The 57671-nt window shown below is 72.4% G+C and carries 45 protein-coding genes (2 of these 45 cut by a window edge); 26 read left to right on the top strand and 19 right to left on the bottom strand.

Annotation, left to right across the window (positions count from 1 at the left end; genetic code table 11):
* From ACFYV5_RS08960 to ACFYV5_RS08950, 3 genes are all read left to right on the top strand, one after another.
* Positions 1–1367 carry the 3' portion of an alkaline phosphatase D family protein gene (locus ACFYV5_RS08960; protein ID WP_389166074.1) on the top strand. It extends 190 nt beyond the left edge of the window, so the window shows 1367 of its 1557 coding nt (coding positions 191–1557); its start codon lies off the left edge, out of view; it ends in the stop codon at positions 1365–1367.
* 84 nt (positions 1368–1451) lie between these two features.
* Positions 1452–2417 (top strand): zinc-binding dehydrogenase, encoded by a 966-nt coding sequence (locus tag ACFYV5_RS08955; RefSeq protein ID WP_389166072.1) that lies wholly within the window; start codon positions 1452–1454, stop codon positions 2415–2417.
* 93 nt (positions 2418–2510) lie between these two features.
* Positions 2511–3878 carry a cellulase family glycosylhydrolase gene (locus ACFYV5_RS08950; protein ID WP_389166070.1) on the top strand — a complete coding sequence of 456 codons (1368 nt, stop codon included), beginning with the start codon at positions 2511–2513 and terminating at the stop codon, positions 3876–3878.
* Positions 3879–3988: 110 nt separating this feature from the next.
* On the opposite strand, the gene ACFYV5_RS08945 is transcribed toward ACFYV5_RS08950, so the two are convergent.
* Both ACFYV5_RS08945 and ACFYV5_RS08940 read right to left on the bottom strand, forming a co-directional pair.
* Positions 3989–4948, bottom strand: a complete 960-nt coding sequence (locus ACFYV5_RS08945) for a helix-turn-helix transcriptional regulator (protein WP_355108148.1) — start codon at positions 4946–4948, stop codon at positions 3989–3991.
* Position 4949: 1 nt separating this feature from the next.
* Positions 4950–5813 carry a DUF4097 domain-containing protein gene (locus ACFYV5_RS08940; protein ID WP_389166067.1) on the bottom strand — a complete coding sequence of 288 codons (864 nt, stop codon included), beginning with the start codon at positions 5811–5813 and terminating at the stop codon, positions 4950–4952.
* A 147-nt stretch (positions 5814–5960) separates the two neighbouring features.
* Here ACFYV5_RS08940 and ACFYV5_RS08935 point away from each other — a divergent pair, with 147 nt between their 5' ends.
* On the top strand, positions 5961–6776 hold the full coding sequence (locus tag ACFYV5_RS08935; protein ID WP_389166064.1) for a hypothetical protein: 816 nt from the start codon (positions 5961–5963) through the stop codon (positions 6774–6776).
* 49 nt (positions 6777–6825) lie between these two features.
* Here ACFYV5_RS08935 and ACFYV5_RS08930 read toward each other — a convergent pair whose 3' ends face one another.
* A complete protein-coding gene (locus ACFYV5_RS08930; protein ID WP_355108142.1) occupies positions 6826–7008 on the bottom strand; it encodes a DUF6104 family protein in 183 nt (60 codons plus the stop codon).
* A gap of 97 nt (positions 7009–7105) precedes the next feature.
* Between ACFYV5_RS08930 and ACFYV5_RS08925 the strand changes: the two genes are divergently transcribed.
* From ACFYV5_RS08925 to fxsT, 7 genes are all read left to right on the top strand, one after another.
* The gene (locus ACFYV5_RS08925) at positions 7106–7624 is read left to right on the top strand and encodes a CU044_2847 family protein (protein WP_389166061.1); all 519 of its coding nucleotides are present in this window, start codon (positions 7106–7108) and stop codon (positions 7622–7624) included.
* Positions 7621–9828, top strand: a complete 2208-nt coding sequence (locus ACFYV5_RS08920; RefSeq protein WP_389166058.1) for a trypsin-like peptidase domain-containing protein — start codon at positions 7621–7623, stop codon at positions 9826–9828. Before ACFYV5_RS08925 ends, ACFYV5_RS08920 begins: the two co-directional genes overlap by 4 nt.
* A gap of 109 nt (positions 9829–9937) precedes the next feature.
* On the top strand, positions 9938–10945 hold the full coding sequence (locus tag ACFYV5_RS08915; RefSeq protein ID WP_355108136.1) for a MoxR family ATPase: 1008 nt from the start codon (positions 9938–9940) through the stop codon (positions 10943–10945).
* Between the two features lie 7 nt (positions 10946–10952).
* A complete protein-coding gene (locus tag ACFYV5_RS08910; protein ID WP_389166056.1) occupies positions 10953–14144 on the top strand; it encodes an SAV_2336 N-terminal domain-related protein in 3192 nt (1063 codons plus the stop codon).
* Between the two features lie 153 nt (positions 14145–14297).
* Positions 14298–14501 carry a hypothetical protein gene (locus ACFYV5_RS08905; protein ID WP_355108132.1) on the top strand — a complete coding sequence of 68 codons (204 nt, stop codon included), beginning with the start codon at positions 14298–14300 and terminating at the stop codon, positions 14499–14501.
* Positions 14502–14573: 72 nt separating this feature from the next.
* Positions 14574–15851 carry an aKG-HExxH-type peptide beta-hydroxylase gene (locus ACFYV5_RS08900; RefSeq protein ID WP_389166053.1) on the top strand — a complete coding sequence of 426 codons (1278 nt, stop codon included), beginning with the start codon at positions 14574–14576 and terminating at the stop codon, positions 15849–15851.
* A 58-nt stretch (positions 15852–15909) separates the two neighbouring features.
* On the top strand, positions 15910–18942 hold the full coding sequence (fxsT, locus tag ACFYV5_RS08895) for an FxSxx-COOH system tetratricopeptide repeat protein (RefSeq protein ID WP_355108371.1): 3033 nt from the start codon (positions 15910–15912) through the stop codon (positions 18940–18942).
* Between the two features lie 72 nt (positions 18943–19014).
* Here the strand turns inward: fxsT and ACFYV5_RS08890 are convergent, their stop codons facing one another.
* The 7 genes from ACFYV5_RS08890 to ACFYV5_RS08860 all read right to left on the bottom strand — a co-directional run bounded on the left by ACFYV5_RS08890 (position 19015) and on the right by ACFYV5_RS08860 (position 30424).
* Positions 19015–22809, bottom strand: a complete 3795-nt coding sequence (locus ACFYV5_RS08890) for a multifunctional oxoglutarate decarboxylase/oxoglutarate dehydrogenase thiamine pyrophosphate-binding subunit/dihydrolipoyllysine-residue succinyltransferase subunit (protein ID WP_355108128.1) — start codon at positions 22807–22809, stop codon at positions 19015–19017.
* Between the two features lie 269 nt (positions 22810–23078).
* Positions 23079–24176 carry a HAMP domain-containing sensor histidine kinase gene (locus ACFYV5_RS08885; RefSeq protein WP_355108126.1) on the bottom strand — a complete coding sequence of 366 codons (1098 nt, stop codon included), beginning with the start codon at positions 24174–24176 and terminating at the stop codon, positions 23079–23081.
* Complete coding sequence (locus ACFYV5_RS08880; RefSeq protein ID WP_137993380.1) at positions 24173–24910, bottom strand: response regulator transcription factor; 738 nt, start codon at positions 24908–24910, stop codon at positions 24173–24175. The genes ACFYV5_RS08885 and ACFYV5_RS08880 overlap by 4 nt, the downstream gene beginning before the upstream one ends.
* Positions 24911–24969: 59 nt before the next feature.
* Positions 24970–25635, bottom strand: coding sequence for a spermidine synthase (locus ACFYV5_RS08875; protein WP_355108124.1), 666 nt, complete (start codon positions 25633–25635; stop codon positions 24970–24972).
* A 187-nt stretch (positions 25636–25822) separates the two neighbouring features.
* Positions 25823–26902, bottom strand: coding sequence for a 5'/3'-nucleotidase SurE (surE, locus tag ACFYV5_RS08870; RefSeq protein WP_389166047.1), 1080 nt, complete (start codon positions 26900–26902; stop codon positions 25823–25825).
* Between the two features lie 451 nt (positions 26903–27353).
* Positions 27354–29099, bottom strand: coding sequence for a glycoside hydrolase family 3 N-terminal domain-containing protein (locus ACFYV5_RS08865; RefSeq protein ID WP_355108120.1), 1746 nt, complete (start codon positions 29097–29099; stop codon positions 27354–27356).
* 17 nt (positions 29100–29116) lie between these two features.
* Complete coding sequence (locus ACFYV5_RS08860; protein ID WP_389166042.1) at positions 29117–30424, bottom strand: MFS transporter; 1308 nt, start codon at positions 30422–30424, stop codon at positions 29117–29119.
* A 150-nt stretch (positions 30425–30574) separates the two neighbouring features.
* Between ACFYV5_RS08860 and ACFYV5_RS08855 the strand changes: the two genes are divergently transcribed.
* Positions 30575–31234, top strand: coding sequence for a TetR/AcrR family transcriptional regulator (locus tag ACFYV5_RS08855; RefSeq protein ID WP_389166039.1), 660 nt, complete (start codon positions 30575–30577; stop codon positions 31232–31234).
* 99 nt (positions 31235–31333) lie between these two features.
* Here ACFYV5_RS08855 and ACFYV5_RS08850 read toward each other — a convergent pair whose 3' ends face one another.
* Together ACFYV5_RS08850 and ACFYV5_RS08845 are read right to left on the bottom strand one after the other, a co-directional pair.
* A complete protein-coding gene (locus ACFYV5_RS08850) occupies positions 31334–31924 on the bottom strand; it encodes a hypothetical protein (protein ID WP_389166036.1) in 591 nt (196 codons plus the stop codon).
* 65 nt (positions 31925–31989) lie between these two features.
* Positions 31990–32625 carry a GNAT family N-acetyltransferase gene (locus tag ACFYV5_RS08845; RefSeq protein WP_389166033.1) on the bottom strand — a complete coding sequence of 212 codons (636 nt, stop codon included), beginning with the start codon at positions 32623–32625 and terminating at the stop codon, positions 31990–31992.
* 363 nt (positions 32626–32988) lie between these two features.
* Between ACFYV5_RS08845 and ACFYV5_RS08840 the strand changes: the two genes are divergently transcribed.
* The 7 genes from ACFYV5_RS08840 (at position 32989) to lon (ending at position 43081) form a co-directional block, all read left to right on the top strand.
* Positions 32989–33138 carry a hypothetical protein gene (locus ACFYV5_RS08840; protein ID WP_389166031.1) on the top strand — a complete coding sequence of 50 codons (150 nt, stop codon included), beginning with the start codon at positions 32989–32991 and terminating at the stop codon, positions 33136–33138.
* A 106-nt stretch (positions 33139–33244) separates the two neighbouring features.
* Positions 33245–35593: a B12-binding domain-containing radical SAM protein gene (locus ACFYV5_RS08835; RefSeq protein ID WP_389166028.1), complete on the top strand. Its 2349-nt coding sequence runs from the start codon at positions 33245–33247 to the stop codon at positions 35591–35593.
* Positions 35594–35727: 134 nt separating this feature from the next.
* Complete coding sequence (locus ACFYV5_RS08830; protein ID WP_389166024.1) at positions 35728–36984, top strand: hypothetical protein; 1257 nt, start codon at positions 35728–35730, stop codon at positions 36982–36984.
* Positions 36981–38336: an MFS transporter gene (locus tag ACFYV5_RS08825; protein ID WP_389166021.1), complete on the top strand. Its 1356-nt coding sequence runs from the start codon at positions 36981–36983 to the stop codon at positions 38334–38336. The genes ACFYV5_RS08830 and ACFYV5_RS08825 overlap by 4 nt, the downstream gene beginning before the upstream one ends.
* Positions 38333–39037: a hypothetical protein gene (locus ACFYV5_RS08820; RefSeq protein ID WP_389166018.1), complete on the top strand. Its 705-nt coding sequence runs from the start codon at positions 38333–38335 to the stop codon at positions 39035–39037. Before ACFYV5_RS08825 ends, ACFYV5_RS08820 begins: the two co-directional genes overlap by 4 nt.
* Before the next feature lie 127 nt (positions 39038–39164).
* On the top strand, positions 39165–40526 hold the full coding sequence (locus ACFYV5_RS08815) for a DUF2087 domain-containing protein (RefSeq protein WP_389166015.1): 1362 nt from the start codon (positions 39165–39167) through the stop codon (positions 40524–40526).
* Positions 40527–40669: 143 nt separating this feature from the next.
* On the top strand, positions 40670–43081 hold the full coding sequence (lon, locus tag ACFYV5_RS08810) for an endopeptidase La (RefSeq protein WP_355108098.1): 2412 nt from the start codon (positions 40670–40672) through the stop codon (positions 43079–43081).
* Positions 43082–43169: 88 nt separating this feature from the next.
* Here the strand turns inward: lon and ACFYV5_RS08805 are convergent, their stop codons facing one another.
* Positions 43170–44003 carry a lysozyme gene (locus ACFYV5_RS08805; protein ID WP_389166013.1) on the bottom strand — a complete coding sequence of 278 codons (834 nt, stop codon included), beginning with the start codon at positions 44001–44003 and terminating at the stop codon, positions 43170–43172.
* A gap of 210 nt (positions 44004–44213) precedes the next feature.
* Here ACFYV5_RS08805 and ACFYV5_RS08800 point away from each other — a divergent pair, with 210 nt between their 5' ends.
* On the top strand, positions 44214–44705 hold the full coding sequence (locus ACFYV5_RS08800) for a MarR family transcriptional regulator (protein ID WP_355108094.1): 492 nt from the start codon (positions 44214–44216) through the stop codon (positions 44703–44705).
* Positions 44706–44741: 36 nt separating this feature from the next.
* Here the strand turns inward: ACFYV5_RS08800 and ACFYV5_RS08795 are convergent, their stop codons facing one another.
* Positions 44742–45527, bottom strand: coding sequence for a hypothetical protein (locus tag ACFYV5_RS08795; protein WP_389166009.1), 786 nt, complete (start codon positions 45525–45527; stop codon positions 44742–44744).
* 385 nt (positions 45528–45912) lie between these two features.
* Between ACFYV5_RS08795 and ACFYV5_RS08790 the strand changes: the two genes are divergently transcribed.
* The 5 genes from ACFYV5_RS08790 to ACFYV5_RS08770 are packed head-to-tail and all read left to right on the top strand — an operon-like array spanning position 45913 to position 51589.
* Complete coding sequence (locus ACFYV5_RS08790) at positions 45913–48774, top strand: nitrate- and nitrite sensing domain-containing protein (RefSeq protein ID WP_389166380.1); 2862 nt, start codon at positions 45913–45915, stop codon at positions 48772–48774.
* Positions 48771–49259, top strand: a complete 489-nt coding sequence (locus tag ACFYV5_RS08785; RefSeq protein ID WP_355108088.1) for a roadblock/LC7 domain-containing protein — start codon at positions 48771–48773, stop codon at positions 49257–49259. The genes ACFYV5_RS08790 and ACFYV5_RS08785 overlap by 4 nt, the downstream gene beginning before the upstream one ends.
* Complete coding sequence (locus ACFYV5_RS08780) at positions 49256–49669, top strand: DUF742 domain-containing protein (RefSeq protein WP_355108086.1); 414 nt, start codon at positions 49256–49258, stop codon at positions 49667–49669. Before ACFYV5_RS08785 ends, ACFYV5_RS08780 begins: the two co-directional genes overlap by 4 nt.
* A complete protein-coding gene (locus ACFYV5_RS08775; protein ID WP_389166006.1) occupies positions 49650–50327 on the top strand; it encodes an ATP/GTP-binding protein in 678 nt (225 codons plus the stop codon). Before ACFYV5_RS08780 ends, ACFYV5_RS08775 begins: the two co-directional genes overlap by 20 nt.
* Positions 50328–50353: 26 nt before the next feature.
* Positions 50354–51589, top strand: coding sequence for a styrene monooxygenase/indole monooxygenase family protein (locus tag ACFYV5_RS08770; protein ID WP_389166003.1), 1236 nt, complete (start codon positions 50354–50356; stop codon positions 51587–51589).
* Here ACFYV5_RS08770 and ACFYV5_RS08765 read toward each other — a convergent pair.
* From ACFYV5_RS08765 to ACFYV5_RS08745, 5 genes are all read right to left on the bottom strand, one after another.
* Complete coding sequence (locus ACFYV5_RS08765; RefSeq protein WP_389166000.1) at positions 51580–53013, bottom strand: MFS transporter; 1434 nt, start codon at positions 53011–53013, stop codon at positions 51580–51582. The two genes, ACFYV5_RS08770 and ACFYV5_RS08765, sit on opposite strands and share 10 nt — an antisense overlap.
* A gap of 141 nt (positions 53014–53154) precedes the next feature.
* A complete protein-coding gene (locus ACFYV5_RS08760) occupies positions 53155–54435 on the bottom strand; it encodes an NlpC/P60 family protein (RefSeq protein ID WP_389165997.1) in 1281 nt (426 codons plus the stop codon).
* A 77-nt stretch (positions 54436–54512) separates the two neighbouring features.
* On the bottom strand, positions 54513–54794 hold the full coding sequence (locus ACFYV5_RS08755) for a hypothetical protein (protein WP_355108076.1): 282 nt from the start codon (positions 54792–54794) through the stop codon (positions 54513–54515).
* A 10-nt stretch (positions 54795–54804) separates the two neighbouring features.
* Complete coding sequence (locus ACFYV5_RS08750) at positions 54805–55527, bottom strand: TetR/AcrR family transcriptional regulator (protein WP_355108074.1); 723 nt, start codon at positions 55525–55527, stop codon at positions 54805–54807.
* Positions 55528–55654: 127 nt separating this feature from the next.
* Positions 55655–56590 carry a diiron oxygenase gene (locus ACFYV5_RS08745; RefSeq protein WP_355108072.1) on the bottom strand — a complete coding sequence of 312 codons (936 nt, stop codon included), beginning with the start codon at positions 56588–56590 and terminating at the stop codon, positions 55655–55657.
* A gap of 168 nt (positions 56591–56758) precedes the next feature.
* Here ACFYV5_RS08745 and ACFYV5_RS08740 point away from each other — a divergent pair, with 168 nt between their 5' ends.
* Positions 56759–57671, top strand: the 5' portion of a protein-coding gene (locus ACFYV5_RS08740) for a ferritin-like domain-containing protein (RefSeq protein ID WP_389165992.1). It continues 197 nt past the right edge of the window; only the first 913 of its 1110 coding nucleotides appear in the window; the start codon lies at positions 56759–56761; the stop codon falls past the right edge of the window.

Raw genomic sequence — 57671 nt, 5'->3', positions numbered from 1 at the left:
TGCTGTGGACCCGGCTCGCCCCGGAGCCGTTCGCCGAGCACCAGAACCTGCCGGAGATCGTCGAGGTCGAGTGGGTCGTCGCCGAGGACAGCGCCCTGTCCCGGGTCGTCGCCCGCGGCACCGTTCCGGCCTCCGCCACCCTCGGGCACAGCGTGCACGTACCGGTCGGCGGCCTCACCCCCGGGCGCCACTACTGGTACGCCTTCAAGGCCCTCGGCACCACAAGCCGCATCGGCCGGACCAAGACCGCGCCCCTCGGGGCCGTCTCCGCCGTCCGTTTCGCCTCGGCCAACTGCCAGCACTTCACCTCCGGGTACTACGCGGCCCACCGAGGGATCGCCCGTGAGAACCTCGACTTCGTGGTCCACCTCGGCGACTACATCTACGAGGGCGGCGCCACCACCGGCCACGACCGCGAGCACAACGCCCCCGACCCCTTCACGGTCGGCGACTACCGACGCCGCCACGCCCTCTACAAGGGCGACGCGTCCCTGCGCGAGGCGCACGCCGCCCACCCCTGGTTCCTCACCTGGGACGACCACGAGGTCGTCAACGACTACAGCGGTACGGGTGGAGGGGCGCCGTTCCTCAAGCGCCGGGCCGCCGCGTACCAGGCGTGGTACGAGCACATGCCCCACCGTGACGGACTGACCGGTGACTCCGCTCTGCCCGATCCGGTCATCCACCGCCGCCGCACCTGGGGCGACCTGCTCGAACTGACCGTCCTCGACCTGCGCTCACACCGCTCGGCGCAGAACCTGGCGGGCGGCACCATCCTCGGCGCCGACCAGAAGACCTGGCTCAAGCAGGGCGTGTCCCAGGCCCCCGACACCTGGCACGTCTGGGCCAACTCGATCATGCTCAGTCAGCTGCGTGGCCGCCCCGGCGGCTCGTACATGTTCACCGACCAGTGGGACGGCTTCCTCGCCGAGCGCAAGGAAGTGCTCGGCCATGTGCACAGCAGCGGCCTGGAGGACCTGGTCGTGATCACCGGCGACTGGCACTCCGCCTTCGTCGACGACATCCGTCCGGACTTCGACAACACCGAATCCCCGGTCATCGGCACGGAGTTCACGGCGCACTCGATCTCCTCGAGCGCGTACTCGGCGGACTGGAACCGCACCAACGGCCCCCTCATGGGCGCGGGCAACCCGCACCTGCAGTATTTCGAGGGGAACCGTTACGGCTACGACGTGTACGAGGTGACGCCGCAGCGCTTCACCACCCACATGCGCGTGATCGCCGACCGCCGCGACCCGGTCTCGCCGGTCACGACCCTGACCTCCTTCCATGTGGACCGGGGGAGGGCCGGCGCGTACGAGGACCCGTCGACGAAGAACTCCCCGGCGCAGTACCGCAGGGACTGACACCGCGGCGAGCGGAACAGCAGGGACTCACGTCACACCGGTGCGCGGTACCGCCGCGCACCGGGCCGCCCTACGCTCAGGGCCATGTTCGCTGCCTACGCCGCCCGAATCGACCGCGACCAGCCGCTGAACGGCCTCGAGCTGGGGGAACGACCCGAGCCCGAGGTGCGGGCCGGGTGGACCACCGTCACCGTCAAGGCCGCCTCCCTCAACCACCACGACCTGTGGTCGTTGCGCGGGGTCGGGCTGCCCGAGGAGAGGCTCCCGATGATCCTCGGCTGCGACGCCGCCGGCATCGACGAGCACGGCAATGAGGTCGTCCTGCACTCCGTCATCGGCCAGACCGGCCACGGCGTGGGGCCCGACGAGCCGCGCTCCATCCTGACCGAGCGCTACCAGGGCACCTTCGCCGAGCGCGTCACCGTGCCCTCCTGGAACGTGCTCCCGAAGCCCAAGGAGCTCTCCTTCGAGGAGGCCGCCTGCCTCCCGACCGCCTGGCTCACCGCGTACCGCATGCTCTTCACCAACGCCGGGGTGCGTCCCGGTGACTCCGTCCTCGTGCAGGGCGCGGGCGGTGGCGTCGCCACCGCCGCGATCGTCCTCGGCAAGGCCGCCGGCCTGCGCGTCTTCGCCACCAGCCGCGACGAGGCCAAGCGCAAGCGTGCCGTCGAACTCGGCGCCGTGGAGGCGTACGAGCCGGGCGCGCGGCTCCCGAAGCGGGTGGACGCGGTCATCGAGACCGTCGGCGCCGCCACCTGGTCGCACTCGGTCAAGTCGCTGCGGCCGGGCGGCACCCTGGTCATCTCGGGCGCGACCAGCGGCGACCGCCCCGCGCACGCCGAGCTGACCCGGATCTTCTTCCTGGAGCTCAAGGTCGTCGGCTCGACCATGGGCTCCAAGGACGAGCTGGAGGACCTGCTGTCGTTCTGCGCGGCCACGGGTGTACGGCCGGTGATCGACGAGGTGCTGCCGCTGGACCGGGCCCGCGAGGGCTTCGAGAAGATGGCCTCGGGCGAGCTCTTCGGGAAGATCGTCCTGACGTCCTCGTGAGCGAGACGTCTTCATGACGACCTCTTGATGCATCGTCAGATCTCCTGATGGGATCTCCGGCACTGCGATCACACCGTCGTGCCGGAGGTTCCCATGTCACGAACGACCCTTGCCGCGAGCGCCGTCGTCGCCGCGCTCCTCGCCCCGACCGGTCCCGCGCACGCCGAGAGCCCGGACGGCATACCCGTCCTCACCGACGAACGCGGCCGGACCCTCACCCTGCGCGGCTGGAACGTCGAGGACAAGGCCGGCCGCGGCGACCAGGCCCTGTCCGCCGTCACCGAACGGCACTTCCGCGACATGCGCGCCCAGGGCTTCAACTTCGCGCGGCTGCTCGTCTTCTGGGACGACCTGGAGCCGCGGCGAGGCCGGTACAGCGAGACCTATCTGCGGAAGATCGAGCGCGTCCTGGACTGGGCGGAGAAGCATGACGTCCACGTCCTCATCGACGCCCACCAGGATGTCTTCGGGCCGGCCTTCGGCCACCGGGGCGTGCCCGCGTGGGCGACCCGGACGGACGGGCTGCCCTTCACCCCGCACCCCGACGACTGGTTCGCCGAATACTTCGAGCCGGCCGTGCAGCGCGCCTTCACCCATCTCTACGAGGACGAGGACCTGCGGCGCGCCCAGGCGGGGATGTGGCGCGTCCTCGCCGACCGCTTCGAGGACCACCCCGCCGTCCTCGGCTACGACCTGATCAACGAGCCGATGGGCGAGCTGCGGGAGGGCGAAGACCTGCCGACCGCCGCGCGGCGGATCGAACGCGACCATCTGACCCCGATGTACAACCGTCTCGCGGACGCGGTCCGCTCGGTCGACCGGGACACCTGGATCTTCGTCGAACCCACCCCGATCGTCGGCGAGGGCGTGCCGACGGGCCTCGGCAGGATCGACGACCCGAAGGTCGTCTACGCGCCGCACTTCTACAACACCGCCATGGAGGCGGGCGCGGACTACGACCCGGCCGCCGGCTGGATCGAGAGCTACGAGCGGGCCGTGACCCAGTACCCCAAGGAGTACAAGGTCCCGGTGGTCGTGGGGGAGTGGGGGCCGCTCAACAACTCCCTGCCGAACATGAACCGCTTCTACCGGGACGCGATGGCCTCGCTCGGCCGGTACGGCAGCGGGTGGGCCGGCTATGTGTGGTGCTACGGCGGCGGCTACTGCGCGGTGGACGGCGCCGGGACCTTCCGTACGAACAAGGAGCTGACCGCGCAGCCGTACGCGGAGGCGGTCGCCGGCACCGTCCGCTCCTCCGGCTACGACTCCGGGACCGGGGTCTACCGCCTGGAGTACGACGCGAGGCGCCACGGTTCGCGCGTGACGGAGCTGTCCCTTCCCCCGGGCGCCTGGCAGGTGGCGGTCCGGGGGAAGGCGGTCGTGCTCCGCGAGGGCGCGGGCCGGGCATGGGTGGTGGCAGCGCCGGGGGCCCGGGTGACGGTGACCGTCACCCGGGGCTGAGGGCGCCGGGGGCTCGCGTGACGGTCACCGTCGGTTGGGGCTGATGGCGCCCGACCGCGGGCGGTCTCGTCCCGGCCGTCGGCGGCCTTCGGGGGGACGGGGCCGCCGCGTCAGCCGGCCTGCTTCCCCGCCTGCTTCCCGGCCTGGGGGTGCAGCAGCGCGGTGATGTGCGCCGCCGCCGTGGACAGGTGGCGGCGGGCGTCCGTCAGCTGCGTCGCCGTCACCCCGTGGTCGCGGGCCGCGTCGCGGATGTCGTCGCGGAAGCGGTCCAGGAGCCGGTCGAGGTCACGGGCGGGATCGCCCGTGGTCACGGCGTCGGCGGCCCACTCCGCGGCGGCCCCGGCACGGGCCGTCGGCCCGGGTCCGGCCTCCTCCGCCGCGCTGGGCGGAGCCGGCGTGGTCGGGCCGTCGGCCCCGGCCGCCCTCGGGTGCGTCGTGCCGGTGACCAGGCCGCCCAGCTGCGCCGTGATGTCCGAGATGCCCTCCCACACGCCCGACGGCCAGTCGCCGCGCGCGAAGTGGTCCTGGACCTGTTCCTGGACCTGCTTGGCGATCCGCTGGAACTCCCTGGCCTGGCGGCGTGCCGACTGCGCCTCCGCGAGGGCCTGGCGGGTCTGCTCCCGCCACTCCTGCTTGGCGCGGCGCAGCTCCTCCTTGGTGTCGGCGAACGGGGACTCCTTGCGGCGGGTCTCGCTCGCCGCCGCGCGCATCTCGCTGCGCAGCTTCCCCGCCGCCCCGCGCACGTCGTCCCGGATCTCCGCGGCCAGCTCGGAGACCGACTCACGGATCTCCAGCTCCAGGTCGGCCAGTTCTCCGCCGCGCCCGGCGAGCTCGGCGCGGCCGGCGTCGGTGATCGAGTACACCTTGCGACCGCCCTCGGTGGCGTGCGTGACCAGGCCCTCGGCCTCCAGCTTGGCCAGCCGCGGATAGACCGTGCCGGCCGAGGGTGCGTAGAGCCCCTGGAAGCGCTCCTCCAGGAGCCTGATCACCTCATAGCCGTGGCGGGGGGCCTCGTCGAGGAGCTTGAGCAGATAGAGGCGCAGTCGGCCGTGGGCGAAGACGGGCGGCATGTCACAGCACCTTTCCGGAGGTGGCGGCTTCGAAGTCGTCGGACGCGGCCGGGTCCGGGCGGCGGAGCAGGGCGATGGAGCCGGAGACCGTCGTCGCCCTGAGCGTGCCGCGGCCGGACCCCAGCGTGCCGGTGATGCTCTTGGTGCCCCACTGTCCGGCGACCCGCAGGTCGTCGAAGGCGTTGGCGAGGGAGCCGCTCGCGGTGTTGGCCTCGATCCGGGCGTCCGTCGGGTGCGGAAGGCGGATGGCGACCTCGCCGGAGACGCTGGCCAGCCGGATGTCGGCGGGCGGGCCGTCCAGGTCGGTGGCGTCGAGGTCGATCACCATGTCCCCGCTGACCGTGTCGGCCTTCACGGAGGCGCCCGCGCCCTCGATGACCGTCACGTCACCGGTCACGGAGTTCACGCGCAGCGCGCCGGTGACGGACTGGGCCTCCAGGCTGCCGGAGACCGTCTCCGCGCGGACCGGACCGGAGAGCCCGACGAGCGTGGTGTCGCCCGTGACGCCCCGGACGTCCGTCCGTCCCTTGATGCCGGAGATCACCGCGCCGGCGCCGACCACGCCCACCTCGACGTCCGCGCCGGCCGGGACGGCCACGGAGACCACGGCGTGGCGGCGCTGCCCCATGCGGTCGAACCACTTGAGGACGCCCTTCCACTGCAGGTCCTCGTAGGTGACCGTCAGGGTCGAACCCTCCTGCGTCACGACCAGCGGCGGCCCGTCGAGGGCGGAGACCTCCAGGCGGGCGGTCGGCTCGTCGGTGCCCACCACGTTCACCGTGCCTCCGACGATGCGCACGCGGAGTCGCGTCACGGGCTCGGTCAGCGTGAGTTTCGTCGGCTCGGCCACGGACCACTCTGTCATCGTGCTGACCTCCCGCATCGGTGACGCAACATATCGCGTCTCTTCGGAACACGATATATCGCGGTGGGGGGAAGTCAACCCCTGCTCTCCAAGGCGCGCGGGGTCATTCCCCTTCATAACTGAACAAATTGACCTAGCGTAGGGGCCATGAACGCGACATCCGGACCCCGCCCCGCCGGGGCCCTGCTGCTCTGCCGCGCCGAGCCCGCGGCGGTCCGCCCACCGGCGCAGCTGCTGAGGGAACAGCTGCTCCTCGCCCCGGCGGGAACCGAATGGAGCGTCATCGTCCCGGAGGGAAAGCCCTGGCTCCACGGCGGTGAGCCCGTCGACCGCGTCGTCACCGGCTGGGCCACCGCGCTGGCCGTCTCCGCCGCCACCTGGCCCGTCCTCGCGCTGTGGTGGGACGCCGACCGGGCCGGCTTCATCCTCGCCGCCGGATTCCGGCGCACCGTCGGTTACACCTGGCTCGCCGACGGCACGCCGGCCGGTGAGGACGAGGCCATGCGCACCTTCGCGGCCCGGCTCGCCCTCGACCCCGTCCTGGACACGCAGGCTCTGGAGCCGCTCACCCGATCCGACGAGGACGCCGACGCGCCCGCCCGGCTCATCGGCCTCACCGCCGTCCTCGCGCGCGTGGGCCTCGACCTGCCCACCGGGCTCACCCCGGGAGAGAGCGCCGACCGGCTCCGCTCCGTGGCCCAGGCCCACGGGGCCGAACAGCTTGAATGGTCCGGCTGGCGCGACGCCGTACGCGCGGAACTCGACGCGGTGGAGGGCGGCCGATTCGGCCCGTACCTGCGCGGCCCCAGGGCCCGGCTGCTCGGCGCGGTCCAGTTCGGAGCGGGTGTGCCGCTGCTCGCCTGGGGCATCGGCCGCCGCAGCGGAGGCTGGACGGCGGCCGGGGCACTGCTCGTCGCACACGGCGCCCTGGGGCTTGCCTACGACCGCCTGCGCGGCCAGTGACCCGGGAGCGGGTCCCTAGGGGTGTGTCACCCGGCGTCGACACGCCTCGTCACTCGTCGTCGTCCTCGTCGTCCAGACGGGCCAGCCAGGTCGCGAGGCGCTCGACCGGCACCTCGAAGTCGGGGTTGAGATCGACGAACGTACGCAACTGCTCGGCGAGCCACGCGAAGGAGACCTCCTCCTCGCCGCGCCGCTTCTCCAGTTCCTCGATGCCACGGTCGGTGAAGTACATGTGATCAGGATAGGCCGTGGTCTTGACGGGACCCTCGCGCTCGTCGGTGCCGGCGACTAGCCTTCTTCATCATCGTTTCGGGGAGCGGGGGGCCGCTGTGACGCACGGGATCGCTCGTATACGGCTGGACGACGGGACAGAGGTCTGGGCGCGGATCAGCGAGCCGGACGAACTCGACCGGGGCAGCGGATTCCAGGACACCGGCATCGGTGACCGGGTCGTCTCCATGGCCGGCGGACTCACCGACGTCGTGCGCGGCGTCGTCGGCTCGCTGCGCGCCGGGCTCGACCCCCAGGCACCGGTCGAGGTCGCCGTCGGCTTCGGCATCGAACTGTCCGCGCAGGCCGGCAAGGTGATCGGCGTCCTCGCGGACGGCGGCGGCACGGCGTCGATCTCGGTCTCCCTGACCTGGACCGAACCGGGCCCGCCCCCGCCGGCGGACCCGGCCGCCACCACGGCGGCCGATCCGGCCGACCCGGCCGCCACCACGGCGGCCGATCCGGCCGACCCGGCCGCGACCCCGGCGCCCGGGCACGCACCCGCACCGGTGCCGGGCCCCGCGCCGGCCCCCGACACCGGACCGCATCACCGTCCGGCGGCCGATGGCGCCGTATGAGCGCCTTCGAATCCCTCGTGCGCCCCGCACTGGTACGCATCGCGGCTCCCGGTGACGGGTATGACCCGCACGGCGACCGGTACTGGGGCACCGGCTTCTTCATCGCCCCCGGCTGGGTGCTGACCTGCGCCCATGTCGTGGCAAAGGGGGGAAGCGCGGTGTGGAAAGGCGAGCGGGCCGTCGGCATCGTCCGGGACGGCGGCGTGACGACCGGCGAGGTCGTCCTGGCCAGCCCGCGCCCCGCCGTGCCCGAGCAGCGGCTCACCCGGTGGGACTTCCCGGACCTCGCGCTCGTCCGCGTCCCCGACGCCCTGGACGCCAGCTGCGTACGGCTCAGCGAGCGCAGGCCCGTCATCGCCGAACCCGTCCCGGTCGCGCTCTACGGCTGGTCCCGGCAGACCGGCCGGCTCGGCATCCGGGACGCCGTCGGTGAGATCCACGGCGTCGACGGCGAGGCCTTCCTGATGCGCGGGACCCAGCCCGTGGAGGGACTCTCCGGCGGTCCGGTGGTGGACCTGGACCGCGCCGTCGTCATCGGTCTCAACAAGGGGCGTGGCGCGGACGAGGGCGCCGCCGTCCCCATCACGTCGCTGCACCTGCTCCGCCAGGCCCGGGGCGGCGACGTGCTCACCGAGGTCATGCGGGACCACGACCGCCACCACCTCGCCCGCTACCGCTCGCTCTCCGGCGAGCCCGACTGGACCAGGGCGCAGCTCCGGCACCGTCCCCCCACCCTCCTCGGCCTCGATCCCGGCCGCCGCATCCACCTGTACGGGCGGCTCGCCGAGCTCCCTCCGCCCACCGGGCCCGGCGACGTGCTGCACCTCGTCGACGAGGCCCGGAGGCTGACGGTGGGCCACGACATCCGGCCCGTGCTCGAAGTCGCCCCGCACACCTGGCGCGAGGGCGTCGGGCTGCTCCACGAACTCCACGAGCCGAACCGGGAAGCGGCCTCCGACCTCGGGCTGAACGCCGTGTACGTGTACGCGGCGAAGGTCGTCCGGCACGTCAGGGAACGGCACGGCGACAGCGCGGCGGTCCGCGCCCTGTCCGCCTGGCTCACCGACGCGGCGGCGGAGACACCGCTCGCCGTCCGCCAGGCCATCGCCGCGACGCTCGCGGCCGGCCGCGCCACCGGCCGTACCACCGGGGCCCGTTCGGCCCGGGACCCCGGCTCGCGCGCCGACGTCCTCGTCGAGATCGACACTCCGCGCTACGGCCGGAGGTTCCCCTGGCGGGTGAAGCTGCTCTTCGACGGGCGCACGATCACCCCGCTGCACGGCGACGACGAGGGAGTCGAGCGGGAGCGGCTCCGGGACACCCTGCGCGAGCCGCTGGCGGACGCGCTGGCCCGGGGCGACCGCGGAGAGCATCTGGCCGCCGTCGAGGCGCTGTTGCCGCGCGAGCTCTTCGACGAACCCCTCGACACCTGGCGGCTCTCGCCCGACGACGAGCTCTTCGACGAACGCTCCCTGCCCCTCGGCCACCGCCGGATCGTCGTCATACGGGACGCCGGCCGCCACGCGCGGCCGCCGGCGCCCGAGTGGTACCAGCGGTGGCGGACGGCCGGCCTCGGGCCGCTCAGGGCGGTGCCGCTGCGCGCCGAGGCGCTCGGGGCGGGACGGGAGGCGCACGGGCACGCGGCGCGGATCCGCCGGGAGTCGCCCCGGCAGACCTGGGTACGGCTCTCGGAGGCCGAGGACGGCTCGGTGCCCGTCTACTGCGGTCCCGTGGGCAGCGGTGACGGGCTCAAGGCCATGGCCGCCGCGCTCGCCGCCGGCCACCCCATCGCCCTGTGGCGGAGCGGGGCCCAGGACCACACGGACTGCGCCGAGTTCCACGACCGGGCGGACCGGCTGCTCATCAAGGCGGGAACGGCCGAGGGGCTGCACGGGCCGGTCATCTCGCTGCGCAGGCGCGTGGCTGCCGACGCGGACGCGGAAGCCGATACATACCTGGACGCGGGCGTCGACGCGTACACGGACCTGGCCGCGGGCTCCGACCCGGACCTCGGCCTCACCCTGACCCCGTACACCGACGACGCCACCCCGCACACCGGCGCGGAGAGCGAGGGCGTCGGTCCGCCGGTCCGTTCCGAGCACGCCTGGGCCGCGCATCTCGCCGTACTGTTCGATCCCCCCGACCGTCCGCCGCACGAAGATCCGCTCCAGGGCCCGCCGATGCTCGGCGAGGAGGACTGGTGACCCCGCCGACCCCCGGACAATTAGTCCGGTTTGTGCGTCGGCAGCCGGCGCGGGTGGGCGGTATTTTCGACGGGCCGGGCCATGCCACCACAGCCAGGAGGAGTTCATCGTGAACGATTGGCGGATCTACCGTGGTGCCGGCCACCCGCACGACGAGATACGGCGGTTGCCCGCCCCGCCGCCCTGGCGGGACTTCTCGGCCGGCGGTGCGGACGACACCCTGGCCGGCTCCGACCGACGGCTCGGCGTGCGCCGCCGCCTGGTCCAGAACCACCACCCCCGGCCCGCCGAGACCGACGCCGTCAACGCGGCGCTCTATCTGCGCCGACCGCTCCTGGTCACCGGCAACCCCGGGACCGGAAAGTCCACGCTCGCCCACGCCGTGGCCCATGAACTGGGCCTGGGCCGCGTGCTGCGCTGGCCGATCGTCAGCCGGTCGACCCTCCAGGACGGGCTCTACCGCTACGACGCCATCGGCCGGCTCCAGGACGTGCAGCTGGAGCGCGCCCAGGCCGGGTCGACGGTGCCCGCCGCGACACCGGCGGGCATCGGCTCGTACATCCGGCTCGGACCGCTCGGCACCGCGCTGCTCCCCTCCGAGCAGCCCCGCGTCCTGCTCATCGACGAGCTCGACAAGAGCGATCTGGACCTGCCGAACGACCTGCTGAACGCCCTGGAGGAGGGCGAGTTCGCCATCCCGGAGCTGGAGCGGCTGACCGACCGCGAGCCGGTGGTCGAGGTGCTCGACGACGACGGGCGCAAGGTCCCCGTGCGGGGCGGGCGGATCCGCTGCACCACCTTCCCGTTCATCGTGCTCACCTCCAACGGCGAACGGGACTTCCCCGCCGCCCTGTTGCGCCGCTGCATCCGCCTGGAGCTGGAACCGCCGGGCGAGGAGCAGCTGGGCGCCATGATCGAGGCGCATCTCGGGCCGGACGCGGCGGCCGGCGAGGAGGGCCTGGTCAGCCGCTTCCTGAACCGTGAACCCGGCGAGGTCATCGCCACCGACCAGCTCCTGAACGCGATCTATCTGACCCAGCACGCCCCGCGCACCGAGCGGGTGACCCGGGAACGCATCGCGGACATGCTCATGCAGCCGCTCGATCAGCCGAGGTGATGGCCGGATGCACCGGATGCATCTGGAAGAGCTCACCCGCAGACTGCGGGCCGGTGGTCAGGACCCCACCGCCGTGGAGGTCGCGGACGCCGTCTGGCTCGCCCAGTGGCTGCCTCGGTCTGCCCGCGATCCGGCGGACGGCCCGACCGGTGGCGCCTTCGACGGTGCCTTCGACGGCTCGGGAAACGGCCCGGGGGAGAACCCCACGGCGGACCGGCCGCCGGGGGAGGGGCGAGATCCGGCCATCGGCGACGCCACCGCTCCCCGTGCGGACACGGATCCCCGGAGCGACGGCGAGCGGGGCCCGGGGCGGCACGACGCGGACCCGGACGCGCGCACCGGTGCCGACGGAGCCGGGCCCGGCCGCACCTCCGACACCGTCGGCCTCTCCCTCCACGTCCGCGCCCGGGAGTCCGGCGGCGCCCGTACGGAACGGAGCAGAGCCCTGCCCGTCCGCGCGCCCGGCGCCAACGCCCTGCCCGGCCTGCTCGGGCTCCAGAAGGCCCTCCGCCCCCTGCGCCACTACGCGCACTTCCCGCTCCGGCCCGGCGAAGGTCTCCTCGACGAGGAGGCGACCGCCGAGCGCAGCGCCGCCGCGGGCATGCTCACCCCCGTCCTGCGCCCCGCGGCGGGCCGCCGCCCCGACATCCAGCTCCTTATGGACACCGGCCCCGCGATGGTCGTCTGGTCCCGCATGGTCGAGGAACTGCGCCAGGCCTGCCAGCAGTCCGGCGCCTTCCGCGACGTCCAGGTCCACCGGCTGTACGACACCGGCGAGGGCGCGCCCCTGGTCACCACCACCTCGGGAGCCGACGGACGGCCCCGGCTGCGCCCCGGTGACCAGCTCCACGACCCCACCGGCCGCCGCCTCACCCTGATCGTCAGCGACTGCGTCGGCCCCTTGTGGCAGCGGGGCGCCGCCCAGCGGCTCATCCACCAGTGGCCCCGGCAGTCCCCGCTCGCCCTCGTCCAGCCGCTGCCCCCGAGGCTCTGGCCCCGTACCGCGCTGACCGTCGAACCGGGCCTGCTGCTGCGTCCCGCGTCCCCCGGCGGACACACCGGCTTCCAGCCCGACGAGGAGCCCTGGGAACCGGTCGCCCCCGACACGCGCGCGGTGCCCGTGCTCACGCCCACCCCTGAGGCCTTCGCCTCCTGGGCGCGGCTCCACGCCGGCCACGGCTCGGGCGCGGTCCGCGGCTGGGCGGCCATGATCGCCCCCGAGGCACCGAGGAGGTCCGCGCCGACCGCATCGGCCGCGTCCACCGGCCGGGCCCGCGCCGCGCGCAGCGACGAGGAGCTGCTGCGCGCCTTCACCGCCGGTGCCTCGCCCGGCGCCCTGCGGCTCGCGGTCCATCTCGCCGCCGCCCCGCTCGCGCTCCCCGTCATGCAGCTGGTGCAGCGCGCCATGCTGCCCGACACCGGCCCCATGGAACTCGCCGAGGTCCTGCTCAGCGGGCTGCTGCGACAACTGCCCGGGCCCGCCCCGTACCCCTGCTTCAGCTATCCGCCCGGTATCCAGCAGCACCTTCTCGGCTCCCTGGACCGCAGCGCCGCCGCGCTCGTGCTCAAGCACTGCTCCGAGTACGTGGAGCGCAATTTCGGCCAGGGCATGCGCAACTTTCCCGCGCTCGCGGCGGCCCGGCTGGCCGGCCGTACCCCCGACGACGACGCGGCGGCGCCCGGGGCGATCGAGGAGACCGACGAGCCCACCGGCCCGGTCGGCACGGAACCCGAACTCTTCGCCCGCATCCCCGCGCGCGTGCTCCGCTTCTACCACCCCGACCTGATCACCCCCGATCCGCTCGCCGCGGCGCGTCGGCTGTTCGACGAGGGGCGCGGCCAGTCCGACCCCTCGCTGCTGGTCCGGGCCCGCCAACAGGCCGAGGCCGCCCTGCCGGAGCACCCCGTCGAGGCCGGGATCCTGCTCGGCAGGGTGCTGTACGCGGAGGCCGGCACCGCCGCCGTCCAGGGCACCGAACGCCGCCGCGACCTGCTGACCCGCGCGCTGGCCGAGCTGGAACGCGCCGGCGGCCTGGCCGAGCCCGGCGGCGCGGAGTGGGCCGAGGCCCGGCTCGAACAGGCCGTGGTCCACCACGGGCTGTGGCGCCACACCACCGACCCGCGCCACCTCGACGACGCCCTCGCCGCGCTCGACGGGGACGTGCCGGACTGGCCGGACGCTCACCACCACACCCTGCATCTGCGCCGCGGACGGCTGCTCCTCGCACGCGGCGACGGCGCCGCCGCGGCGGCCGAACTCACCACCGCGCTCTCCCTCCGGGAGAGCGGACCCGCGCTCCTCGACCTGGCCGACGCCCTGCACCTCGCCGGCGCCGACCCGGCCGAGATCACCCCCGTACTCGACCGGGCCGAGGAACACCTCGGCGACGGCGGCGCGCTGCGGCTGCGCTGGACGACGGCGCGCGCCCGGCTCCACGACACGGCCGGCGACGGAGCGGCCGCGGACACCGCCTACGAGGAGGCCACCCTGCTCGCCCCCGCCGACAGCGGGCACCGGGGACGGATCCTGATGTCATGGGGCGAGTCCCTGATGCGGCGCGCCGTGGACACCCCCGGCCAGGCCCCCGTCGACCGGGCCGAGAGCGTCCTGCGCGAGGCCCTCACCCGCCTTCCGGCCGCGGCGCCGGAGCGCGCCCGGGCCCGGATACTGATCGGCAGCGTGCTGGCCCTGCGCTTCCACCGGGCCGGGTTCCTGCCCGACCTGTACGAAGGACGCCACCTCCTGGAGCAGGCCGCCCGCACCACCCGGGACATCGCACTGCGCTCGGAGGTGTGGCTGCAACTGGGACGGGTGAGACTGGAGTTGAGCGAGATCGCCCGGGACGGTGCCCTCGGCGACGCGCTCACGGCGTACGAAAGGTCCTGGGAGGACGCACGGTCGGCCCGTGGTGACACCCCGGGCACGATCACCGGCGCCCGCGCGTTGCACGCGCAGGGAGCCGTGCTGCTCCTGATGGGCATGAACGGGCGGGCCCGTACGGTGCTGCGCGCGGCGGCCGGGCAGTGGCAGCGGCTGGCGGCAGCGCTGGTCGAGGTGGACTGGAGCGACGTCGAACGGACCAGGGCGCTCCTGGCGGAGGTGAGCGGGGATCAGAGCCCGCCCACGGCGCAGCTCTCCGGCGAGGACCGCCGCCGGATCGCTCCACCGTGGTGGGCATGGAACGAGACGACCGGCTAGGCGGTCGTAGAGGGGTGTTCGGACCAACGGCTGGATAACGGGGGCGTGAATGGGCGCAGTTGAGTCGAACGGGTTTCTGACTTCCTGGCGTCGGGAAGAACCGCTCCGCCGCTACGACCGTGGGGGACAGGCGTCGGTGGGGAGGAGCCGAGGGTGTCGGAGCACAAGGAGTGGGCGACCGGTGTCGACCGTGACAACGGACGGCCCGCGCACCTGCCCGATCTCGCCGCCGTGGACCTGCGGACCCTGCGCGTCATGGACGATCCCGAGCTCACGGCCGCGGTCGAACGGGTGCTCCTGCGCTCCCCGGAGCTGGTCGACGCGTGGTGCGAGGGCGCGGGGGACAAAGCCGCCTGACCGGTGCCGTGCCGACCGTCGGTTTCCGGCCGGATCCCCACGGACTCCCCGGGCCGGCGGAGGGAGGCGGCGATGAACTTCACGCCCCTGCCCGCCGGCGTCTTCACGGAGCTGGCCCGCACCCGCCCCGCCCCGGCCGACGACACCCTGCTGCGCTCCGCGCTGCACGCGCGCCGCCTGCTGCTGCTCAAAGCCCTCCTGGTCCGCGTCCACCGGCACCGCGAGGCGGTCGACGCCGCCGTGCTCCGCCGCTTCGAGACGTCCTGGCACCTGCTCGAACGGGCCGAGAGCCATCACCCCACCGTCGTGCGCGACGTGCTCGACTACCCCCTGACAGGCGCATGGCTGGCCGCCGCGCTGGCCGAGCCCGTGGGCCCCGCACTCGACCGCCACCTCGACCGTCTGGAGGCGCTCGCCGTCACCGCGGCCCTCCGCGCCGACTGCCCCCTCGACCTCGCCGTCGAGGCCCCCGGCGGAATGCTGTCGCTGCCCGGTGTGGGCCGGCAGACGGCGGGCTCCGGGCGCGTCCGGATCAGGGCGGGGTCCCGTGTCGCATGGATCCACCCCGAAGGCCACACGCACCCCGCCGCCACCGTCCTGCTGCTCACCGACCGGCGCACCGGCGCCCTCGTCGGCCGGGGGCCGGACTGGAACGGCCTGCACACCCTGCCCGACTCCACCGCCCGGCTCGACGACCTCGACCCGTACCGGGTCCCGCCCGGCGGGGTCGGCACCCCGGCCCGTACCGCGGCCGACCGCGCCGACACCGACCCCGGCGCCTGGTCCGCACACTGGCGGGCCGCGCAGGCCCTGCTCGCCCACACCGACCCGGGACGGGCCGCCGAGGTCCGGCGCGCCCTGCGCGCCGTCGTCCCGCTGGTCGCCCAGGGCCCCCGGTCCCTCGGTGCCACCCTCCGATCGGCTCCCGGCGCCGTCCTGACCTCCCCGCCGGCCGGGGCGCAGGACATGGCCGAGACGCTCGTCCACGAGATCCACCACAGCAAACTCGCCACCCTGCACGAGCTCGTACCGCTGTACCGGCAGGGCAGGGCCGCGGTGCACCGGGTCGGCTGGCGCCCGGACGCCAGGCCCATCGGCGGCGTCCTCCAAGGCGCCTACGCGCACTTGGCGCTGACCGACCTGTGGCGGCGCGCCACCACCGCCCGGACCGTGCCCCGGCCCTGGCGGTCCAGTGCCGGGCAACAGTTCGACCATATGCACGATCAGGTGGGCCAGGCGCTCGAGATCCTGCTTGAATCCGATGAACTGACCAATGAGGGACGGGAGTTCGCGCACCAAATGAGGCGGCATCACGCGAGCCTCGGCGCGGCCCCCCGGGCTGCTGGGTAACACTGTGCCCACGGCACATGACACTGCGTTGAGCGTGAGCGGGACGGGAGACGTACAGATGGCGGCGGAACAGCGGTCGGTCGGCGGCGGAGCGGCGGACCACGGCGGCAGAGCAGCCCCCGAGCATGTCCTTGTGGTCTTCCCGGGCTACCACCGGCCCTGGGCGACCTGGATCAACCAGCGCCTCGAAGCCCACGGCATCCGTGTCACGCTGCAGCGCTGGGACCCGCCGCGCGAGGTGCCGCTCGAGGACTCCCTGAGCGACCTGCTGCTCGCCCGCGGGCAGGTCCTGCTCGTCCTCAACGACTGGTTCTTCGAACTGGGCCCGCGCCCCGCCGGCGAATGGAACGACGTCCTGCGCGGCTTCGTCGCCGCCCGGGCCGAGCGCTTCGCCGCCGTCAACCTCACCAACCGGCCGCTGCTCCCCGCCACCGCCGTCCTCGAACCCGTCAGCCTCTGGGGCGTGGGCGAGGAGGAGGCCGAAGCGCGGCTCCTGAGCAGGCTCGGTCTCGAACCCCGCCGCTCCGGCGGCCGTCGCGTCCCGCCCGGGGCCTCGGCGCGCTACCCCGACACCCCACCCGAGATCTGGGGCGAGGTCCCGCGCCGGAACCCGAGGTTCACCGGCCGGGACGACCTCCTCACCGAACTGCAGGAACGGCTCATGGACGCCGAGCGCGGCAACGCGGCCTGCACGCTCCTCGGCATGTCCGGCATCGGCAAGACGCAGATCGCCGCCGAGTACGCCCACCGCTTCAGCCCCGACTACGACGTCGTCTGGTGGGTCAACTCCGACGACCGCAACGTCCAGCGCGACCGGCTCGGCGAACTCGCCGCCGAACTGCAGCTCCCCAGCGGCAACGAACCGGGTGAACGCATCCGCGCCGTACGGGAGGCGCTGCGGCGCGGAGACCCGCACTCCCGCTGGCTCGTCATCTTCGACGGCTGGGACGACACGGACGGCGCCCAGGTGCTGCTGCCCCAAGGACCCGGGCACGTCCTCATCACCTCCCGCAACCGCGGCTGGGGCGACTACACCGACGTCCTCGAAGTCCCCAGCTTCGACCGCGCCGAGTCCACCGGCTACCTGATGCGCCGCGCCGCGCACATCACCGCGCCCCAGGCCGACGAGGTCGCCGCCGAGTTCGGCGACGTACCCCTGCCGCTCGTCCAGGCCGCGGCCTGGCTGGGCGAGTCGGGGATGGAGGTCCCCGAGTACCTGCGCATGGTCCGCGACGGACGGCTGTCCACCGTCGACGAGCCCTCGGCGGGCGACGGCTACCCCAACGCCTCGCTCACCTCCTGGTCGATACTGATCAACCGGCTCCGACGCGCCCAGCCGCAGGCCATCGACGTCCTCAGCCTGTGCGCCTCCTTCGCCCCCGGCCGCATCCCCCTGGGACTCGTCCGCGCCTACCCCCAGGCGGAGCTGCCCGAGGACCTGCGCTGGATGGCGAACGACCTGCCCGCCTGGACCCGCGCCCTGGACACCCTCGTCAACTACTCGGTGCTCACGCGCGAGACCCGCGGCCCCGCGACCACCGTCGACGCCGGACCGCACCAGGAGTCCGTGCACATGCACCGGCTCGTCCACGACATCGTCGCCCGCCTCACCGACGGCGAGCACCGCCAATCACACCGACAGGCCGTCCGCGCCCTGCTCGCCGAGGCCGACCCCGGCAACCCCTTGGACAGCCGCCACTGGCCCCGGTACGCCGAACTCCTGCCGCACCTCGGCCCGTCCGGCGCGCTCACCAGCCGGAACCCGCGCGTGCAGACCGCCGTCCTCAACTGCCTGCGCTACTGCTACCGCAGCGGCGAGTTCCGGGCCGGCGCCCAGCTCGCCGAGCGGATCCGGGAGGCCTGGTCCGGCTTCATGGATCCGCTGGACCAGCCCATGCTGGACCTGACCACCCAGCAGGGCAACGTCCTGCGTTCGTTCGGACGGTTCCGCGAGGCCTACGAACTCGATCTCGCCCAGCGCGAGCGGCTCAGCGCCGCCTCGCCCCCGAACGAGCACGGCTCGTTGCTCTCCGGCAGCGCCATCGCCAGCGACCTGCGCTTCCTCGGCCAGTACCAGGAGGCGGAGCGACTGCAGCGCCAGGTGCTCTCCGAGGCGGAACGCCTGCTCGGCGACACCGAGTTCTCCACCCTGGTCGCCCGCCACAACCTCGGCGTCGTGCTGCGCTCGCTCGGCCGCTACCGGGAGTCCCACGACCTGGACGCGGAATCGCTGGTCCGCTGCGAGCGTGTCCTGGGCACCCGCCACGCCCACACGCTCAGCACCAGCAACGCCCTCGCCCACGACCTCCGGCTGCTCGGCCAGTACCGCGAGGCGCTCGCCCGCCAGGAGGCCAACGTCCGGGTGCACGTCCAGGTCCTCGGCCCGCAGCACCTGCAGACCCTGTACGCCCGGACCCAACTGGCCCTGTGCCGGCGCCGCGAGGGTGGATTCCAGCAGGACCTCGGCGCCACCATGGCCACCCTGCTCGAACAGCTGGAGCAGGTGCACGGACGCGGCCACTACATCACCCTCGCCGCCATCAACAACTACGCCAACTACCTGCGCGAGCACGGCGACCTCGACCAGGCGAGGTCGCTCGTCACCGAGGCCGAGGCGGGCTACCGCTCACTCCTCGGCCCCGCCCACCCCGTCGCCACCGGCGTGCTCGCCAACACGGCCCTGGTCATGCAGGCCTCCGGCGAACGAGCCGACGCCCTGGCCATCCTGGAGGCCGCCCTCGCCGGCCTGACCTCCTCCCTGGGCCCCGACCATCCCTGGGTCCTCGGCTGTGCGCTCAACGCCACCGCCGCCCGCAACTTCAACGGGCGGGTCACCGACGCCGCCGAACTCAGCCGGGAGACCCTGCGGCGGGCCCGGCACACCCTGGGCAACGAACATCCGCTCACCCTGTCCTGCCAGATCGCGCTCGCCACCGACCTGCGCGGTCTGCGCGAGGTCGAGGAGGCCGGGAAGCTGGAGGAGGACGCCCTGCTCACGCTCACCCGGACCCTGGGCGTCCAGCATCCGCACACGCTCTCCGCCCGTCAGCGCAACCGTCCGTACTGGGACTTCGAGGCCAACCTCGGATAGGCCCGGGAGAAACGCCGGAGGCCCGGCACCCCTCGCGGGGTGCCGGGCCTCCGTGCGTACCGGAACAGCGGATCAGGCCTCGAAGACCTCGTTGACCAGCTGCTGCTGCTCGGCCTGGTGACGCTTGGCCGAGCCGACCGCCGGGGACGAGGAGTGCGGACGCGAGATCCGGCGCAGGCGCTCGCCGTGCGGGATGTCGGCGCCGACCGCCAGGTCCAGGTGGTCGATCAGGTTGAGCGCGATGAACGGCCACGCACCCTGGTTCGCCGGCTCCTCCTGCGCCCACAGGTACTTCTCGGCGTTCGGGTACTTGGCGATCTCGGCCTGGAGCTCGGCACCCGGCAGCGGGTACAGGCGCTCCAGACGGATGATCGCCGTGTCCGTCGTGCCGCGCTTCTGCCGCTCGGCCTCCAGGTCGTAGTAGACCTTGCCGGAGCAGAAGACGACCTTGCGGACGTCGGCGGCGTTCACCGAAGCGTCGCCGATCACCGGGCGGAAGCCGCCGGTGGTGAACTCCTCCACCTTCGACGCCGCGGCCTTCAGACGCAGCATCGACTTCGGGGTGAAGACGATGAGCGGCTTGTGGTGCGGGTTGTGGACCTGCCAGCGCAGCAGGTGGAAGTAGTTCGACGGCAGGGTCGGCATCGCGACCGTCATGTTGTCCTGGGCGCACATCTGGAGGAAGCGCTCCGGGCGCGCGGACGAGTGGTCCGGGCCCTGGCCCTCGTAGCCGTGCGGCAGGAGCAGCGTGACGCCGGAGGTCTGGCCCCACTTCTGCTCGGCCGAGGAGATGAACTCGTCGACGACGGTCTGCGCGCCGTTGACGAAGTCACCGAACTGGGCCTCCCAGATGACCAGGGAGTCCGGACGGGCCAGCGAGTAGCCGTACTCGAAGCCCATCGCCGCGTACTCGCTGAGCAGCGAGTCGTAGACGTTGTAGTGGGCCTGATCCTCGGCCAGGTAGAGCAGCGGGGTGTAGTCCTCGCCGGTCTCCTGGTCCACCAGGACCGCGTGCCGCTGACCGAAGGTGCCGCGGCGGGAGTCCTGGCCGGACAACCGGACCGGGGTGCCCTCCATCAGCAGCGAGCCGATGGCGAGGGTCTCGCCGAAGCCCCAGTCGATGGTGCCGTCGTCGATGGAGGCGGCGCGGCGCTGCATCTGCGGCATCAGACGCGGGTGGACCGTGATCCGCTCGGGGATGTTGACCTGCGACTCGGCGATCCGCTTCACGACCTCCTGGGAGACCGCGGTGGAGACGGCGACCGGGAACTCGGGCTGCGGTTCCGGGCTGTGCGCCGGAGCCGGCGCCGAAGTGGCCTCGCGGACCTCCGCGAAGACCTTCTCCAGCTGGCCCTGGAAGTCCTGGAGCGCCTGCTCCGCCTCTTCCAGCGTGATGTCGCCGCGACCGATCAGCGACTCGGTGTACAGCTTGCGCACCGAACGCTTCTTGTCGATCAGGTTGTACATCTGCGGGTTGGTGAACTGCGGGTTGTCGCCCTCGTTGTGACCGCGGCGGCGGTAGCAGATGAGGTCGATCACGACGTCCTTGTTGAACGTCTGGCGGAACTCGAAGGCGAGCCGCGCGACGCGGACCACGGCCTCCGGGTCGTCGCCGTTCACGTGGAAGATCGGCGCCTCGATCATGCGGGCCACGTCGGTCGCGTACATCGAGGAACGCGAGGACTCCGGGGCGGCGGTGAAGCCGACCTGGTTGTTGATGACGATGTGGACCGTGCCGCCGGTGCGGTAGCCGCGCAGCTGCGACATGTTCAGCGTCTCGGCGACGACACCCTGGCCGGCGAAGGCCGCGTCACCGTGCAGGGCGACCGGCAGGACGGTGAAGTCCGTGCCGCCCTTGTTGATGACGTCCTGCTTGGCGCGGACGACACCCTCCAGGACCGGGTCGACCGCCTCCAGGTGCGAGGGGTTGGCGGTGAGCGAGACCTTGATCTGCTCGCCGTCCAGGCCGGTGAAGGTGCCCTCGGCGCCCAGGTGGTACTTCACGTCGCCGGAGCCGTGCATCGACTTCGGGTCGAGGTTGCCCTCGAACTCGCGGAAGATCTGCGCGTACGACTTGCCCACGATGTTGGCGAGGACGTTCAGCCGGCCGCGGTGGGCCATACCGATGACGACCTCGTCCAGGCGGGACTCGGCGGCGGAGTCGATGACCGCGTCGAGCAGCGGGATGACGGACTCGCCGCCCTCCAGCGAGAACCGCTTCTGACCGACGTACTTGGTCTGCAGGAAGGTCTCGAACGCCTCGGCCGCGTTCAGGCGGCGCAGGATCCGCAGCTGCTCCTCGCGCTCCGGCTTGGAGTGCGAGCGCTCGACGCGGTCCTGGATCCACTTGCGCTGCTTCGGGTCCTGGATGTGCATGAACTCGACGCCGGTGGTGCGGCAGTACGAGTCGCGGAGCACGCCGAGGATGTCGCGGAGCTTCATCATCGACTTGCCGGCGAAGCCGCCGACCGCGAACTCCCGCTCCAGGTCCCACAGGGTGAGGCCGTGCTCGGTGATGTCCAGGTCGGGGTGCTTGCGCTGGCGGTACTCCAGCGGGTCGGTGTCGGCCATGACGTGGCCGCGGACCCGGTAGGAGTGGATCAGCTCGAAGACCCGCGCGGCCTTGGTGACGTCGTCGTCGTGCGAGGCGTCGATGTCCTTGAGCCAGCGGACCGGCTCGTAGGGGATGCGCAGGGCCTTGAAGATCTCGTCGTAGAAGCCCTCCTCGCCGAGGAGGTAGTTCGCGACGACGCGCAGGAACTCGCCGGAGGCGGCACCCTGGATGACGCGGTGGTCGTACGTCGAGGTCAGGGTCATGACCTTGGAGATGCCCAGCTTGTTCAGGGTGTCCTGGGAGGTGCCCTGGAACTCGGCGGGGTAGTCCATCGAGCCGACGCCCATGATGACGGACTGTCCGGGCATCAGACGCGGCACGGAGTGGACGGTGCCGAGGCCGCCGGGGTTGGTCAGCGAGACCGTGACGCCGGTGAAGTCCTCCATCGTCAGCTTGCCGACGCGGGCGCGCTTGACGATGTCCTCGTAGGCCTGCCAGAACTCGAAGAAGTTCAGGGTCTCGGCCTTCTTGATGCCGGCGACGACGAGCTGGCGGTCGCCGTTGGGCTTCACCAGGTCGATCGCGAGGCCGAAGTTCACGTGCTCCGGCTTGACCAGGGTCGGCTTGCCGTCCTTCTCCGCGAAGGAGTAGTTCATCGACGGCATGGCCTTGATCGCCTGCACCATCGCGTACCCGATGAGGTGCGTGAAGGAGATCTTCCCGCCCCGGGCGCGCTTCAGGTGGTTGTTGATCACGATCCGGTTGTCGAAGAGCAGCTTCACCGGGACGGCGCGTACGGACGTGGCCGTCGGCACCTCCAGCGAGGCGTTCATGTTCTTCGCGACGGCGGCGGACGGGCCGCGCAGCGTGATCAGCTCGGGGCCGGTGGGCGCGGGGGCCTCGGCGGCCGGCTTGGCGGGGGCCGCGGGCGCCTGGGCGGCGGGCGCGGGCTTCGCCGGAGCCGGAGCGGCGGCCGGGGCGGCCGCGGCGGGCTTCGCCGGTGCCGGAGCCGGAGCGGCGGCAGGGGCGGGCGCGACGGGCGCCGGAGCGGCGGGCGCGGTGGCGGCCGGAGCAGCAGGTGCAGCCTGTGCGGGGCTCACCTGCGGCGCGGCGGCGGGAGCCTCCGTCGAGCCGGGCTTGTAGTCGGCGAAGAAGTCCCACCAGGCACGATCGACCGAATTCGGGTCCTGGAGGTACTGCTGGTAGATCTCGTCGACGAGCCACTCATTGGCGCCGAAGGCGGTTGCAGGGTTCTGACCCTGCCCGTCTTGGTCGGTGGAGATGCTCGAGTTACTGGGGGACTGAGACGACACGGCGGTAACCGCCCTCTTCCGCTTCACAAGGTGATGGACAGCGGAAATAAAGGCTACGCCTCCCTGGCCGAGAGGTGCAGGCCGGGCGCTCCAACGTCGCGCAAGTCACACTTGACACGGTGTTTCGGGGCAGGGAATGGCGGGAAACAAGCGTGGTTCTGCCCTCTCGCGGGTAGGCGAGAGCGCGGCGGCCACCCGTCCCGGGAGACAACCTCGACCATGTTCTGTTCACCTGCACGCAGAACATGCGCTTCCGGTTCGACCCTACGTCAACCCCGCGCCGGAATGCTTCCCGGAAGAGTGACCTGGATCCGGCAGCCGCGTGACGATTCGGCCACTCCGATCTCCCCGCCGTGCAGATCGACCGCCCAGCGGGCGATCGCGAGACCGAGCCCCGTGCCGCCGTCACTGCCCGGGCCGGCCTGCGCCGGCACCTGGCCGCGGTTGAACCGCTCGAAGACCGTGTGACGCAGCGCCTCCGGGATGCCGGGGCCCTCGTCCTCGACCTCCAGCGCCAGCGAGTCCGGCCAGGGCCCGCGCCGGGCCCGTACGGTCACCCGGCCGTGCGGCGGCGAGTGCTTCACGGCGTTGTCGATGAGGTTCGCCATCACCTGGTGCAGCCGCTCCGCGTCCGCGTGCGCGGTCAGCTCGGGCGGGGACACATCGAGGTGCAGATGGACGTCCGTACGGTTGTGCAGCCCCGACGTGGACGACAGGCCGCGCTGGGACGCGGCCAGATTGGCCTCCCGGAGCACCCCCGAGAGATACGGCCAGACCTCGAAGCGTCGTGCCTTCAGCGTGACGACACCGTTGTCGAGACGTGACAGGTCGAGCAGCGTCTCCACCAGCCGGCCCAGCCGCTCGGACTGCTTCAGCGCCGTCCGCATCGTCTCGGGATCGGCCTCGGAGACCCCGTCCACCACGTTCTCCAGGACCGCGCGGAGCGCGGCGATGGGGGTACGCAGCTCGTGCGAGACGTTGGCGACCAGCTCCTTGCGGTGCCGGTCGACGGCCTCCAGATCGTCCGCCATGCGGTTGATCGTCGAGGCGAGGTCGCCGAGCTCGTCACGGCGGTCCGCGCCACGCACCCGCCGGCTGAAGTCGCCGCGCGAGATCGTCCCGGCCACGGTGGTCATCTCGTCCAGCGGCGCGGTCAGGGACTGCGCCACGAACTGGGTGATCAGGAGGGTCGCGATCATCGCGAAGATCGTGATGTAGCGGAACTCCGTGGATGTGCGGATCGCCACCAGGGCCAGCGCCGAGGTGAGCAGGACCGCCCCGACGACCAGCGCGCCCAGCTTGGTCTTGATCGAGATGAGGATCCGGCGCCTGCCGCGGCGCTCGGGGCGCGGCCCCCGTCGGCTCATGGCGCCGGGGTCTCCAGCGCGTAGCCGACGCCATGGACCGTACGGATCCGCTCCGCCCCGATCTTCCGGCGCAGCGCCTTGATGTGGCTGTCCACGGTCCGGGTGCCCGAGGCGTCCGCCCAGTCCCAGACCTCCGCCAGCAGCTGCTCGCGGGAGAGGACCGCACGCGGGGTGTTCGCCAGGCAGACCAGCAGGTCGAACTCGGTCGGCGTCAGGTGCACGTCCTCGGCCCTGACGCGGACCCGGCGCTGCGCGTGGTCGATCTCCAGCTCGCCGAGCCGCAGGATGCCGCTGCGCGGCGTCACGGCCGCCAGCGCGGCCCGCTCCACCCGGCGCAGCAGCACGTGCACCCGGGCGGCCAGCTCACGCATCGAGAACGGCTTGGTCATGTAGTCGTCGGCGCCGACGCCGAGACCGACCAGCATGTCGGTCTCGTCGTCCCGTGCCGTGAGCATCAGGACCGGGACCGGCCGCTGGGCCTGGACCCGGCGGCACACCTCCAGACCGTCGAACCCCGGCAGCATCACGTCGAGCACCATCAGGTCCGGCTGCCACGCCTCGGCCGCGTCGACCGCGGCGGGTCCGTCCGTCGCCGTCTGGACGAGAAACCCCTCAGCCCGCAGCCTCGCGGAGATCGCATCCACGATCGTCGTGTCGTCCTCGACGACCAGCACCCGCCGCTGCGCGCCCGGAGTGGGCGCCGCACCGTGGTGAGTGGTGTGTGTCTGCTCCATTGCCCCGCCTCGCATCGCTGGTGTCGGCCAGCAGCCTAGAGGCACCGGCCGCATCCCGGCTACGCAGGCCTGATGCCGAGGTGCACCACGTCCGGGACGCCCCGGGCAACCGGGATCTCTTCCGACCGTACCCCGCTGAATCCGGCATTCCGCAAGGACGATTCGAAATCGGCGGACGGTTGCGCGGACCACACGGCGAGGATCCCGCCGGGGTTCAGCCGGGCCGCGCAGGCCGCCAATCCCTCGGCGGAGTACAGGCTTTGGTTGCCCTCGGTCACGGTCCAGTCGGGTCCGTTGTCGATGTCGAGGCAGAGCGCGTCGTAGGTGTCGGTGGAGGTGTGGACGTACTCGATCAGGTCCGTGTGCAGGATCACGTTGCGCGGATCGGCCAGCGCCGTCCCGGAGATCGCGGCCAGCGGTCCTTCGCGATGCCAGTCGATGATCGCCTGCTCGCGCTCGACGACCGCGATCCGGCCCCAGCGGGGGTCGGCGGAGGCGTGGGCGAGGGAGAAACCGACGCCGAGGCCGCCGATCAGCAGGGAGGCGGCGACGCGTCCGCCGAGGGCGTCCATCGCCGCGTCGACCAGAAGCCGTTCGGAGCGACCGTCCGAGGTGTCCATCAGGAAGGTGCCGTTGGAGATGATTTCGAAGTGCTCGTCGCGTCGGCGCAGGACGACTTCGCCGTGGGGACCCTCGCGGCGGTCGAGCGTGACGGGGCTGGACATGTTCACTCACTCCCGGTCTCGGCAGACGGTCTGTCCCGGCCATCCTCGCCGGGCGGGGGTGGCCGGGACAAACGAGTACCCGGGGGACGGGGATGCGTGCGCGGTTCGCGTGCGGAGTTACGGGTTACGGGGTTACGGGATGGCGGGCGCGCCGACGGGGGCGGTTACGGGCGTGGTTGGGGCGGGGTTACGGGCGGGGCGCCTCGTGTCGCACGTAGCGCTCGATCTGCCGCAGCTCGCGGTGGCCGTCGACGGGCGTCCCGTACGTACGGTCCCAGGTGATCGGAGCGATCGTCACATGGCCCTTGTCGAGCAGCCAGGTGGAGTCGGCGTCCGCACGGGACTCCGCGCACTCGCCCTCGCCGCTGCCGTCGAACGGGCACAGGCCGAGCGCGATGTCGAAGGAATCGCTCGTGCCGCGCTGCTCGAAGGCGTGGTAGACCACCGCGCCGTCGCCGACCCGGGTCCACACCGGAGCCTTGGCCCGCTGCCCGGCGCTGACGTCCGGGTAGTCGACCTTGAGGGCGAACTTCGGGGTCAGCAGGCCCCGCTCGGCGAGCCCGGCGACGAGGCGGGCGCCGAATTCCGCGTGGGCGCGGTAGTTCGCCCGCGGGAAGGAGGCGTTGCTCGCGTCCCCGGAGGAGGAGAAGGCGAGGGCCGGCACGCCCTGGTCGATCGCGGCGACGGCCGCGCCGACCGTGCCGGAGTCGTTGACGCTCGCGGCGATGTTCGGGCCCGAGTTGATGCCGGTGAGCACGAGGTCCGGGGCGCCTTCCCAGCCCACCTTGGCCTTGAGACCGCCGCGCAGGGCGAGCTTGACCGTGTCGGCGGGGGTGGCGCTCGGGGCGTCCGCGGCGCACGTGCCGTCGGCGAGACACACGCCGAAGACGGCGCCCTTCGCCGGGGCGGTCGCGCAGTCGTTCTCGTAACCGGCGGGCAGCGCGGTGCGGCGCTGGGCGGTGACGACACCGCCGTTGGTGACGGCCGTGCCCTTGCCGGACTGGACCTGCCAGGGGGCCATGACCACGACGTCGGCGCCCGCGGCGCACATCGCGCGGCGCAGCTCGTACAGCCCGAGGCCGTCCGAGTTGTTCGCCTTCGCGGCCCGCATGGAGTCGTCGTTGGAGATCAGGACGCGGAGGCCGGCGAGCGGCTGCGCGGCGGGGCCGGTGGAGGCGGTGGGCTCGGCGGACGGCACGGCGTAGGCGGTGGCGCCCACGCCGGCGAGGACGGCGGCCGCCGCGGAGAGCGCGAGGAGTCTGCGCATGGGAGAGATCCCTTCAGGTGCATGACAGGAAGGTGAGACGGGGGGAAGGGCGATCCGGGGCCGGCCCCCTCTGGGGGTCCCCCCAGGGGGAAGCCCGAGGGGGAGGGCCCCGGATCGCGGCGCGGGGTCGTTCAGGTACCCCGCGGTCCATGGGTGCCGGGGCTGTCACGGCCCCGGCGTCGGGACGCGGCCCGGGTGGCGGGGCTCGGCGCCGGGGCGTCCGGGCGCGGTTCCCGGGATCGGGACGCGGCCCGGGTGTCGGGTGCGTCCCCCGGGATTCCGGACGCGGCCCGGGTGTCGGGTGCGTCCCCCGGGATTCCGGGCGCGGCCCGGGTGTCGGGTGCGTCCCCCGGGATTCCGGGCGCGGCCCGGGTGTGGGAGTGCGGCAGGGTGTCGCGGTGCCGCCCCGTGCGTCGGGGCGCGGCCTCGGTCCGGCCGGCCTTCGGTCTGGTCAGATCTTCAGGCCGTGGCCGTGCGCGAACACCGGGTTCTCGGTGTCGTTCGGGACGTCCGGGCGGGCCGCCGCCACCGCCGCCATCGAGCGCGGCAGTTCGAAGGGAAGCCTCCCCTCCGCCTTCGCCCGCCCGAAGGCCACGTCGAGCAGCGCCTCGTCGCTCGCGCCGTAGTCGGCGATCAGCGCCGCCGCGTGCTCGGCGATCTCCGGGAGGACGGCCGGCCGCTCCAGGTTGACGCAGACCACCGTCGGAACCGTCGCGAGGAGCGCGAGGATCCGCGTCAGTTCGGGCTCCGGGAAGGCGAGGGAGCCGGAGTGGAAGAAGGACTCGAAGCGGTTCGGCCGCTCCTCGTACGGGGTGCGCAGCCGCAGCACGGCGAGGTCCGCCTCGGCCGGCGTCGTCACCACGTCCCCGTACGCCGCCGCCACGGCCGCGTCGACGTTCTCGACGTACAGTTTCGGCCTGCCGCCCAGTGGCAGCGGTCCGTCGGTGAGGACCGTGAGCGAGCGGCGCTGGGCCGCGGCGCCCGCCGCCGTGAAGTCCGCGCGGCCGACCGTCTCGGCCGCCTCCTCCGGATCGACGTACCGACGGTCGTCGAAGAGCCCGAGGACGAACTTCTCGCGCAGCAACCGGCGTACGGAGTCGTCGACGCGGGCCTCGGGGATCCGGCCGGATTCGACCAGCTCCACGATCACCTCGGGGCACTGCTCGCCGCCGAACTGGTCCGAGCCCGCCTCCAGCGCCTTCGCCGCGCGCTCGGCGACGCTCAGGTGCTCCACGCCCCACGCCCGCGCCTCGTGCTTCTCGCCGAAGATCACCGCGTCCGTGAGGAGCCCCCAGTCGGTGCAGACGATTCCGGTGAAGCCCAGCTCCTCCCTCAGCAGACCGGTGATCACACCCCTGTTGAAGCCGAAGCCGACCTCCTCCCAGTCGGTGCCGACCGGCTGGCCGTAGTACGGCATCATCTGCGAGCAGCCGGCGGCGATGGCGGCCTTGAAGGGCTCCAGGTGGTGGTCGCGCATCCCGCCCGGGTAGATCTGCTCCTTGCCGTGCGGGAAGTGCGGGTCCTCGCCGTCCTTCTGCGGACCGCCGCCGGGGAAGTGCTTGACCATGGCCGCCACCGAATCGGGCCCGAGCTCCTCGCCCTGCAGGCCGCGTACGTACGCCCGGACGAGCTCGCCGGTCAGTTGGGCGTCCGAGCCGAAGGTGCCGGACTGGCGGGCCCAGCGCGGCTCGGTGGCCAGATCGATCTGTGGGTGGAGAGCCGTACGGAAGCCGACCGCGAGGTACTCGCGGCGCACGGTGTCGGCGAAGCGGAACACCAGCTCCGGGTCGCCGACGGCGGCGAGCCCCAGCGCCTCCGGCCAGGCGGAGAAGGCGCCGGCGTTGAAGGAGGCGCCGATGTTGTCGGTGAAGGCGTGGCGCGGGTCGGTGGAGAGCGAGACCGGGATGCCGAGCCGGGTGGCGGCGGCCATCTCCTGGACCGCGTTGTGCCACCGGGCCATCTCGCGGGCGCCGTAGGTGCCCAGCAGATTGAAGTGGGTGAGGTGGCGGCCCTCGATCAGCTCCGGGGTGGTGAGCGGCAGCATCGAGCCGTCCGTCTCGGTCACCGGGGTGCCGTCCGGGTTCATCATCAGCATGGAGTGGAAGAGCTGGCCGGCCTTCTCCTCCAGTGTCATCCGGGAGAGGAGGTCCTCGACGCGTTCGGCGACGGGACGGGTGGGGTCCTGGTACGGGTGCATGTCCGGGCTCCTGAGGACTACTTGACCGAGCGGATGAACTGGACGGCGACCGCGCCGAGGACGCAGGCCACACCGCCGAAGAGGAAGAGCGCGCTGTAGTTCCCGCCGCCCCCGATCGCGAGCAGGGCGGGCGCCGCGATCGGCACGAGCGACTGGGGCAGCGCGTTGCCGATGTTCAGGACGCCCATGTCCTTGGCGGACTCCTCCGGGTTGGGGAGCACGGCCGCGGCGAGGGCCACGTCCACGGAGAGGTACAGCCCCTCGCCGAAGCCGAAGACCACCAGGGCGAGGACGAACATCCCGAAGGAGTGCGCGGTGGCGATGAGCGCCAGGCCGGCGCCGATGACGACGGACGAGGCCAGGACGTACGGCTTGCGGCGGCCGGAGCCGTCGGAGAGGAAGCCGCCGAGCAGCGAGCCCGCGACGACGGCGACGACCATGGCGACCGTGCCGGTCAGGAGCTTGCCCGAGACCTCGTCCTGGCCGTAACCGAGGCGGTCCATCAGGAAGTACACCTGGTAGCTGGTCACGCAGGAGATGCCGACGAAGACCAGGAAGCGGCCGGCGAAGTTCCAGGCGAAGTCGGGGTGCCGGCGCGGGGAGACCCAGAAGCTGCGCAGGAACTCGCGGACGCTGTACGGGGCGAAGGTGCCGGCCGTGGCGGGGCGGTCCTTCATCACCGTGGAGAGGACGACCACGGACGCCAGGCCGATGACGGCGGGCACGAGGAAGGCCAGGGCGATCGAGGAGCGGAAGGCGTCGGCGAGGAACGAGCCGAGGACCAGCGCGATCGAGGTCATCATGCCGACGACGCCGGAGACCCGGGCCTGCTGGTGCGGCGGGACGAGGTCCGGGATGCAGGAGACCAGGGCGGCCATCGCGGCGTTGCAGCCGAGCTGGGCGACGGCCCAGCCGAGCATCAGGGCCGGCACGCCGCTGCCCGTGGCGACGATCGCGAGTCCGGCCAGACCGACGGTCATGCCGCCGATCAGCCACGGCCGGCGACGCCCGTACCTGCTGGTCGTACGGTCCGACAGGGCGCCGAAGACCGGGTTGCCGATCAGGGCGAGGATCGCGCCGAGGGAGAGCACCTTGCCGAGGGCGGCGCCCCGCTCGGCCTCCGGGACGATCTGGGCGACGCGCAGGGCGAGGGTGACCATCACCGGCGTGAGCACGGCGACCATCAGCCCCAGCTGGGCGAAGGCGAGGCCGAGAACCAGCGTGCCGGGGGCGTTCGCGGGGGGAGCGGGGGCCTCGGGCCGGTCGGGGGCGGTGACCTCGGCGGCGGCGCCGGTGGCGTCCGCCGGGTCGTGGGTGATGGCCATAGGGGGACTCCATCGATCACGGGCCGACAGCGACGCCGGCCTTGGCGCCCACAGGCTAGAGGTGAAAACCGAGTGACTGGTAGGTTTCCGGAATGTGTCCTGAGTCACATGACGTAAGGGTCATTTCGGGCACGGCTTAGGGTGGCTCCCATGCCGGAGAACAAGGGCCGTACGACCCGCACGAGCGCAGGCAGGGGCAGTTACGCGGTAGGGGACGCGCGCCGCCGGAAGATCCTGGACACCGCCGTCGACCACTTCGGGCAGTGGGGCTTCCACGCCTCCTCGCTCGCGCGGATCGCGAACGACTGCGGGATCACCCAGGGCGGCCTGCTGCACCACTTCCGCAGCAAGGAGGACCTCCTGCTGTCCGTCCTCGCACAGAGCGAGGAGCACGATGTGGAGCGGCTCTTCGCCCGGGAGGCGCAGTCGTACGCCGCCTTCCTGGAGGGCCTCGTCCGCCTCGTCGAGGACAACACCCGGCGCCCCGGCATCGTGAGGATGTTCAACGTCCTGGTCGGCGAGTCCGGCAACGTCGGCCATCCCGCGCACCAGTACTTCAAGGAGCGCTACGCGCGTGTGCTGCGCCACACCGTCGACCTGCTGGAGGCGGGGGTACGGGGAGGGGAGCTGCGGGCGGACATCGACTGCCTGGCCGTCGGACAGGAACAGCTGGCCGTGATGGACGGCCTGCAGGTCCAGTGGGCCCTGGACCCGGCGTCGATGGACATGCCGGCGCGTGTACGGGCCTTCCTGGACCGGCAGTTGAGGGACATCTCGACGACGGGCGAGGGGCTGCCGGGGGCGGGCTGAGGTCAGGCCGTCCATACGGGGGCGGGGGCGGGCGCGTGCCGTACGGGGCCTCGCGGTGCGGGTGCCGTCAGGTCCGTACGGGGCGGGCGGTCGGCGGAGTCAGGGGCTCGTCGGCGGCCCGCCGTCGGGCAGGGCCGCGAAGACGCGTTGCAGCGCCGCCGGGCGCTCGCCGTCCGTGGCGACGACGACCCGGTGGTCGTACGAGATCACGTACATGAACCCGTCCTGCACCGGCTTTCCGCTCGGTCGCGCGGGCACCTTTCCGTAGGCCGGGTCCTCAAGTGCCGCGCGGAGTTCGGCCAGTTCGGCCGGTGTCATGCGGCCGGTGCGCGGGGGCTTCGTGCCGGAGCGGGTCGTGTAGCTGCCGTCGTGGTGGACGATCAGCTGGTTGCGGACGCCGGCGAGACCGCCGTTGACGTTCACCTCCACGAGGACCTCGTGCGGCCGGGGATCCCCGTCGTTCTTCACGGTCCCGTCCGGGCCGGTCGGGACGGGCGGGAGGGGGGCGCCCCCGGTTCCGGTCGGCGTCGGCCTCGCGCTGCCGTCCTGGCCGCTGCCCTGGGTCGTGACCGGGGGCGGCGGCTCCCCCTGGCCGCCGCACCCGGCCACCGTCATCACCGGAATCAGCACCGCGGACGCGGCCCAGAGCCCCGCGTACCGCCTTCTGCGCACCATGCCCCTGATCGCCATGGATCCGAGCATGCCCCCCGCCGATCCGATTGGCCAGGGCTCCGTGCCCGTACCGCGAGGGACCGTCACGCGTCCCGGACGATCCCCGTCAGCGGGCCCTCGTGGCGCCAGCCCACGGAGTCGTACAGGGCCAGGCCGTCCGTCGTCGCCGCCAGGACTCCCGTCACCGCACCCGCCTGCGCGGCCGCCGCTTCGAGGGTGCGCATCACAGTGGCGCCGAGGCCGCGGCGGCGGTGGTCGGGGTGGGTCTCGATCTGGTCGGCGACCGCCGTCACTCCGGTCGGCGCCATCTGGCCCCGGGCGGCGAGTGTGCCGTCCGGGGCCACGATCCGGACCCGTATCACCCCGTTCCGGGTCTCGGTCGTCCTCGCGTACCCTTCCGGCGCCGGCGGCCGCGCGTCCCTGTCCAGCGTCTTGGTCATCATGAAGCCGGGATCGTCCGGAACGGTCCATCCCGGGGTGATCCACTCCGCGGCCTCCTCCGGCCCCGCCATCACCTTCAGCCAGGCGTGGGGCTCGGTGATCTCCGTGCAGAGCTTGCCCACGGACACCGCGTCCGGCGCCGGCAGCACGTGCCGGAAGACGTGCTTCGGCAGCCCGACGTCGATCCGGTAGCCCCAGGGTTCGACGACGGCGGGCGGGGTGCCTCGGGAGACGGTCCAGCCCGCCACCCACGCAGATGTAATAGCTCCAATGTCCATGCAGGCATTACATCTGTTGATGTCGATCAGCGCAATGGGGGTGGCGGGAGGCGGGAGCGCCCGGGACCCTGCGCGGCTCGAGACCAGGCGGGACTTCGCCGCCCTGCGCGCCGACTGAGCCCCCGGCCGGCGCGAAGTCGGCTACTTCCGACCCTTTATGGATAAAGCCGAGAGTTGAATCCTGCGTTTCCGGCAAAGGAATGGCATGAATGGCCGAAAGGCGTGCGGAGCCAAGGCGAAGAGTGTCTTGTGGAACTCTGATCATGGAGATAAGTTCGCTCCGCGCCGGACGGCCGGGGAGTCGGGTGCTGGCCGTGGCAACCCCATTTACAGGGCACCATTCATCAGGAACAGGAGATCCGCATGAACCTCAACCACGAGACCGCGCAGGACTACGACGTCGATGCTCTCCTTGCTCTCGCGGAAGCCGACGAGGCCCTTTCCGTCGAGGCCGTCACCCCGAACCGCGTGAACAGCAAGTACGCCCTTCTGCAGGAGCCCGGCAACAGCTGACCCGGTGGACCCGTGCTTCGGCCTGACCGGCTGAAGCACGTTCCGTCCGCGTTCTGATGGCCACGCCCGACTCCCCATCCAGCAACGGACCTTCACGAGGGCTCACATGCGGAAGCCTCGAATCCTGCTCGTCAACCCGCCCATCTGGAACGTCTACGCGCCTCACCTGGCGGTTCCCCTGCTCGCCGCCGTCATGCGCCGGCACGGCTGGCAGGTGTCATCGCTCGATCTGAGCATCGAGCAGACGGACTGGCTGCTCTCCTCCGACGGACTGCGAGAGCTGCTTCCGCAGGCCGAGCGCCGCCTGGGCGAGACGGCCCCCGACGAGCGGCGCGCGCACGAGGAGATCCTCGCCGTCTTCGGTGACACGGCGGCCCGCATCGACGAGGCGAGAGCCGCGCTCACGTCCCGGGACATTCTCACGGACCCGCTCGCATTCACCGATGCGGCCACGGTCGTCCGTAATGGGCTCGCCTGTGTTTCCGCTTCATTTCCCGGTTTGAATTTCGACCTCCGGGGTAACTTCTCCTGCTTCTCGCATCGGCGCTCCGATTCCGTCCTCGAAGCGGCCAGGTCGGCGGACCGCAATGTATACGGATGGGCTCTGGAACACCGCCCGATACCGGAACTGGAAGACTCCGACCTGGCGGTGGTGGGCATCTCGGTGTCCGCCGACACCCAGCTGATCGCGGCCCTCACCGTCGCCCGCCACGTCAAGCGCCGGCGCCCGGACGTCCATGTGGTCATGGGCGGCAACCTCACGACGCGCATGGTGAGCCGCTGGCAGGAGGAGCACCCCTTCTTCGCGTACGTGGACTCGTTCGTGTCCTACGAGGGGGAGGACGCGCTGCCCGCGCTCTGCGACCGGATCACCGGTGCCGACGACCGGGCCGTCCCGGGGCTGCTGGAACGCGACGGCCGCGGTGGGCTCCTGCGTACGCCCGCGGCCATGGTCGACGTCTCCGATCTGCCCACTCCGGACTTCGACGGCCTGCCGCTCGACCGGTACTTCGCGCCCGGCCCCGTCCTGCCGCTGCAGGCCTCGCGGAGCTGCGCCTGGGACTGCGCCTTCTGCTCGATCCCGTTCGCCAGCAACAAGTTCCGTATCCGGCGCGCCGACCAGGTCGTCCACGACATGGCCGCTCTCGCCGCCAGGTACGGCAGCGACACCTTCATGTTCGTCGACGAGATCATGACCCTCACGTCGCTGCGCGGGGTGTCACGGCAGCTGATCGAGGGTGGGCACGACCTCTCCTGGTACGGGGAGACCCGGTTCAGCAAGGGGCTCGACGACGAGCTGGCGAAGGCGCTGCGCGACTCCGGGTGCCGACGTCTCGACCTCGGCCTCGAGTCGTACAACCAGCGTGTCCTGGACCTGATGCGCAAGGGCACCAAGGTCGCCGACATCGAGCCGTCGCTCCAGGCCCTCCTGGGGAACAAGGTGCCCGTCCACCTCTTCTGCATGACCGGGTTTCCCGGCGAGACGGAGGAGGAGGCCGTACGGACCCAGGAGTTCGCGGCGGAGGCACTGCGTCGCTCCACGGAGGAGTTCGGCGTGCCGTACTCCACGGCCGCCAACGGGCCGTTCATCCTCGACGTGCTCTCGCCGGTCGGTGAGCGCCCCGATCTGTTCGGCGTCGAGCTGATTCCCCCCGGCGAGGGCGAGGACCTGGCGTTCGACCTCGACTACACCGTCACCGAGGGCCTCACCCAGGAAGACGCGGTCCGCCTCACCTCCGGCGGACCCGGTGCGGTCGCGGGAGCCGCGTTCCACCACGGCACCTGGATCGGGGACGCCGAGGAGTGGTCGTTCCTGTGGGCGAAGGCCGAGGCGGAGCTGCCGGCCCGGCGGGTGACCCCAGCCGTCGCCCCGCGCCCCGACGTGGGCGCCGCGACCAGGGTGCGGCTCGCGGACGGTGTGCGTGCCAGGACGTCGGCCACCGGGCGCGGCATCCTGCTGCACGTACCGTCGGCCGATGCCCTGCTGTCGGTGCCGCGGGAGTGGCATCCGCTGCTCGACGGGCGGTTCCACGCGGTGGCCGACCTCTGGGAGAACGTCGCCGAGCCCGGACCGGCCGCATCCGTGGTGGCACGGCTCGCCGCCCACGGAGCCGTGACCTTCGAACCGGCCGAGGGCTCCGACGGTGCACACACACTCTGGTACGCCGCTCAGCCCCACGAGGTCACGGACAGCCGGGCCGACGGCAGCTGCCTGCTCGCCTCGCCCGAGACGGGGAACCGGGTCAGGGTCTCCGCCGCCGGCCGACTCCTCTGGCTGCTCGCGGCCGACGGTGTGACGGCCTTCGACCTGGCGGCCCGGTCCCGGCTGCCGGAACACCAGCTGCGCGCGCTGCTGGAGAATCTGACCAGGCATCATGTGATCGCGGTGGCCTCCCTCGACGCCGAGCTTCTCGGGCAACCCCTGCTCAGCGGGGCGGCGCGGCAGGTCCACTGACGGTCACCCGGCCGCCCACGCCCCAGTCCCCTCTTCCCGCCTCGCCCCCGCCCGGGCTCCCCGAGTTCACCGCCGAACCGCCGCACGTCGCGGCCCGAGTACAGGAGTCCCCCACCGTGCCCCACCCGGCCTCCGTGACAGGCGCCGAAAAGGACCGCTTCTGGAAGGAGTTCGCCTCCCGACACTGGGAGCGGCGGCCGCTCTCCCTTCCCGCGGCCCCCGTTCAGCTGGACATCGCTGACGAGGAGCTGATGCGAGCCCTGGTCCTGGCGGCCGACAAGAGCAACCGCCCCAAGGGATCAGGGCTGCCGAGGGTCGTGGTGACCGTGGACGGCCGGACCCAGCCGATCGACACGCGGCCCTTCCTGCCCCTGCCCGAGGACCGGTCCCTGGACGAGTACACCGCCCGGGTCGACGAGCGGATGCGCGCGCACGAATGGAGCGTCGCCGTCTCCGGCCTCCACGCGGTCGACGCGCCGCTGTGGGACCGGGCCAAGCGGCTGTCCGACGACGTCTACCGGTACACGGGCACACGGGTCGCCGGGCGCGTGGACATCGACACCTTCATCGGCCGGTACACCTCCACCAACGTCGGCGTACACGTCGACCACGCGGGGAACTTCGGCTTCACCCTGCGCGGTCGCAAGGTCCTCCTCACCTGGCCGCCGGAGCGCACCGACCAGGTCCCGCAGCACACCGCCGACTACGCCTCGGCCCGCGACCTGGCCGATGTGCTGGTCGGCGAGCCCGGCGCCCTGACCTACTTCCCCTCCGAACAGCTGCACGTGGGCGAGTCACCCGACGCCGTGGCCGTCAACGTCAACATCGCCTTCTTCACCAGGAGTGATCCGGCCGGCCTCGTCCTCGACGCCCTCGGCGGACTGCTCGCACGGGCGCGCGCCGACGAGGCCGAACCCGGGGCGCACGTCACGGACGGCATTCCGGCCGCGGCGGCGGCCACGCTCACGGCCCTGGGGGAACTGACCGCGGGCGAGGTCGAGGACGCCGTCTGGGAGCGCCACATGCGTGCGGTGACCTCCGGCGGACTGGGCGTGGGCCGACCGGCCGGTTCACCCGTTCCCGTACCGCGCGACGCCCGGGTCCGGACCCACGAGGACATCGTGGTGCGGCAGCGGCTCCTCGCGGACGGCCGCCGCGCCGTGGCCACGCAGGGGCACACCATGAAGGTCGCCGACCATCCGCAGGTCGAGGCGGCCGTGGCCGCCCTGGCCGCCGGAGACACCCTCGACCTGGCGGACTGGGAGCGCCGGGCGGACGGCGCGGCCGTCCCCCTGCTCCACGCCGTCCTGTTGAGGATGTCGACCTGGCGGGCCCTCGACATCGAGGCCGCCGTGGCCGCCCCCGCAGAGCGGACGGAGCCGCTTCAGTGACATCCCTGCGACAGGGCAGGGCGGCGACACTCCTGGTGATCGCCGCCCTGTTGGTCAGTACGGTGGGTGACGAGGTCGCCATGGTGGCGCTCGCCCTGCGCGGTGCGGACCGCACCGGCCTGACCTCGGTGGTGTCTGCCCAGATGCTCGCGGGCCTCGTGCCCGGCATCGCGCTCGGCGGCCCCATCGGACGGATCGTCGACCGCTTCCGTGCGGACGCGGTCCTGGGCGTGACCCTGGCCCTGGAGTGCCTGATCGCGGCGGCCGCCGCCGCGGTCGCGGACGGCGCGGTGCTGCTCATCGCCACGATGCTGCTGCTGGGCGCCCTGGGAGCCGTCGCCCAGACCTGCGTGATGGCGCTCGTGCCCCGGCTGTTCCCGGCCTCCGACGCCCAACTGCGCGTGAACGGCCTCATGGAGTCGGTGCGGAACGTCGGCTACATCGTCGGCCCGCTGCTGGTGGGCGTACTGACCTCGCACGGCGGTACGGGGCTGGCCCTGGCCGTCGACGCGGGCACCTTCGCCTTCGCCCTCCTGGCCGTGCCGGTGATCAGCCGCTGGCTGGTCATGGCGGCCCGGGAACGCGCGCGGACGGCGGATACGGGCGGTGCGGATACGGGCGGTGCGGATACGGGCGGTGCGGATACGGGCGGAGCCGAGACGGACGGAGCCGAGACGGGCGCGCCACCGGCCGCGGCGAAGACCGAAGGGGGCCTGAGGGTCGGCCTGGCCCTGCTCTGGGCGGGGGCACAGCGCCGGACGACGCTCGCCACGATCGTGGTCACCGTCGCGGCGACCTCGGTCGCCAACGTACTGCTGCCCTTCTTCGCGGACGAGGTCCCCGGTGGCATGGCCGTCTACGGCGTGCTGCTGGCCACCTGGAGCGTGGGCCTGGTGCTCGGGCCGTTCGCCCTGCGAGGTCGGCTCGGCCGCCGGCCCACCGGCGTCGTCGCCGTCGGAGCCGCGACGATCATCGGCCTCAGCTATCTGGTGACCGGCGCCTACCCCCTCGTTCCGCTGATGCTGGCCGCCTTCCTGTGCGGCGGCATGGCCAACGCCGTGCAGAACGTGGCGCTCCGCACCTACGTCATGGCCGACTGCCCCCCGGATGTCCGGGGCCGTGTCGGCGCCGCGTACGGAGCGACGCTGCAGAGCTCGGTGGCCGTCGGCTTCGCCCTGGCGGGGCTCGTCCCCGCCGACTGGTCCCGCTGGGCCATCTTCGCCGGCGGCGGAGTCGCCTTCCTGGCCGGCTCGGTCGGCTGGATCCGTACGCGTGCCATGGAACCGTCCCCGAAGCCGGCCGAGGACGTGTCCGTGACCGCCGGGACGGCATCGGAAGGAGGCGCACCATGAGCAGCCGACAGACGGAACTCGATCCGGTCATCCCCCGGTTCTGCGCCCAGACAGGGGCCTCCCTGCCGCTCGCCTGGGAACTCGCCTGGTCGGAGCAGTCCGACGAGGCCGCGGTCAGACTGACACCACCGCCGGGTCCCCGGGCGGTCGACCGCGCCACCTGGCCCCGCCGGCTGTCTCCCGGCACCGGGCTCCGCCTGCCCTCCGGGGTACGGCTCCAGCACACGCCCGTCCCCTTCCTGGACGACGGAGGACCTGTCGCGGTGCTGTTCGGGACGGATCCGCCGGCCTTCGCCGAGGTGCCCGAGCCGGTCGGTGAACTCCTGTCGCGCGGCGCCTCGGTGGCCGACGTCCGCAGGGCGTGGGGGCAGGAAGAGGGAGCCGTCGACCACATGCTGGTCGGCCTGATGCGATGCGGCCTGCTGAGCGGAGACCCGTCCCCCGTGGCCGGGCAGCAGCCGGAGGGCGCGCGGATGCTGGTCCAGGAGGCATGGGTGCGGGCGGTGGAACGGGAATCCGGTGTCCACGTCCTCGCCCACACCGCGACGGGCAACTTCCTCAAGGTCGGCGCGGCCGCTCTCCGGCTCTGGCAGTGGGCGGGGCACGAGGACGGCATCGCCTTCGACCGGCTGCCGGCGAAGCTCCACGAGGTCGCGGACCGGCTGCTGTCCGCCGGCATGCTCCGGGCTGTCCGCGCCTGATACGGAACGGCGCGACCCACCGGAAGAGGCGCGACCCACCGGAGGAGGCGCGACCCACCGGAGGAGGCGCGACCCACCGGACGAGATGACGGCCGCGGAGAGAACGGCCGGAGAGAAAGGACGATCCATGCACGATCCGGCCGGCGAGGCGCTGCGGGCCCTGACACGCCCCGGGATGGGAACCGAGAACGCCGGTCCCGCGCTGCGCGCGCTGGCCAGGATGCTGCGCCCGCGCACCGTGGTCGAAGTGGGGGCCGGTTCCTCGACGCTGCACCTGCTCCTGGGGCTGAGCGACGCCCGTTCGGAGGCCGCCGAGGACCGGCGGATCGTCCGCGGAGAGGTCGCGGCGGAGGAGCGCGCGTCGGTCCTGCGTCCGCGTTCGGTACTCGACGACTACGCGCCGAAGCTCCTCGTCATCGACGACTTCTCCGTACCCGGCACCTCGGCGCACCGGGTGCGGGAGACGGCCCGCACGCTGGGCCTCGACGCCATGCTCACCTTCATCGAGCGGGACTTCTTCGCCCTGGCGGACCACGAGCTCGACGCGTGGGGACCGCTGGACCTGGTGTGGCTCGACGCCGGCACCCAGGCCGACGACGCCGGTTTCCTCACGTCGCTCTGGCCGCGCGTGGCGCCCGGCGGCACCGTCGTGCTGCATGAGCCGTACCTGGCCACGACGGTCGAGACGTACGAGACGCACGAGACGCACGACACGTACGCCGGACAGGATCGCGGCCGCGTGGCGTGCCGGGTCGTTCCCACCCCGCTCTTGCAGGAGCTGCGCCGCCAGGCCGCCCTGCCGGACGCCGGATTCGACGTACTCGCCCTGGGCGAACCCCACAAACACCGCCAGACGGGCCTGCTGCTGTTGCGCAAGCACGGCGCGGGCGAGCGCGACCGGGGCGTCCCGTTCCCCGAGGAGCTCAGGGCCCTGGGCGAGATCGACTCCGCCGTGGCTCCCCGGCTGGGACCGGCCGTGGAAACCTCGGGGGCGGAGACCGCGGGGGCGGAGACCGCGGGGACGGGGATCGCGGGGACGGAGGCCGCCGACGGGATCCTCGCCGCACTGGCCGACGACACCCGCCGTACCGTCTACAGCGCCGTCGTCCTCCAGGCCGACACGACCCAGGGCATCGCGGAACGCCTCGGGATGGCGCCCGCGCGCTGCGCGAAGTCCCTCGCCGCGCTGGAACGGGCGGGACTGATCGCGTCCACCGAAAAGCTCTGGACCCCCGTCGATGACGTCTGGCGCCAGGCGGCACCTCGCCGCCCACGTCCCCGGCCGCAGGCCGTGATCCCCTCGAAGCAGGGCAAGCGCAGAGTTTTCCTGGAAGGGCTGGTCCCTCTCTTCGCACCGGACCGGCGCTACCCGGAAGCCGAGGTGAACGAGATCCTGCGCGAGGTCCATCCGGATGTGGCCGCGCTGCGCCGCCATCTGGTCGAGGAGCGGCTGCTCGCCCGTGCGGACGGCCGGTACTGGCGGCCCTGAACGGCGGCTCTGACCGGCGGCCGTGACCGACGGTGACCCAGGTCGACCGGGTGATCGCTCAGAGCGAACACAGCCCGGGGAACATTCGGCGGCTCACAAGCATTGAGTGCACATAGCTCAACTTGACTGCCGAAGGGGAGATCATGGCTGCCGAATCCACGGCGAACTCACTGCTGACGCTGCCCGTGCTGCCGCTCGATGACGAAGTCGTGCTGCCCGGCATGGTGGTGCCGCTGGACCTGTCCGACAACGATGTGCGCGCCGCCGTGGAGGCCGCCCAGGCCGCCGCCCACGCCGATTCCGGCAAGCCCAGGGTGCTCCTCGTCCCGCGCATCGACGGGACCTACGCCGCGACCGGCGTCCTCGGCACCGTCGAGCAGGTGGGGCGCCTGTCCGACGGCGATCCCGGCGCGCTCATCCGCGGCCGCGGACGCGTCAGGATCGGCGCCGGTACGACCGGGCCCGGCGCGGCCCTGTGGGTCGAGGGCAGCGTCGTCGAGGAGACCGTGCCCGAGCCGCTGCCCGGGGCCGTGACCGAGCTGGTCAAGGAGTACAAGGCACTCGCCACCACGTGGCTGAAGAAGCGCGGCGCCTGGCAGGTCGTCGACCGCGTCCAGCAGATCGACGGGGTCTCGGCCCTCGCCGACAACTCCGGCTACTCGCCCTTCCTCACCGTCGAGCAGAAGGTCGAACTCCTGGAGACCGCCGACCCGGTCGCCCGTCTCAAGCTCGCCACCGCGCAGCTGCGCGAGCACCTGGCCGAGCAGGACGTGGCCGAGTCCATCGCGAAGGACGTCCAGGAGGGCGTCGACAAGCAGCAGCGCGAGTTCCTGCTGCGGCGCCAGCTGGAGGCCGTACGCAAGGAACTGCGCGACCTCAACGGAGAGACCGAGGGCGACGAGTCCGACGACTACCGCGCGCGCGTGGAGGCCGCCGACCTGCCCGAGAAGGTGCGGGAGGCCGCCCTCAAGGAGGTCGAGAAGCTGGAGCGGTCCAGCGACCAGTCCCCGGAAGGATCCTGGATCCGCACCTGGCTCGACACCGTCCTCGAACTGCCGTGGAACGAGCGCACCGAGGACCAGTACGACATCCAGGGCGCGAAGGGCGTCCTCGACGCCGAGCACGCGGGCCTGGAGGACGTGAAGGAGCGGATCACCGAGTACCTCGCGGTGCGCAAGCGGCGCGCCGAGCGCGGGCTCGGGGTCGTCGGCGGCCGTCGGGGCGGTGCCGTGCTCGCGCTGGTCGGCCCGCCCGGCGTCGGCAAGACCTCGCTCGGCGAGTCCGTCGCGCACGCGATGGGACGGAAGTTCGTCCGGGTCGCGCTCGGCGGCGTGCGGGACGAGGCGGAGATCCGCGGCCACCGGCGTACGTACGTCGGCGCGCTGCCGGGCCGGATCGTACGGGCCATCAAGGAGGCCGGGTCGATGAACCCGGTGGTCCTGCTCGACGAGATCGACAAGGTCGGCTCCGACTTCCGGGGCGACCCGGCGGCCGCTCTCCTGGAGGTCCTGGACCCGGCGCAGAACCACACCTTCCGGGACCACTACCTGGAGGTCGAACTGGACCTCTCCGACGTCGTCTTCCTGGCGACGGCGAACGTCCTGGAGGCCATCCCGGAGGCGCTGCTCGACCGCATGGAGCTGGTGCGGCTCGACGGGTACACGGAGGACGAGAAGATCGTCATCGCCCGTGACCACCTGCTGCCCCGCCAGTTGGAGCGGGCCGGCCTGGAGCCGGGCGAGGTGGTCATCGAGGACGCCTCCCTGCGGAAGCTGGCGGGCGAGTACACCCGGGAGGCGGGCGTACGGAACCTGGAGCGGTCCATCGCGCGGCTGCTGCGGAAGGTCGCGGCGCAGCATGAACTGGGCGACCGCGAGCTGCCGTTCTCGGTCGGCGTGGACGATCTGCGCGGTCTGATCGGGCGCCCGCATCACGTGCCCGAGTCGGCGCAGGACCCGGCCGAGCGGCGCACCGCCGTGCCGGGCGTGGCGACCGGGCTCGCGGTCACGGGCGCGGGAGGTGACGTCCTCTTCGTGGAGGCGTCGCTCGCCGACCCGGAGACGGGCGCGGCGGGGCTGACCCTGACGGGCCAGCTGGGCGACGTGATGAAGGAGTCGGCGCAGATCGCGCTCTCCTTCCTGCGCTCGCACGGCGCGGAGCTGGAGCTGCCCGTGACCGGCCTGAAGGACCGGGGCGTGCACATCCACTTCCCGGCCGGCGCGGTCCCGAAGGACGGCCCGAGCGCGGGCATCACGATGACGACGGCCCTGGCGTCGCTGCTCTCCGGCCGCCTGGTCCGCACGGACGTCGCGATGACCGGCGAGGTCTCCCTGACCGGCCGGGTCCTCCCGATCGGCGGCGTGAAGCAGAAGCTTCTGGCGGCCCACCGGGCGGGCGTCACGACGGTCGTGATCCCCAAGCGCAACGAGGCCGACCTGGACGACGTCCCGGCGGAGATCCTGGAGAAGCTGGAGGTCCACCCGGTCACGGACGTCCGCCAGGTCCTGGAGATCGCCCTCGCCCCGGCGGAGGTCGCGGTGAGCGCGGCGGCGTAGCGACCCCCGCGCACGGCGGGCGGGGCACCCCTTCACGGGGGGTGCCCCGCCCGCCGGTGGTGGACCGGAGAGGCGAAGGGGGCCGGACTCAGCCGTTCGCCAGCGCCTGTACCCGCGAGAGGTCGCCGTTGAAGTGGTTGTGGTCGCCGACCGTCGGGCCGGACGAGGTGTACTGCCACATCGTGTAGTACGGCCAGCCCGCCGGCAGTTCGCCCACCGTCGACGCGTACCGCGCCACCCACAGCGGGTTGGTCGAGCCGAAGCCCGAGTAGTTGCCGGTGCACTGCTTCCACCAGCTCGTCGCCGTGTAGATCACCGGGTCGCGGCCGGTCCGGTACTTGTACCGGTTCACGAAGTCACGGATCCACGCGACCATCCCCGACTGCGTCTTGCCGTAGCAGGTCGAGCCGTACGGGTTCCACTCGATGTCGAGCGCGCCCGGCAGCGTCTTCCCGTCCCGGGACCAGCCGCCGCCGTTGTTCACGAAGTAGTCGGCCTGTGCCGCGCCGGTCGTCGTGTCCGGGGTCGCGAAGTGGTACGCGCCGCGGATCATGCCGACGTTGTAGGAGCCGTTGTACTGCTGCGCGAAGTACGGGTTCTTGTAGTACGTGCCCTCCGTCGCCTTGACGTAGGCCCACTTCACCCCGCTGTTCCACAGGGTCGACCAGGCCACGTTCCCCTGGTGGCTGGAGACGTCCACGCCTTCCGTCTGGACGGCCTGGATCGAGATGCCGCCGGGCTTGCCGCCCTGGCCGTCGTGCTCGATGACGCCCATACCCATGTAGGCGGAACCGCGCGGCGGTACGGACTCGGCGTCGGCGTCGGCCGCGCTGGCCGGACCGGAGAGTGTGAGGGGGAGGAGGAGGGCCAGGGCCGCGAGCGCGGCGCCGGCGAGGGTCTTTCCGGATCTGTGCACGGGCATTGCGTGCCTCCGAAAGGCTCGGTGGGGGAGCGAGTCGACATGTGCTGGTGTGGACATGTCAGCGACGACGCTACGCACGTAGACCGGTTCGGCGGAAGGGGGACTGGGTGCTGCCGTTGGTCTACTCCTGCGAAATACTGAGGGAGCTGCGGCGATGGCCGCGGTCGAAAGAAACTTTCAGCGACCGGAAAGCGCGCGAGGGGTGCTGACGTGCACGGAAGCGGTACGGGGAATGACGGCGAGCCCATCACGTCGTCGACGCGGAGTGGTGTGGACCAGGAATTCCTCGCCCTGGAACGCGAACTGGCGGTCTTTCTGCGCCGCGCCCGCGCCCAGTCCGGCGAGATGGCCCGCGAGGTGCACCCCGAGCTCGAGTCCTCCGCCTACGGGCTCTTCGTACGGCTCGAGGACGCCGGGCCCCAGCGCGCCACCGAACTCGCCGGGTACTTCGGCGTCGGCAAGGCGACCATGAGCCGCCAGCTGCGCACCTTGGAGGACCTCGGGCTCGTCGCCCGCGACCCCGACCCGGCCGACGGACGCGCCTCGCTGGTCCGGCTCACGGAGGAGGGCCGGAAGCGCTTCCGCCGCGTACGCGACGCACGGCGCGGGCGGTACGTCCGCAAGCTCGCCGACTGGGACCGGGGCGAGGTCGCCGAACTGGCCCGCCTGCTGCACCAGCTCAACACGCGCGCGGAGGGCTAGGCGCCCGGCTGAAGCGACCCGGAGGGGAACCGAGCCTCACGGAAGAACGGCGAACACCGCGGTCGCGTCGTCGTGGAGCTTCCAGCGGAAGGGGCCGCCGGCCGCCTCGTCGGCCGCCTCCAGCGCCCGGACCCGCGCCAGCAGCCCGTGCGGGCCCTCCTTCCGGAGCACCGCGAAGCAGTCCGCCCAGTCCCCCTCCCCGAACAGCTCCACCCACCGCGTCGCCCCGTCCGTGAGCGCCGCCAGGGCCCGTACCGCCGATCGGGGCGTCGTCCCCGCCACCGCGTGCCGCGCCACCTCCGGGTCCGCCGCTGCCGTGAAGAAACCGCCCTGCTGGTTCCGCAGGCGGTCCGTCGCCTCCAGGGAGCGGCGGATCTCGTCCGGGACCCGGTCGAGTCGGTCGTCGAGCACCGCCCGTACCGAACCGTCCGGGGCCTCGAGGAGCAGCGCGGCGTCGGAGAGGACGAGGTGCTCGACCGAGGTCGCGTTCCAGCGGGCCATCGCGAGGGTCGCCTGGGGAGTGCGTACGTGAGAAAGGTCACAGCTGTCGCGGTGGGCGTCCGCGGTGCGCCGGATTGCCCGGGCCAGGACCTCGCGCAGCGTCAGGTCCGGGCGTGAAGCGGATAGTTCGGTCAAAGCGCCACCGAGCCGTGCGGTGAACCAGGGCACGTCGTGCACACAACCGTCGTCGTCGATCGGCGGCGTCACCCCGTCGAGCACGACCACCGCCCCACCCTCGCCGGACGCGGGAAGAGTCGCCGCTGCCCAGTCCTCGTTGGGGCGTTCGGGGCTGCCGGGAAGGGTGGCGACTTCGGTGCGCATGATCCTCAGTCTGCCCCCGGGGCCGAAAGCCTGCATCACTCCTTCACAGTGTCTCCCAACGGCCGAATATGGCCTGTACCAACCCTCCGCGAGGCGCACACGAGGCGGAAGGAGGGCCTCCGGGAAGCTGCGGGCGGGCATCTTGCCAAAGGCCGCACGGAAGATCCAACCGACGCACCGAGTGGGCCCGGAAAGTTCCTCGCGCGAAGTTGTTCGCCAACTCATGAGTGTTGTTCACTCGTTCGGGTGGCGGAGCGGCCGATGCGCGTCCCCTTCCCAAAAGCGCTGGAATGGTCGGAAGCCGTACCAGGGGTGGGGGCGCTCTCACGTGTGACCGGTCGTCACCTCTGCTTCATGGGTGGACGAGTCGAGATTGCGAGCACCGGTGCAGAAGAAGCGGCCTCGGAGCAACAACGGCACGCGGAGCGAGACCCCCGGTGACCCGCTGACCGCGGGCGGGGCCACGGGCTCCGACGCCGACGGCACCCCGACCCCTGGAACCCCCGGCACCCCCGGCGTTCCCGCGGGCCGCCCCAAGCGCGTCCGCAACCGCCTGGTCGCCGGAGTCGCTCTCGTCGGCGTCACCGTCCTCGCCGCCGGCGCCCCCGCGATCCTCACCGCCTCCGGCGAACTGACCGAGGCCCAGCGTCTGGTCACCCTGGCCGAGCTCGACCGCCAGGCCGTCACCCTCGCCCACTCGCTCGCCGACGAGCGCGACGAGGTCGTCGCGTACATCGCCGCGGGCCGCGACGAGCAGACCGGCGACACCGAGGCCAGGCGCCAGGTCACCAGCACCCGTTCCACCCGTGTCGACCGGCAGATCGACGAGATCCGGCCCGCCGCCCCCGCCGAACTGCGCCGCGACCTCGCGGACCTGGCCGCCGTCCGCCGTACCGCGCTGACCGGCGAGGGCACCGCCCTGGAGGCCCACAAGGCGTACTCGGACGTCATCGCCAAGCTCCAGGACCTCGCGGACGAGCTGGCCGAGCGGACCCCGGCCCGCGCCGCCGAGGCCACCCGGGCGCCCGCCGCGCTCGGCCGCGCCGTCGAGCAGGCCTCGGCCGCCCGCGGGTTGCTCCTGGCCGCCCTCGCCGTACCCCAGCCCGAGTCCACCGGGACGCACTACGACCCGATCACGGGCACCTACGTGCCCGACGAGCCGGAGGGCGCGGACGAGGCCGACCGTGCCCGGGACGCCCTGACGGCCGCCGCCCAGCAGGCCCGCGTCCGTGAACTGGCCTCCCTCGCCGACTTCGACCAGGCCGCCACGGCCGCCGGGCGGGACTCCCTCGCCGGCACCGTGACCGGCCCGGACGTCAAGAGCGCCGAGCGGTACCTGACCGGGCTCACCGACCAGCCGAGGCTCACCAAGAGCGAGCGGCGCACCGACCCCGAGAAGCTGGAGGCCGCGCTCTCCGCCCGTATCGAGCAGATGCGCGGCGTCGAGTCGGCGCTCGCCACCGAGCAGGTGGAACGCCTCGCCCAGCTCCGCGACGACGACGTCACCGCCCTCGAACTGCGCATCGCCTTCCTCGGCGGCTGCCTGCTCATCGCGGTCGGCATCTCGACCTTCGTCGCCCGCACCCTCACCCGCCCGCTCGCCGTGCTGCGTATCGGCGCCGCGCGGATCGCCGCCGCCCCGGAGACCGAGGAGCCGGTCCGCTTCACCGGCCGCAACGACGAGTTCGCCCAGGTCGTACGGTCCCTCAACACCCTCCAGGACAAGCTGGCCGACCTCGCCCGGCGCACCGAGCGGCTCGACAGCGAGCGGGCCGACCTGGCGGGCGCCCGCGACTCCCTCGCCGCCGAGCTGGCCACGCAGCGCGCCGAGCTGCAGGGCCACACGGCGCTCCTCACCGCCGAACTCGAACGGCTCCGGCACACCGTCCACCACACCTTCGTCAACCTCTCGCTGCGCAGCCTCGGCCTGGTGGAGCGCCAGCTCGGCGTCATCGAGAAGCTGGAGGAGCGCGAGCAGGACCCGGACCGGCTCGCCACCCTCTTCAAGCTCGACCACATGGCCACCGTCATGCGCCGCCACAGCGAGAACCTCCTGGTCCTCGCCGGGCACGAGCACGTCCACGGCCACCCCGGAGCGGTCCCGCTCGTCGACGTGCTGCGCGCCGCCGTCAGCGAGATCGAGCGGTACGAGCGGGTCACCATCCAGTCCCTGCCGCCGCACGCCCAGATCGCGGGCTTCGCCGCGGACGACCTCAGCCACCTGATCGCCGAACTCCTCGAGAACGCCACCTCCTTCTCGCCGCCCGACGCGCAGGTCCAGCTCTCCGGCTGGCTCCTGGAGAGCGGTGAGGTGATGCTCTCCGTCCAGGACGAGGGCATCGGCATGACCGAGTCCCGGCTCGCCGAGCTCAACGCACGGCTCGCCGAGGCCGACCCGGCCGACGCCGCGGGGGAGGGGCTCGGCATCCGGGTCACCGCCCTGCTCGCCGCCCGCCACGGCGTGCGGGTGCAGCTGCGCGAGCAGAAGCAGGGCGGGATCGCGGCCGTCATCGTGCTGCCGCTGCCGCTGCTTCCGACGGCCCCGCCGACCGCGGTCCCGCCGGCCGTGCCGGTCGCCGGCTCCGCGCCCACGCTGAACCTCCCGGGCTCGGTGGCGGAGGCGAACTCCAACACCCTGCCGCCCCGTACCAGGGACCCCCTGGTGGAGGCGGCGGAGCAGGCGATCGCCGAGTCGGAGGCGGCCCCGGAGATACCGGAGGCGGAGGTGTCCGGGCCCGAAGCGGCCGAGGCGGAGCCCATGGCCTCCGAGCCCGAGGTCTCCGAGCCCGAGATCACCCCCGCCCCCGCGCCCCAGGACCAGACCGTCCCGGACGAGACCGTCCCGGACGAGACCGAGACCGCCCCGCGGCCTTCCGTGGCCGAGACGACCCTCCAGGTCCGCCTCCCCGAGCCGCCGCCGGAGCCGGACGCCCACGAGCGCGCACCCGAGGAGACCGAGCCGGTCGCCCCGCGCCTCACCGACAAGGGCCTGCCCAAGCGCACCCCGCAGATCGTCCGCCCGGCCGACAGTCCGGTCGCCCCGCGCGCGGGAGGGGTGGACGCCGAGGCGCTGCGCCGCAGGCTCGGCGGCTTCCACCGGGGGGCCGAGGAGGGACGCCGGGACGTGGAGGCGGAGATCGAAGCCGTACAGACGCAGACCGAGACCCAGACCCAGACACGGATACAGACGCGGAACGCAGGGACAGAGGAGAAGACGGGGGACACAGTCGAGGAGGCACGCAGTTGACTGCGACCGGAACATTCGGACTGAGCAAGGAAGCCCGCAACCTGCAGTGGCTGCTCGGCAACCTCGTCGAGGAGGTGCCAGGGCTCCGCTCGGTCGCCGTCGTCTCGTCCGACGGCCTGCTGTTGCTCTCGTCCGACCCCGCGGCCCAGAGCGCCGCCACCACCCCCGCCACGGGCCGGTCCGACGGCCCGCGGGGATCCAGCGCGGACCTGGCCACGATCGTCTCGGGCATCGGCAGCCTCACCATCGGTGCGGCCCGGCTGATGGACGGCGGCGGGGTCAAGCAGACCATGGTGGCCATGGAGGAGGGCAGCGTCTTCGTCATGTCGATCAGTGACGGCTCGCTGCTCGGCGTGCACGCCGAGCCCGACTGCGACATGAGCGTCGTCGCGTACCACATGGCGCTCTTCGTCGGCCGGGCCGGACACGTACTCACCCCCGAACTCCGCAGCGAGCTGCGCAAATCGATGGAGAGCACCCAGTGACGTCCGCATCCCACGCCCACCGGCTGCCGGTCCGGGGCGACGGCCGCCGCCCCGCGCGCGTGCGCCCGTACTCGCTCACCGGCGGCCGCACCCGCTTCGGCCATGTCCTGCTCGTCGAGACCTTCGTCGCGGCGCTCGAGGCGCCGCCCGCCCGCAAGGTGCTGACGGACGGCGGGCCGGCCGCCCGCGGGCTGATGCCGGAGATGCGGGCCATCGTCGAGATCTGCCGCCGGATGCGTACCGTCGCCGAGATCTCGGCGCTCCTGAAGATGCCGTTGGGTGTCGTCCGAGTGCTGCTCAGCGACTTGGCCGACCAGGGAAAGATCCGTGTGTACGGGACCGGTCACGGCACCGGCCAGCCCGACCGCGCGCTGCTCGAAAGGGTGCTGAGTGGACTCCGCCGTCTCTGAAGCCGCTGCACCGGCGCTCGCCGGAATCCCCGCCCAGCCCGAGGCCCCCGGGCCCGGCGCCGTGGCGGACGCCGAAGAGGGCTCCCAGGACTGGCAGCTCGACCACACCCGCGCCCCGGTCGCGACCAAGGTCGTCGTCGCGGGCGGCTTCGGCGTCGGCAAGACGACCTTCGTCCGGGCGGTCTCGGAGATCACTCCGCTGCAGACCGAGGCCCTGATGACCCAGGCGAGCGAGGAGACCGACGATCTCTCCGCGACGCCCGACAAGCTCACCACGACCGTGGCGATGGACTTCGGCCGGATCACCCTGGACGACGACCTCGTGCTGTACGTCTTCGGTACGCCGGGACAGCAGCGCTTCTGGTTCATGTGGGACGACCTGGTGCGCGGCGCGATCGGCGCGATCGTGCTCGCCGACACCCGGCGGCTGACCGACTGCTTCCCCGCGCTGGACTACTTCGAGAGCTGCGGGCTGCCGTACATCGTCGCGGTCAACCACTTCGAGGGCACCGAGCTGTTCGAGGCCGAGGACGTCCGGGAGGCCCTCACGGTGCCCCCGGACGTACCGATAGTGATCATGGACGCACGCAAGCGGTACAGCGTGATCGAGTCCCTGCTCGCGATGGTCGCGCACGCGCTCGCAGCCACCCCTGAATAGCCTGATCCACGCGTTAGGAACCCGCCATGCGGAAGATACTCATCGTCGGAGCCGGCCAGTCCGGTCTCCAGCTCGCCCTCGGACTCCAGTCGCAGGGGTACGAGGTCACCCTCATGTCCAACCGCACGGCGGACGAGATCCGGTCCGGCCGGGTCATGTCCACCCAGTGCATGTTCGACACCGCGCTCCAGCACGAGCGCGACCTCGGGATCAACTTCTGGGAGTCCCAGGCCCCGCGCATCGAGGGCCTCGGCGTGTCGGTGGCGGCGCCCGACAGCTCACGCGTCATCGACTGGGTGGGGAAGCTCGACGGCTACGCCCAGTCCGTCGACCAGCGCGTGAAGATGGCCGGCTGGATGGAGACCTTCGCCCAGCGCGGCGGGCAGCTCGTCATCCACGGCGCGGCCGTCTCCGACCTGGACTACTTCTCCCGTACGTACGACCTGGTCCTCGTCTCCGCCGGCAAGGGCGAGCTGGTCTCCATGTTCGGCCGGGACGCGTCCCGCTCCCCGTACAGCGAACCGCAGCGCGCGCTGGCCGTCGCGTACGTCCACGGCCTCGGCCCGCGCCCCGAGCACCCGGACTTCGACGCCGTGCGCTGCAACCTGGTCCCCGGCGTCGGCGAGCTCTTCGTGATGCCGACCCTGACCACCTCCGGCCGTGCCGACATCCTCTTCTGGGAGGGCGTCCCGGGCGGCCCGCTGGACGTCTTCCAGGGCGTCAAGGACCCCTCCGAGCACCTCGCTCTCACGCTGGAGCTGATGGAGAAGTTCACGCCCTGGGAGTACGCGCGGGCCACCAGGGTCGAGCTGACCGACGCGAACGGCACGCTGGCCGGCCGCTACGCGCCGACCGTGCGCAACCCGATCGGCCGGCTGCCCGGCGGCGGTCTGGTCCTCGGCGTCGCGGACGTCGTCGTCGCCAACGACCCGATCACCGGCCAGGGTTCGAACTCGGCCTCCAAGTGCGCGGCGGCCTACCTCGCCTCGATCGTCGAGAACGGCGACAAGCCCTTCGACGAGGCCTGGATGCAGACCACGTTCGACCGGTACTGGAACACCGCGCAGCACGTCACCAAGTGGACGACCGCGATGCTCGGCGTCCCGCCGGAGCACGTCCTGAACCTGATCGGCGCGGCCGGCCAGCTCCAGCCGGTCGCCGACCGCTTCGCGAACGGCTTCAACGACCCGGCCGACTTCGAGAACTTCTTCTACGACCCCGAGAAGACCTCCGCCTACCTGGCCTCCGTCGCTCAGGGCTGACGGGCGGCCGTCCAGGATTCCGACGGTCGCCGGGGCACTCCGCCACGGCGACCGTCGGAGTCTTTCTTCGGCCGCGACGCGTGGGCGACGAGGAAGAGGAAGGCTCCACAGGCCGCGACCAGCATCCAGCCCGGGCGGGACGCCCGCGCCAGTTCCGCCGGGCCCGCCGTCGCGACCAGGCCGCCGGCGAGGGCGATACCGAGCGCGGCGCCGAGCTGGCGCGCGGTGGACGTGATCGCCCCCGCGACCCCCGCACGGGCGGGAGGCAGCCCGCTCACCGCCGTGTTGGTGAGGGGGGCGTTGGCGAAGCCGAACCCGATGCCGACGAGCAGATACGCCGTCAGCAGCAGGGGCACGCCGGTGTCCTGGTCGAGCCCCACGAGGCAGAGTCCGCCCGCGGTGAGGAAGCCGCCGGCCAGAAGGAGGGGCGGCCGCGGGCCGAGGCGCCCGACCAGACGCCCGGCCAGAGGTGCGCAGACGGTGGCTCCGACGGCCATGGGCAGGGTCGCCGTCCCGGCGGCCAGCGGGGTCCATCCCCGTCCGTGCTGGAGGTAGAAGGTGCTGAGGAGCAGCGTCACGTTCAGGGCGACGAAGACCGCGAGGGCGCCCAGGACCGCACCGCCGAAGACCGGGCGCCGGAAGAGGCGTAGATCCATCAGCGGTTCGGGCCGGCGCGACTCGACCCGTACGAACGCCACTGTCGCGACGGCGGCACACCCGTACAGGCCCAGCGCCGCGGGCGAGGTCCAGCCGATGTGCGGCCCTTCGATGAGGGCGCCGACCGAGACCGCGACGGCGACGGTGAGCAGGGCCTGACCGGGGAGGTCGAGCCGCTGCGGCCGCGGTGCCCGGGACTCCGGCACGAACACGGCGCTCAGCACGAGGGCGGCCACGACGACCGGCGCGTTGATCCAGAACAGGGACCGCCAGCCGAGCGCCTCGACGAGCGCGCCGCCCGTGACCGGGCCGGCGGCCATGCTGAGCCCGAAGACCGCCGCCCAGACACCGATGGCCCGTGCACGCTCCTTCGGGTCGGGCATGGCGTTCACCACGATCGCGAGAGCCACGGGGCTGAGCATCGAGGCGCCGATGCCCTGGAGCGCGCGGGCCGCGACGAGGACGCCCGCGGAGGGGGCGAGCGCGCAGAGCAGGGAGGCGGCGCCGAACACCGCGAGGCCGTAGCGGAAGACGCGTCGCCGTCCGAACCGGTCCGCCAGCGCACCGGAGGAGATCAGGAGCGCGGCCAGGACGAGGGTGTACGCGTCCACGACCCATTCGAGGCCGCGGGTGCCGACACCGAGGCCGTCCCCGATCGCGGGGAGGCCCACATTGACGATGGTGGTGTCCAGGCCCACCAGGAACATGCTCAGGCAGCAGACGGCCAGCACCGTCCAGCGTCCGCGCGCGTCAAGAAGGGGCTGCACAGGGTGGGTTGTGGTGGTCACGGCCTGCCTCACACGTCCGGGAGTAGCTGCCCGGCCAGACTCCGGCCGAGCGGCCGGCAATGCCCAGTTCTTTTGCGAAGGCGGCAAAAAACTTTCCGGTGAGCCACTCGTGAGCCACCCTCAACCCTGGTCGTAGCCCTCGTCCGCGCCGTCCGTGGCGCCCGCCGGGAGCGCGGGCGGCGCGTACGTCTTCAGGGCCTTGCCGCCCGGGTCGGGACGGACGGCTCCCAGGAGCGGGTTGGCGGCGATCGGGGAGACCTTCACCCGGGCGCCCGGGCGTGGGGCCTGCACGACGAGGCCGCGGCCGAGGTAGATCGCCACATGGGTGGCGTCGGGGAAGTAGACCACCAGATCACCTGGGCGCAGGTCGCGCAGGGGCACCTTGGGGAGCGTCCGCCACTGCTCCTGGCTGGTCCGGGGGATGTCCCGGCCGGCGCTCGCCCAGGCCCGGGAGGTGAGTCCGGAGCAGTCGTACGACTCCGGGCCCTCGGCGCCCCACACGTACGGCTTGCCGATCTGCCGTACCGCGTACCGCAGCGCCTCCCCGCCTTCCCGGGAGGGGGTCCGGGTGTGGTCCAGGACGCCGGATCCGAGGAGTTCGCGCTGGGCGCCCGCGGTCTGGGTCTTTTCCAGCGCGGTCAGCCGGGCGAGCTGGTCGGCGGAGAGGGAGGCGAGCAGCTTCTGGACGTCCTTCAGCCGGGCCTGGACGTCGTCCCGCTGCTTCCGCTGCCGTGCGGCGAGCGTCTGCTGCCGGTCCAGGGCCTGGCGGGACCGGCTCGCGAGCGCGTCCGCCTTCTTCTCCGCCTCGGTGAGCCGGGAGACTGTGTCGGCCCGGTCGCGGGCCGCACGGGCCATCAGATGGCCCTGGTCCAGGGCGTGCCGGGGATCGTCGGAGAGCAGCAGCCGCAGGTACGAGGAGAACGTCGAGGCCGCGGCCCGCCCCTGGTACTGCTCCCGCGCGAGCCGCCCGGCCGCGTCACGGCCCCGGGCGAGCGCCTCACGGGCGGCGGTGAGGGCGGCGGTGACCTTCTTGGTGTCGGCGGTCTGGAGCCGCAGGGCCTCGTCGGTGGCGTTGTAGGTCTCGGTGGCCTGCTCGGCCTGGCGGTAGAGGGTCTGGAGCCGGATGAGGAGCCCGGCGACGGAGTCGCCGCCGGGAGGCGGGAGTTCGGCGGCGTCGTCGAGGGGGGTGCCGTCGGCGGGGTCGATGCCGGCGGGGGTGTCGCCCGGGGTGTCCTCCGGGACGTCCGTCGGCGGGTCGGCTCGCCCCTCTGCCGAGACGTCCGCCGGGGCCTCCACCGGGGGGTCCACCGGGTCGTCGGCGGTCGCCGCCGAAACCCCCGCCAATGCCGTCGACGCGGCGAGCACCCCCGTGCAGACCGTGCGCAGCAGCCTTCCTGACACGTCATCACCTCCATGGAGATGATGCGCGGGCCGGATCGTGCGATGAGCTCACAAAGGGGCGATTCGGGCTAACCGGCTCACTCGTTCGGCTTGGGGGTCGGCTTCGACCACGGCCACTTCAGCTCGCGGGGTTCCCGTCCCTCGGGAACGAACTCGTAGACCCAGCCGCGCTGGATCCCGAGCCGCTTGGTGTGCCCGGCCGGTTCGCGCCGGTACGCGTAGACGGTGGGCGGCCCGCCGTCGGCGTCCGGTACGGGCACTTCGTACCACTTCGGGGGATGTCCGGTCGGTCCGACGAGGACGGGCAGGACCTGGCCGTCCAGCGGTCCGCCGCGAAAGGGTGTGTTCTCGCTTCTCACGCCCCCAGTCTCATACGAGGTGTGCCGCCTCGCTCACCACGGGGATCACTCGTCGTGCAAGGGTGCCGACCGGCCCCTCCGCGGTCTCCTGCGCGAGGAGCCTCTTGACCACCGAGGCGGTCTCCTCGTCGGTCGCGGCCGTGGCCGCGAGCAGGGCGATGAGATGGTCGACGAGCCAGTCCCGCAGCTCGGCGGCGGGTGGTTGCTTGTCCTCGTCGAGCCAGATCAGCGAAGCCGCCTCCACCGCCGCGATCCAGGTGCGGACCATCATCCGCAGGCGCGGGCCGGGTTCGTCCGTCCCCAGGTGGACCAGGATCTGCTCGGCGGCGGCCCGTCGCACCTCGTCGACGATGGCGGTGGTCCGGGAGGTCTCGGCGACGCTCCCGCCCTGGAGGAGGGCGCTGAAGCCGGCGTCGTGCTGGTCGACGAAGGCCAGGTACCGGTCGAGGACGCGGGCGAGGCGCTCGGTCGGCGGGCCGACGGGCGGCTCGGCGAAGCACCGCTCCAGCGCGTCGGCGGAGGAGCGCAGCGCCGCCTCGTACAGCTGCTGCTTCCCGCCGGGGAAGTACCGGTAGACGAGCGGCCGCGAGACGCCGGCCGCCTCGGCGACATCGTCGAGGGAGACCTCGTCCGGGGCCCGGTGGGCGAAGAGCGTCAGCGCGGCGGCGAGCAACTGCACCCGCCGCTCCTCGACACTGAGCCGGCGGTACGCGGGCGAGGCGGCACTGGTCATGCCTCGCAGGGTAACTCCGCGAGGCCCGGCACAGTCGAGAACCCCGCAGGTGAAAGCCCCCCGCGACAACAGCCCACGGGCCGGACGCCCACGGGCCGGGCGCGCCCGGTCGAGACCCCCGGGGCCCTCACGCCAGGAGGCCCGAGGACTTCCAGAGGCGGCGGCCCGCGCCCCGTAGGACGCCGATGTCGTCGAGGAAGTCGGTCAGGCGCTTCGCGCCCGACTGCATGACCTCGCGGCGGTGGCCGCTCGCGCGGACCTGGGCGACGGCCTGGCGGCGGTCCAGGCCCACGTTCTCGTACACCTTCGGGTTGACGAAGCAGGTGGAGAAGACGCGCGCGGCCTCGCCGCAGCTGAGGCGGGTGAACTCCTGCTCCCAGCGCGGCGCGGTCACCATCTGGCGTCGCAGCTCCTCGCGGGCGTACCGCACGTGCCGGGCCTCCTCCACGACGTGGATGCGGGTCACCCCGCGCACCAGCGTCTGGACGCGCTCGTCCGGGAACGTCAGGCGCTGCATCCAGTCGAGGATCTCCTCCCCCAGGAGGGTCGCCGCGAAGGAGCCGGGGGTCGTGGAGACCGTCTTCAGGACGCGCGCCAGGTTGTGGTAGACCCGCGGCACGGGATAGGCGGGCGCGCCGCCCTTCTGGATCATCCGGGCGAACATCATCGAGTGCCGGCATTCGTCGGCGATCTCGGTGAGCGCGTACCGCACATGGTTGCTGGTCAGGGACTTGTCGTAGATGTGCCGGACGAGCAGCTGCATCAGGATGATCTCGAACCAGATGCCCAGCGACGCGAGCGACGCCGCCTCGTGCCGGGCGAGGTCCATCCGCTGCTCCTCGGACATCTTCCGCCACAGCGGGGTGTCGTAGAGGGACACCAGCTCCGGCGGCCAGAACCACTTGCCGTCCTCGACCGGGGCCTCCCAGTCGAGTTCGCTCTCGGGGTCGAAGGAGTGCTTGAGGGAGGACTCGAGCAGCCGCGCGGCGACCTGTTCCCGGTCGCGGAGCGGGCCCAGGGCGTCCCGGAGGAGGGTGAAGTCGTGCTCGGTCCCAGTGGTCATGACGGAGAGACACCTCGCTGTGCACGCAGTCGGGTTACCGGAGGACACTCCTTATGAGACTGCGCGTCAGTAAGCTCGTCAATCCCTTGCGCACTACTTGTTGACCCTCTGTCTACCAACGTGTGAGCCTGCCGGAAGGAGCACGTTCGGCGAGCGAAGGAGTCGTCAGTGTCGACGCACGACCTTTACGTGAAGGCCCCGGAACAACCCTCCTGGAACGTCCCCGCGTCCGGACAGGCCCGCTTCAGCTGGGAATACGACGACGGACGCGAACGTCTCCTCGCCCTCTACCAGAAGGGCAAGGACAAGCAGTGGGACGGCGCCACCCGTATCGACTGGGAGCTGGAGGTCGACCCGTACGACCCGCTCGGCACCCCGGACGACGTCCTGACGCTGTACGGCAGCCGTCACTGGGCGAAGATGACGGAGCGGGACAAGGCCGAGCTGCGCCGGCACTACGCCGCCTGGCAGTTCAGCCAGTTCCTCCACGGCGAGCAGGGCGCGATGGTCTGCGCCGCCCGGATCGTGGAGTCCGTCCCGGACCTGGACGCCAAGTTCTACTCCGCGACGCAGACGATGGACGAGGCGCGGCACGCGGAGATCTACGGCCGCTTCCTGCACGAGAAGATCGGCATGCTCTACCCGATCAACGACAACCTTCAGGGCCTCCTCGGCGACACGCTCAGGGACGCGCGCTGGGACATGCCGTACCTCGGCATGCAGGTGCTGATCGAGGGCCTGGCGCTGGCCGCCTTCGGGATGATCCGCGACACGACGGACAAGCCGCTGCCGAAGCAGATCCTGGCGTACGTGATGCAGGACGAGGCCCGGCACGTGGCCTTCGGACGGATGGCCCTGCGCGACTACTACCGGCAGCTGACGGACGCGGAACTGCGCGAACGCGAGGAGTTCGTCATCGAGGGCTGCTACCTGATGCGGGACCGGCTGCGCGGCGTCGAGGTCCTGGAGAACTTCGGCATCCCCAGGAAGGAGGCCGAGGAGCTCAGTGAGCAGAGCGAGTTCCTGCACCTCTTCCGCAAGCTGCTGTTCAGCCGGATCGTCCCGTGCGTGAAGGACATCG

The organism is Streptomyces sp. NPDC003035, assembly GCF_042888285.1.
Lineage (GTDB): Bacteria > Actinomycetota > Actinomycetes > Streptomycetales > Streptomycetaceae > Streptomyces.
The sequence above is the reverse complement of the archived record's forward strand: the minus strand, read 5'-3'. Positions and strand labels throughout refer to the sequence as shown.

Coding starts and splice junctions, on each gene's coding strand:
- ACFYV5_RS08955 (WP_389166072.1), top strand. CDS start 1,452: ATGTTCGCTGCCTACGCCGCCCGAATCGACCGCGACCAGCCGCTGAAC.
- ACFYV5_RS08920 (WP_389166058.1), top strand. CDS start 7,621: ATGAGCGCCTTCGAATCCCTCGTGCGCCCCGCACTGGTACGCATCGCG.
- ACFYV5_RS08935 (WP_389166064.1), top strand. CDS start 5,961: ATGAACGCGACATCCGGACCCCGCCCCGCCGGGGCCCTGCTGCTCTGC.
- ACFYV5_RS08875 (WP_355108124.1), bottom strand. CDS start 25,635: ATGTCCAGCCCCGTCACGCTCGACCGCCGCGAGGGTCCCCACGGCGAA.
- ACFYV5_RS08855 (WP_389166039.1), top strand. CDS start 30,575: ATGCCGGAGAACAAGGGCCGTACGACCCGCACGAGCGCAGGCAGGGGC.
- ACFYV5_RS08940 (WP_389166067.1), bottom strand. CDS start 5,813: ATGACAGAGTGGTCCGTGGCCGAGCCGACGAAACTCACGCTGACCGAG.
- ACFYV5_RS08860 (WP_389166042.1), bottom strand. CDS start 30,424: ATGGCCATCACCCACGACCCGGCGGACGCCACCGGCGCCGCCGCCGAG.
- ACFYV5_RS08840 (WP_389166031.1), top strand. CDS start 32,989: ATGAACCTCAACCACGAGACCGCGCAGGACTACGACGTCGATGCTCTC.
- ACFYV5_RS08770 (WP_389166003.1), top strand. CDS start 50,354: ATGCGGAAGATACTCATCGTCGGAGCCGGCCAGTCCGGTCTCCAGCTC.
- ACFYV5_RS08845 (WP_389166033.1), bottom strand. CDS start 32,625: ATGGACATTGGAGCTATTACATCTGCGTGGGTGGCGGGCTGGACCGTC.
- ACFYV5_RS08950 (WP_389166070.1), top strand. CDS start 2,511: ATGTCACGAACGACCCTTGCCGCGAGCGCCGTCGTCGCCGCGCTCCTC.
- ACFYV5_RS08820 (WP_389166018.1), top strand. CDS start 38,333: ATGAGCAGCCGACAGACGGAACTCGATCCGGTCATCCCCCGGTTCTGC.
- ACFYV5_RS08930 (WP_355108142.1), bottom strand. CDS start 7,008: ATGTACTTCACCGACCGTGGCATCGAGGAACTGGAGAAGCGGCGCGGC.
- ACFYV5_RS08750 (WP_355108074.1), bottom strand. CDS start 55,527: ATGACCAGTGCCGCCTCGCCCGCGTACCGCCGGCTCAGTGTCGAGGAG.
- ACFYV5_RS08945 (WP_355108148.1), bottom strand. CDS start 4,948: ATGCCGCCCGTCTTCGCCCACGGCCGACTGCGCCTCTATCTGCTCAAG.
- ACFYV5_RS08815 (WP_389166015.1), top strand. CDS start 39,165: ATGCACGATCCGGCCGGCGAGGCGCTGCGGGCCCTGACACGCCCCGGG.
- fxsT (WP_355108371.1), top strand. CDS start 15,910: ATGGCGGCGGAACAGCGGTCGGTCGGCGGCGGAGCGGCGGACCACGGC.
- surE (WP_389166047.1), bottom strand. CDS start 26,902: ATGCGCAGACTCCTCGCGCTCTCCGCGGCGGCCGCCGTCCTCGCCGGC.
- ACFYV5_RS08865 (WP_355108120.1), bottom strand. CDS start 29,099: ATGCACCCGTACCAGGACCCCACCCGTCCCGTCGCCGAACGCGTCGAG.
- ACFYV5_RS08745 (WP_355108072.1), bottom strand. CDS start 56,590: ATGACCACTGGGACCGAGCACGACTTCACCCTCCTCCGGGACGCCCTG.
- ACFYV5_RS08795 (WP_389166009.1), bottom strand. CDS start 45,527: ATGCGCACCGAAGTCGCCACCCTTCCCGGCAGCCCCGAACGCCCCAAC.
- ACFYV5_RS08880 (WP_137993380.1), bottom strand. CDS start 24,910: ATGGAGCAGACACACACCACTCACCACGGTGCGGCGCCCACTCCGGGC.
- ACFYV5_RS08835 (WP_389166028.1), top strand. CDS start 33,245: ATGCGGAAGCCTCGAATCCTGCTCGTCAACCCGCCCATCTGGAACGTC.
- lon (WP_355108098.1), top strand. CDS start 40,670: ATGGCTGCCGAATCCACGGCGAACTCACTGCTGACGCTGCCCGTGCTG.
- ACFYV5_RS08900 (WP_389166053.1), top strand. CDS start 14,574: ATGAACTTCACGCCCCTGCCCGCCGGCGTCTTCACGGAGCTGGCCCGC.
- ACFYV5_RS08850 (WP_389166036.1), bottom strand. CDS start 31,924: ATGGCGATCAGGGGCATGGTGCGCAGAAGGCGGTACGCGGGGCTCTGG.
- ACFYV5_RS08805 (WP_389166013.1), bottom strand. CDS start 44,003: ATGCCCGTGCACAGATCCGGAAAGACCCTCGCCGGCGCCGCGCTCGCG.
- ACFYV5_RS08910 (WP_389166056.1), top strand. CDS start 10,953: ATGCACCGGATGCATCTGGAAGAGCTCACCCGCAGACTGCGGGCCGGT.
- ACFYV5_RS08885 (WP_355108126.1), bottom strand. CDS start 24,176: ATGAGCCGACGGGGGCCGCGCCCCGAGCGCCGCGGCAGGCGCCGGATC.